This is a genomic window from Acidovorax sp. 35-64-16 (genome assembly GCF_002281195.1).
Classification (GTDB): domain Bacteria; phylum Pseudomonadota; class Gammaproteobacteria; order Burkholderiales; family Burkholderiaceae_C; genus Acidovorax; species Acidovorax defluvii.
In genome coordinates, this window is record NZ_NCFM01000001.1 from 222707 (window position 1) to 279441 (window position 56735).

A 56735-nucleotide genomic window follows, 5' to 3' on the forward strand; every position below is an offset into this window, starting at 1 on the left:
GCAAATCAGCTCGGCGCAAGTTCTGCCGGGCTCCAGCATCAACAGCATTGCCGTGCACAGCGGTCTGGTGGCGGTGGCCATTCAGGCAGCCGTCAAAACCGACCCGGGCCGCATGGCGCTGTACCGTGCCAGCGACCTGCAACTCGTCAGCCAGGTGACCGTGGGCGCGCTGCCCGACATGGTGACCTTCACCCCCGACGGCCGCACCGTGCTCGTTGCCAACGAAGGCGAGCCCAGCGACGACTACCAGATCGACCCCGAAGGCTCGGTCAGCATCATCGATGTGGGCACGCCCCAGACCCCCGTGGTCAAGACCGCCGGCTTTGCCGCATTCAATGGCCAGGAGGCCGCACTGCGCGCCAAGGGCGTGCGCATTTACGGCCCTGGTGCCACTGCCGCCAAAGACATCGAGCCCGAATACATTGCCGTGGCGGCCGACGGCAAGACCGCCTGGGTCACGCTGCAAGAGAACAACGCCCTGGCCCGCATCGACATCGCCAGTGCCACGGTGAAAGACATCGTGCCGCTGGGGCACAAAGACCACGGGCTGGCCGCCAACGCACTCGACACCTCCGACACCGACCTGGCCGCCAACCTGCGCGCCTGGCCGGGCGTGCGCGGCCTGTATTTGCCCGACAGCGTGGCCAGCTACCAGGCCGGGGGCAAGACCTACCTGGTCACCGCCAACGAAGGCGATGCACGCGCCTGGGGTGAAGGCAACAGCGCCTACTGGGCGGGCGATGCCAGCAAGGGTTTTGTGGAAGAGTTCCGCGTCAAGCACCTGATCAACAGCAAAGGCTGGTCGGGCCGCTCGGGCGATGACCTTGCGCCCCAGCTCAAGGCGCTGGCCGCCGGTGGCCTGCTCAACCCGGCGGTGTTTGGCTACTGCGGCGCGGTGGCGGGCAACCCCGGCAAATGCCGCGACGACGACCAGCTGGGCCGCCTGAACGTGTCCTGGACCCAGGGCTATCGCACCGATGCCAGCGGCGCGCCCCTGAAATTCAATGCCGCCGGTGTGCAGGACGCGGCGGGCGACCGCCTGATGTACGACGCGCTCTATGCCTACGGTGGGCGCTCGTTTTCCATCTGGGGCGACGACGGCAAGCTGGTCTGGGATTCGGGCGCCGAAATTGAAAAATTCATCGCCAGCGACGCCTGCCAGGCCGGCGCACAGCGCAACATCCCCTGCAAAACCTTCTTCAACTCCAACCACGAAGAAGGCGGCACGCTGGACAACCGCAGCGACAACAAGGGCCCCGAGCCCGAAGGCGTTGCCGTGGGCCGCATTGGTGCCAAAACCTTTGCCTTCATTGGGCTGGAACGCATGGGCGGCGTGCTGGTGTATGACATCAGCTCTCCCACCGCCCCCGTGCGCGTGGATTACCTGAACACCCGCAACGACTGGACCACCAAGAGCCCCGCAGCGGTGTTGGCCCAGGTGGGTGACCTGGGCCCCGAGGGCCTGGTCTTCATCCCCGCCAGCGACTCGCCCAATGGCAAACCGCTGTTGCTGGTGGGCTATGAAGTCAGCGGCAGCACATCGGTGATCCAGCTCAACCTGGCGTATTGAGCCCGCGTTCATCCCGGTTCCGTGGTGCAGCAACGCCACGGGCCGGGGACGCCTTTTCAAGAGCAAAAATTGGCTCTAGCCCTTTATGCATAATCGCTAACAGCTATTAATATAATAGCTTATCAACCCGCTGGACCGGAGCATTCAGTTCATCCAGCGGTCTGCGCGGTGTTCTTGCTGAAACGCCAGAAACTGCTGTGCCGGCATGGGCCGTGCAAACACATAGCCTTGCAAAATGTCGCAGCCCTGCCCGATGAGGTGGTCTGCCTGCTCGCGTGTCTCCACGCCTTCGGCCGTGACCTGCAGCCCCAGGCCATGCGCCAGCGCCACGATGGCAGTGACGATGGTGCGGCTGTTCTCTTGCTGGGGCAGGTCTTTGACAAAGCTGCGGTCAATCTTGAGCCGCTGCATTGGCAACTGCCGCAGGTACGCCAGTGACGAGTAGCCGGTGCCGAAATCGTCAATGGCCAGGTGGATGCCCAGCTGGCTCAGGCGGTGCAGCGTGTGCGCCCCGGCTTCCATGTTTTCCATGAGCACGGTTTCGGTCAGCTCGATTTCGAGCCGGTGGGCGGGCAGCCCCTCCTCGCGCAGGATGTCCATCACCCGCTGCAGAAACTGCGGGTCGCCCAGTTGCCGGGCCGATATGTTGACGGCCACGCGCAGCGACTTGCCTGCGCCCCAGCTGGCTGCATCGCGGCATGCGGCGCGCATCGTCCAATAGCCCAGCGCAACGATCAGGCCGCAGTCTTCTGCCACCGAAATCGCCTCCATCGGGGACACGTTGCCCAGCTCGGCATGGGTCCAGCGCAGCAAGGCTTCTGCGCCCACCAAAGACGCATCGGCGGCCGAAATCAGGGGCTGGTAGTGCATCGACAGCCCGTCGCCATGCTCCAGCTCGGCGCGCAGCGCGATTTCGATGGCGTGGCGCCGCGCCGCGGCCTGGTTCATGGATGCCTCAAAGCGCACGTAGCGGTTCTTGCCCATTTCTTTGGCGCGGTACATGGCGGTGTCGGCATTGCTGATGAGGCCGTCGATGTCAGAGGCGTCGTCGGGAAAGGTGGCCACGCCCGCGCTGCAGGTCACGTTCACCTCTTGTCCCCCTTCGGTGTAGGGGGCCTGAAAGACGTTGATGATCCGTTGGCCGTATTTCTGCAGCGCCGCGTCGTCCATGTCGAGCCGCAGGATCAGTGCGAACTCGTCGCCACCCAGGCGTGCAATGGCATCGGTGCCGCGCACCACCGACTGCAGGCGGCGGGCCACCTGTCGCAGCAGGCCGTCGCCTGCGGCGTGGCCGAAGGTGTCGTTGTGGGTCTTGAAATTGTCCAGATCGATATAGACCAGCGCCACCCTGCCGTGCAGCTGAACCGCGCGCCGCATTTCAGCAGCAAGCCGCTCGTTGAAGGCGTGCCGGTTGCCGACCCCCGTGACGGCATCGGTGTGGGCCAGGGCCTGCAGGCGGTTTTCGGCATCGCGCACTGCGGTACGGCTTCTCAGCACCATCGCGGTGGCCATGCCCATCACGCCTGCGGCAATCAGCAGGGCACTGAGAAAGCGGATGGCCAGGTTCTGGTAGACCGCGCTCATCGACTTGCGGATGTAGAGCGTGCCGCCCACCGCCGAGGGGACCACGATGGGGTGTGCGATCTCCAGGGTGCGCAGCCCGGCGCGCTCCGTCGCATCGCCCATGCCCAACTCGAAAACCGTGCTCGGAAAGCCGGGGTCGTTTTGCCGTACATAGTGCGCCAGCAGCACCCCGTCCGAGTCGTACACGCCAGCGCCCATCACCATGGGGGACAACCTCAGGGCGCGGAGCATTTCCTTGGCGGTTTGCGTGTCGCGGAACACCACCGCTGCAGAGATGTTGTCCGCCACGATGGCCGCTTCCACCCGGCTGTCCTGCAGCATGGTCGTGCGGGTGCTCCAGTAGTTCACGGCGGTGAGGGCCAGCACCAATGTCAGCAGTGCCAGCCCGGCAGCCAGCAGGCTGGTGAAAGCCAGCCGCGAAGACAGCGCGGTCTGTGACGGGCCCGGCGCCTGTTGCGGCTGCGGGTTGTTGGCCTGGGTATTCATTTGCTTGCCTTGGCCAGCCGCAGCAGCCTGGAACTTACGGTAAGGCCCGCCTTGGACGCCGCGCTGGCGCTGACGCCAAAAACAATGCGCCCGTCCTGCTGGCTTAGCGTGATCATGATCTCGGGGCTGGCAAAGGTCATTTCATCGGCAATCGTCAGGATGCCGTGCCCGGCTGGCATGGATTGCAGCGCGCGCAGCATGGGTTCCACGTCGGCATTGTGAAAAACAGCCACCCGGCACTTGTGCAGTGCACCGAGGTCCAGCAGCCTCACCTGGACAGGCTGGCCCTTGCGTGCGGGTTTGCCTTCCAGGGCGCTCAGCGGTCTTTTCAGGGGGCTGAAGGGCGAAACACAAATGCTCCAGTCGCGGCTGGCAACGGCTTCGTTCTCGGGCCATTCGATGAACTGGATGAAGTTGAAGACATAGGCAGCCTTCAGATCGAGCTCTTCAACCAATGCATCGGCGCGGGCCCCCGTGCCGCAGCACAGCGCCCACAGCCCGATCAGGAGCGTGTTGCGCAGGCGCATGGCCATCGGTTTGGGTGTCGGCATGGCTCTCAAAACGCGTAGGTCAGTTTTACGCGGTAGGTCCGGCCGTCCTGCGCAATGGAGTCCTCGCGGATCTCGTACGAGGCGGGGTCTGCGTTGCGGCGGTTGAACAGGTTGTACACACCCACCGACACATCCACATCCGCAATGCGTGCGGAATAGGTGAGGTTGGTGCGAATGTTGGCTGGCAGGCGTGCGTGTTGCAAGGTTCGGCGCGAGCCGACGCCGATCACCTCGACCGCGTAGCGGCCCGATTGCCAGCCCAACCCGGCAGGGGACCGCACAGAGTCCGACCACTGCAGCTTGAGCAAATGCTCGGGAGAGTGCGTCAGCCCGGTGTCTGCCACGGTGTCGCGCAGCTTTTGCCTGCCATAGACTGCGCGCACGCGCGCGCCACCGTCCAGGCGGTGATCTACCGCGGCCTCCAGGCCCTGCATATGCACCCGGCCTGCGTTGGTGAAGGTGTACCGGTCTGGCTGGTGGGCGTTACCCAGGGAAATCAGGTTGGTCACGTTGGACCGAAACACCGTCAGCAGCATGCGGCTTGCGCCCGTGGGGGCGTGTTCCAGCGCCAGCTCGGTGGTGCGCACACGCTCGGATCGCAGGGCGACCGTGTCCACCACGCCACCGGGGGTGTCAACGCGGTAGTCACGCTCGTAGGCGTTGGGGGGGCGGTAGGCGGTGCCATGCAGCACCTTGATGGCGGTGGTGGGGTTCCACCAGTACACCAGGCCCAGCCGAGGGTTCACAGAGCCCTTGCTGCCCGACTGCCGCCCCCAGCGCAGACCGGCGTGCAGCGTGAGATCGGGGCGAAGCGCAAACTCGTCCTGAACAAAAATGCCCAGGGCATCGCCGGTGCGGCGGGCGTCCAGGTTGTCTGTCCGTGGCTCCAGATCGAAATTGAGCTGATCGATGCGCGTGTCACGCCGGTAGTCCACGCCCCACGAAAGCTTGTGGCGTGCCAGTGCCGTGCTGACCCATTGCCACTCGGTTGCCCACCACTGCCCGGTTCCCACATCGCGGTTCACCGTGAGGGGCGGGTAGTCGTAGACATAGTCGCCCACGTATTCGTAGCGGCCCGCATGGACCCGGCCGGTCAACGCCAGGGACGGCCGCACCTGGGTGGTGTATTCGGCCGCCAGGCGCGTGGTGGTGTCGGTCAGCCGTGAGCGCGGGTCGTTGAACACCTGGGAGTAGGCCGCCGTGGGCATGCCTTTGTTGCGCTCGCCATGCGCCAGCGTCAACGTCAAACCGTTCTGGTGCATCCGGGCAAACAGCTGGGTGCTGCGATCAAAATCCAGCCCCTGGGCCACGCCTTTGTGGGTCGATGGCGTGTCGTAAGAGGGGTAATACTGGTCTGCCCCGCGCGTGGTGGCGCGTGTCACGGCAATCAGCCAGTCGCCCCCGTGGGCGTCAACCGTTCCCAGCGAAAACCGCAGCTTGGCGCTGCCGTGGCTGCCGGCCTCGGCGCTCACCTGCGGCCCGGCCAGCTGGCGGCCGTTGCGCGTAATGACATTGATGACGCCAAAGAACGCATTGGCGCCATACACCGCCGACCCGGGCCCGGGCACAAACTCCACCCGGTCCACCAGATCCAGGTCGATCGGAAAATCCGTGCCGATGGTTGCCTGATCGTAGAGGTTGTCGTTGAATCGCACCCCGTTGACCAGCAGCAGCACGCGGGTGTTGTAGTCGCCCGGTGTGGCAAACCCCCGGGTGCCCAGGTAGTGGTAAGTGCGGTCGTACGACACATGCAGCCCGCGCATGCTGCCCAGCACCTCGGAAAGGTTGCGGTAGCCAAAAAGCCGGATGTCGTCGGCGGTGACCACGCTCACGGTGGCGGGCGCTTCGAGGGCCGTTTGCGCATACCGGCTGGCCGTGGTGACCTGCAGCTGCATGAGCTGCTCCAGCGGCAAGTCGGCCATGTCGGCTTGCGCATGGGCGTGGGTCATCCAGACGCAGAGCAGCCAAAGCGCTGTTTGTCGTGGCCACTGTGGCGGGACGTCGGAACCTTGTTTCATTGGGGGTGGCACTGGCTGGAGTGGCTGGCGGGCGCTGGTTCAGGCCACCGTTGGCCGGCGGCAGATTGTGTGAATTGTTACGATAACTTTACAAATTGTATCGAATTTGCCGCCAAAAACCTAAACATGAGTTTTAGATGGACGTTTTTGCCATGCAGAAAATAGATTCATTCAGGAACCCGTGGCGGCGACACGGCGCAGCCTTGCCTGGCAGGTCGGTACGCCACGCTGGTGTTGGGTTGTGCGGGATTTCAATGGGCCGGGCAACCGCCCCGCAGTGCCGCAGCACGGTGCGGCCCGCACCAGCCTGCAGGTGTGGCCGCAGCCGCTCCACCGTGGAGCAGCGGGCCCCTGCTGGCGCAGCAAATGGTGCGGCGCCTTACTGACTTGCTGCCTTAACGTCCCAGCGGCGCCACGCCGATCAGCCAGACATGCGCCCAGAACGCAAAGCCTGCCCACGCGGCCGTTCCCACCACCACGGCAATGCCCGTGCCTGCCGCCGTGGCGGGCGCGTACACCGAGTTTTGCGCACGGTCGCGCTGGCGCGCAGCGCGAAAGTCAAGCACTGCCCACAGCAGGAAAGCGCCAAACAGCACCACATCGGCCAGGTTGCCGTTGGAGATCAGGTGCGCCAGCGCCCACACCTTCACGCTCAGCACCATGGGGTGGTGCAGCTTGGCCTTGAACACGTTGCGCGGCACATAGGCGGCGGCCAGCAGCACAAAGGCGATCAGCGTGAGCAGTGAAGCCGCATGGCGCATGCCCACGGGTGGATTCCACAGCACCACGGGCTGCTGGCGCGCCAGGCCGTAGCCCCAGACCACCAGCACCAGGCCCACCACCGAAGCCACCGAGTACAGCCCCTTCCAGGCGCCTTCGCCCAGGCGGGCCCGCATCTGCGTGCGCCAGCCATCGGCCACGATGCGCACCGAATGCACGCCCAGAAACAGCACCAAACCAAGAACCAGATACGACATGAAAGTCCTTTTGTGGGGAAAGATGGCGCGATTATGGGCAAGGGCGGTGGAAACTCCGCTTTAAGAGCCAAAAAGACCTGTAGCCCTTAACGGATAAGCGCTAACAGCTATCAAAATAATAGTAAATGAGCCCAGCGCCGGGGCATGGGGGCTCATTCGCTGGCCGCATGTTGCGCCAGCAGCTTGCCCACTGCGGGCCGGGCGCAGCGCTGCAGCGCCATCAACAGGGCATGGTCGGGCTGGGCCACGCGCCATTGCGTGCGCAGGTCGTGCTGCATGCGCGCCAGCAGGGCGGCGGCCATTTCGGCATCGGCCAGCGCCCGGTGGGCCTGGCCCGTGCGCGGCAGGCCGTGGTAATCGACCAGCACACCCAGCTTGTGGCTGGGCGCCTGCGGGTACAGGCGCCGCGACAGCAGCACCGTGCAGGCAAAGGGCTGCGGCGCGGGCACTCCGGCCAGTGCCAGCTCGGCCTGCCAGAACTTGCTGTCAAACGACGCGTTGTGCGCCACCATGGGCGCGTTGCCCACAAAGCGCGCGGCCTGTGCCATTACCTCGGCTGCAGCGGGCGCGGCGTTCACCATGGCATTGGTGATGCCGGTGAGCTGGGTGATGAAGGGTGGAATCCACGCGCCGGTTTTCATCAGGCTCTGGAACCGGTCCACCACCACCCCGCCCTCCAGCAGCACGATGGCCACCTCGGTGGCGCGCGCACCCTGGCCGGGCGAGATGCCGGTGGTTTCAAAGTCGATGACGGCGATGGGGTGGGACATGCTGCATCGCAGGTACGGTGGACGGGTAGTCGGCGCTGATATCAAGTGTTTTTGGCCTGTAGCGCTTATGCAACATGCGCTAGCAGCTATCAAAAACAAAGCATCAGGCCTTCTTCAGAAACTCCGATTTGAGCAGCATGCTGCCCAGGTCGGTCTTGCAGTCCACGTTGTGGCCGTCGGCGCCATCGACCAGGCGGATGCTCTTGATCTTGGTGCCCTTTTTCAGGGTGGAGGACGAGCCCTTGACCTTGAGGTCTTTCACCAGAATCACCGCGTCGCCGTCGGCCAGGGGGTTGCCATTGGCGTCACGCACCACGCCGTCGCCTGCTTCTGCCGCATCGGTTTCGGCGGCATCGGCCACCTGCGGCCATTCCAATGCGCAGTCGGGGCACACGTAGTTGCTGCCATCGGGGTAGGTGTTTTCCTGGCCGCATTGGGGGCAGGCGGGAATGGTGTGGGGCATGGTTGGTCCTCTCTCTGTTCGCTTTTGATGTGCTTGGAAATGTGGTGTGTGAAGTGTCGTGCCATCACAGGGGTGCGCGCTGCTCCAGCGCAAACGCCGGCAGCCCTTTGAGCAGCCGCTGCCCATAGCTGGTGCGCGTCAGACGCTTGTCGTAGCAATACACATGGGCCTGGTCTTCCTCGGTGCGGATGGCGCGGCCCACCCATTGCGCCAGGCGGATGGCGGTGGCAGGCACCACCAGTTCGCTGAACGGGTCGCGGCCCACGGCGCGCAGCCATTCGGCGCGGGCTTCGCCCACCGGGTCATCGGGCGGTGCAAAGGGCAGCTTGGTGATGAAGACCGATTCGCACAGGCGCCCGGGCAGATCGAGCCCTTCGCCAAACGACTGCATGCCAAAGATGACCGAGGGCTCGCCACTCTCCACCCGCTCGCGGTGGCGTTTGAGCAGTTGCGTGCGCGGCAGCGCGTTTTGCACCAGCACCACGCTGCGCATGGCGGTGGGCAGCGCATCCACGGCCTGGCGCATCTGCTCGCGCGAGGTGAACAGCACCAGCGCGCCATATTCCACCCGCGCAATGTCGTGCAGCAGCGCATCCACCATCTCGGCGGTGAACTGCGCGGCGTTCTTGGGATCGGCGCGCGTTTCGGCGGCAATCAGCGTGCCCTGCGCGGTGTAGTTGAAGGGGCTCGCCACCTCCAGCGTGGTGGCGGCCTCGTCGCCGTGCAGGCCTGCTTCGCGCAAAAAGAAATCGAAATTGCCGCAACTGGTCAGCGTGGCCGATGTCAGCACCGCGCCGCGCACCGCGCTCCACAGGTGGTTGCGCAGCGTGGTGCCGGGCAAGATGGGGCTGGCGTGCGCCTTGACCACGATGAAGTCGCCATCCATCTCCAGCGTGAACCATTTGGCGGCGGGCACAAAGCTGCGGTCGGCGCCCTCGGGGGCGTCCTGCAGCAGCAGTTGCGCGGTGGCGTGCAGCTCTTCCAGGCGCGGCGCCAGCATGCCGATCTGTGCATACAGCGTGGACAGGCGCTTGGCCTCGTCGGGCTTGTCGCGCATCTCGGCGCGCAGGGCTTTGCTGATGGCGCGCAGCGCTTCCAAAAAACCATCGGCACTGGCGGCCAGCAGGCCCAGCGGGGCAATCAGGGGCTCGGGCAGTTCGCCGCGGGGCACGCGCACGCGCGCCGGGCCCCAGGTGTCCTTCTGGCTTTTGAGGTGGTCGCCATACACGTCCATCACGATGCGCGCCAGGTCCTGCAGCGTCTGCCGCAGCTGGGCCGCATGGCGCGGGATGTCGGCAATCTCTTCCACCTCCAGCAGCGCGCCAATGCGCAGGCCCCGGCTGGAGAGCCGCTCGATCCAGGTGATGCGCGACAAATCCATGCTGCACGCAAACTGGGCAAGCGCGGTGGCGGGCAAGTGGTGGGCTTCGTCCAGCACCAGGAGGCAATTGTCCAGCTCGGGCAGCACACGCGCGCCCAGCGACGACAGCAGCAAATCGTGGTTGGCCACGATCACCTGCGCGCCCACCAGCTCCTTGCGCTTGTCGTAATAGGTGCACTGGCTGAAGGCCGGGCAGTGCTTGCCCGTGCACGATGCGCCCTCGGCAGCCACGGGGCTCCACACCTCGGGCTCGGGCGGGGTGTCCAGGCTGTCGCGGTCGCCGTCCCACGCGCCCTTGGCCAGGGTTTGCGCCATGGTCGAATAAAACTGCATGCGCGCCTCCGTCTCCTGGTGAGATCGTTTGCGGCGGGCGTTGGCGGCCTCTTCGGGAAACAGGTCGTCATCGTCCTCGCCGTGCGCCTCGCCCGTGCCGGCCAGCCGGTCGAGCTTGAGCTTGCACACATAGCGCCCACGCCCCTTGGCCAGCGCAAACTTGAACGGCTGCGGCATGCGCGCGGCCAGCGCCGGCAGGTCTTTGTTGACCAGCTGCTCCTGCAGCGCCACCGTGGCGGTCGAGATCAGCACCCGCGTGCCCCGTGCCAGCGCCAGCGCAATGGCGGGCGCGCAATACGCCAGCGACTTGCCCACCCCCGTGCCCGCCTGGATCACGGCAATGGCGCGCGTGGGCGCGGCCTCGCCGCCCTCTTCATCCACCTTGCCCAGCGTGGCCGTGCTGAAGGTGCGCGCCACCTGCTCGGCCATCAGCCGCTGCCCGGCGCGGCTGCGAAACCCCTCGGTGGCCTGCACCACCGCATCAAACGACTGCAGGGCCGCCTGGGCCCACTCTGTAGAAGACATAACCACCTGTTGTAAGGGCAAGAGTGTGGCACGGGTCAAGCGGCAGGCCCTGCCCAAAGTCTCCATCCCCCGGCGGCCGCATGGCATGTGGGCCTACACGCTTGCAGTGCGGGCGTTTCTACGATGGCCAGGTTGGCAATCCTGTCATCCACTTCAAGGAGACCCCCATGCCCCCAACCGACACCCGCAACCACCCCATCCCAGGCCCCACCGGGCCCGAGCCGTCGATAGACACCACCAAGCGCCAGATGCCGGGGCCCGCCACCCAAGGGCCATTGAAGACCGACCCCGCCAAAGACCCAGAAGCCCCCAAGCTGCCCCACGAGCGCGATGAATCGGTGGACATGACCCACGGCGAGCCCGACCCGCAGATGCAGCAGGCCTACCGCGATGTAGAGCGCGGGCTGCAGGACACCGACCAGGACCTGCGCGCCCACCGCGTGGGCCACAAGCCAGTGCGTCCATAATTGCTATTTAATAAATAGCTAACAGCGCTTATCCAGAAAGCGCTAGAGGCAAATTTGATCATCTAAATCGTGTGCGCTGCAAAGGCCCGCGCGTGCGGTTGTACGGCGCAGCGCCATTTACAACGTGGCTGCAGCTGTTGCCGCCCGCAGTCAGGCCACGCGTCGCCCGTAGGCACAAAACCCCGGCTTAGGGCTCTTCTTTTGCGGGTGCAGGCGGCAGGTGTCGGGCCGCTGTTCATACACCGTGCACAGCCGCGTGGTGGGGTGCAGAAAATTGCAGTCCCCACTGGCCCGCCGTGCCATGGTGAACACCACATTCTTGTGGTTGAAGTGGTCAATCAGCCGCGCCTTTTGCAGCCGCTTGGCAATCTGCCGCGGCTCCTCATGCTCGGCCTCAAACGCATCCACCAACCCCAGCCGCACCAGGTCGGGCAACTGCACCTCCAGCGGCATGGTGCAGCAGTTGGCCGCGCAGGTGTCGCACAAGCCAGCGCGGTAGCGGGACCAGGTGTCGAGGCGGTCGACGTCGACGATGGAGATGGGGGAGCGCATGGGGGTGGGATTGTGCCTAATCTCCATCCACCCAGGCGCGCACGGCGCGGTGCACGGCGTTGGTGGGGACAAACTCTTGCTCCAGCCGCCCCTTTTGCTGCGTGCGCAGGTGGACGCACAGCGTGGCCTCGTCGGGTGCCAACATGCCGCAAGCGCTGTCGGGGGCATGCACTGGTTCGGCCACGGCCAGGTGCTGGTGGGCGCTGAAGGTGGCTGCGTCCATCAGCAGCGCCTGCAGGTGCGGCAGGTGGTGGCGGGCCGTGGCCAGCATGTGCAGGCCCCAGGTGTCGAGGTCGCCCCAGTAAGCCACGCGGCGCCCTTGCAGCCAGGGCGCGGCCAGCCAGCCCAGGTTCAGGCCTGCGCCCAGCACGGCGATGGTGTGTGCCACGGGCTGTAGCAGTTGGTGCAGGCAGCGCTCGTTTTCTACCAGCAGGATGCGGCTGTCGGGCAGTGGCGTGGTGAGCAGCTCGCTGGCGCGCACGCGCATCTGCGCAAAGGGCAGCAGGTCGGGGGACAGCGGGGCGATGAGCAGCCAGTGGTCGTCCTCCGGCAGTGCGCCGAGAAAGCCCACCAGCCCCTGGCGGCTGGCTTCGCCGTCGAAGCGCTCGTCCAGCAAGGCGGTGAGCAGGCTGGCGTGGCGTTCAAAAAACTTGGTGTCATTGCCCTGCACGGCCAGTGCGCGCAGGGGTTTGCCTTGGGCGCAGCCGGGCTCCAGCTGCAGGGCTGTGTGCGCGGCGGCAATGACGGCTTCGGTGGGCGTTTCGCGCCACTGCACCAGGCGGCGCACCAGCAGGCGCTGAAAGCCGGGCCGCTCCACCCCTGCGATGAGGGTGCTGAGCCGGGCGTAGTCGCTTTTGACCTGCGCATGGCCCGGCACCTTGAAGTGGCTGATGGCGGCGATGCACTGCGAGGGCTTGGCCAACTGCCAGTGCGTGGGCACGGCGATGGCGTCGCTGCTGCCACGGTAGCGCCGCTCTTGCCATTGCACGCTGCCCAGGCCGTGCTGTTCTACGGCGCGCCACTGCTGCAAATGGCAGCGCAGCGCGGCGGCGTCGTTCAGAAACACGGCCGTGTCGGGCTGGCCGATGGCCAGGGTCAGCGGCCACGCGGCGGCGGCGCCCAGAAGCTGGCGTTCGCGCCAATCGGCGCTGTTCCAGTGTTGGGCCAGCCGAGCAGCCAGTTCCTGGGGCGACTTCATGCCTCTATGCCGGTGGGGGCGCTTGGAGTGCTTGGAGCGCTGCGGCGGAATGCGTCGATTTCTTCCCAGCGCAGCGACGCCAGCGTGGCCTGTGCGCCGCGCCGGTGCACCACCACGGCGCTGCGCGTGTGGTTGCGCAGCAGGCGCACTTCCTTGTTGGGCGTGACGAACAGCGCATGCAAGCCAAACTCGCGCAGCGCCTGGATGATGCGCGCGGCCACGGCCTGCGAGCTTTTCGAAAACGCCTCGTCCAGCACGATGGTGCCGAACACCGGGCGGCTGGCGCCGCTGGGGCACAGCGCGTAACTCAGCGAGGCGGTGAGCACGTAGCTGGCGATGATTTCTTTCTCGCCCCCGCTGCCGCCTTGCGAGCCGGTGCGCCGCTCCAGCATCCGGCCGTTGGCCCGGTCGAGCACCAGCACGGCGAACTGCAGGCGGTAGCGGGCATCCAGCAGCGCTTGCGCGGCCCTGCTGCGGCGGTTGCTGGCGTGGGTTTGCAGGATTTCGACGATGGCGCGCAGCGCGCGGTAGTGGCTTTGGCCGCCATCGTCGCGCAGGCTTTCGGTGCGCAGTTGGGCCTGGGCGCGGTTGAGTTCTTGCAGGCTTTGGTGCACCACGGCGCGCGGCTCCAGCTGCAGGTAGCGGCCGGGCTGGAAGTCCACGCGCTGGAGCGTGTCGTTGAGCTGGGCAATGCGCTCTTCAATGTCGGTCACCTGCGCAGCGATGCCGTTGAGCAGCGTGTCCACGCCCTGCTGTGAGGTGTTGTTGAGGTATTCCTGAAACCGCTGGCGTTTGTGCGGCAGGGCTTCTTCTTCCAGCGCTTGCAGGCGCTGCAGGTAGTGGGGCAGCGCATCCACCTCTTGCGCGTGGTCGGCCAGTGCGCCCCGGTCTTCGGCCTTGGCCTTGCCCATTTGGCGCACGATGTCGGTGTGCAGGGTGCCCAGCTTTTTGCTGGCCTCGGTGACTTTGGCTTGCACCGTGGTGCCTGCTTCGCGCTCCTGCGTTTCCAGGTTATCGCCATCAAGCGGGGGCAGGCGGTGCCCGGCGCTGGCCAGCCTGGCTGCAAAGTCGGTGGCAAAGTCCGTGTCGATCACGGCCGCGCCAGCGCTGCGTGCGTGGTAAGCGCTGTGCTTCTTTTGCGCAGTGGTCCGCAAGGTCTCGTCTTGCGTCTGTGCCGTTTGCAAATCGCGCCACTGGGCTTCGGCAGCGCGGGTTTGCTCTTGCGCTGCGTCCCAGCGCTTTTGGGCCTGTGCGGTGTCTGAGCCCGGGTGCAGCAGCGCCTGCAGTTGCTGCGTTTTGTGCTGCAACTGCGCATCGGCAGCCGCCGTGTCCAGGTCTTCACAGCGCAGCGCCTGCAGGGAGGCCCACAGTTGGCGCTTTTCCTGTGCCTGGCGTTGGGCATTCAGGGTTTGGGTCTTTTTGGCCTCTAGCGCTTGATAGTCAAGCGCTAACTGCTCCTTTTGTTGTAGCAAATGCGCCAGCCGGTCGCGGTTGTCAAACCCCGTCATCCAGTCCTGGTCCAGGCGCTTTTGGTCTTGCTTGTCGAAGTGGCCGGATTGGCTGGACATCAGCCCCTGCACCGTCATGGCGTGGGGTGTGCGCTCCAGGGTCTCCACATCGGGCACGCAGTGGCGGTCCAGGCCGTGCAGCAGATGGCGCAGCGTGTTCAGGTGCGCGGCGGGGGTGGCGGGCTTCAGGTTGAGCTTGCGCGCAAAGCCATCGGGCATGAACGCTGCGGGGGTGGCAGCCTGCACTTCCAGCAGGCGCACATGCAAGCGGTTGTGCCGCTGGTTCACCCACTGCAGCGCGGCGTGCATGGCGGCCTGGGGCACCAAAATGCGCAGGCGGTGGCTGCCCAGCGCACGCTCGATGGCGCCGCGCCAGGCCTGCTCGGCTTGGCGCACTTCGACCAGCTCGGCGGCAAAGGGCAGGTCGCTTTCTGGCACGCCCAGGTGCTCGGCCAGCTCAGCGCGAAAGCGCTGAAACTCCACGGGCAGGTTGGAGCCAGGGCGCTGGCGCACGGCGTCGTACTCGGCCTGGGTGTCGCGCAGGCGGGTGTGGGCGTTGTGGGCCTGGGCGATGGCGTGTTCGGCGTCGGCCTGCAACTCGGCCTCTTCGGCGTCGATCTGCTCCATCGCCGCCTGGGCTTGGGCCTGATGGCTGACCAAGTGGTCGGCCTCTGCGTGGTCCCCCAGCCCCAGGTTGCGCGCCAGTGCCTGGTACTGCGCCAGGTTGTGCGCAATGCGTGCCAGCTCTTTGCGCGCATGCTCGATGTTCTCTTGCAGCGATTCGATGCTGGCACCACCTGCTTGCAGGTACAGGCCGTGCAAGTCCTGCTCGTGCTTGCGGGCGCGGTGGACCTGCGCTTGCGCAGCAAGTAGTGCATCGCCCCGCGCCGCCATCTGGGCCTGCAATTGCGCCACGCGCTGGCCCCACCATTGCGCGCCCTGCGCCGCAAACCAGTGCGGCAGTTGCTGCTGCAGCGCCTGCAGGCTCGCTTGGTGCTGGGCCTGCTGCTGCTCGCGCGTGGCCAGGTCGCGCAGCGGTAGCAGCGACACATACTGCGCATTGGCCAGCTCCAGGTCGGCGTGGATGGAGGCCAGCTCGGCAAAGCCATCGACCACCTTCTGCGCATCGTCAAAGGCCGCGTGGTCGTCCAGCACCAGCTCGCGAAAAATTTCGTCAATGCTGTTGAGCTGCTTGAGGCCCGCCGCGCGGTTGAGCAGCGTGAAGGCGTTGGGCCCCACCTCAAAAAAGCTGTGCAGCTTGGCCAGGTACGGGGCCTTGCTGCTGAACATCTGCAAGCCGTCACTGTCCTTGGCCAGCCGCGTCAGTGCCTTGGCACCACCGCTGTGCTGCTCCTCCAGCCACAGGTCCAGGTTGTGTTCCTGCCCCTGCGCGAAGAGCCAGCGCTTTTGCATGTCGGCGGCCGACTGGCTGCTGCCGTCAAACCACAGCAGCGCGCCCAGCCAGACCGATTCAGCCCCACGCACCAGCCGTGCAGCCACGCCCGTGGCGCAGCGCCCGGCCCGTGCAATGTGGTCGCCGCTGTCGTTGCCCTGGCCGCTGGCGCCGCGCACGTAGCTCACCAGGTCGCGGTCGCTTTCGTGCCCGCCGGTCGAGGCCAGGTTGTAGCGCGGGCTGGCGCACAGTAGCGTCATCAGCGCATCGACCAGCGTGGTCTTGCCGCTGCCCGTGGGGCCGATGATGGCGCTGTTGCCGGGGTCGATGGCCACCTGGTGGCGGCCTGCGAACGCGCCCCAGTTGTAAAGGTGCAGCTCTTGCAGTATGAAGGAGGCGTTGGCGCTCATGGCGTGCCCTCTGGCTTGGCTGCACTGCCTTGTTCAGCCACCTTGCGCAGGCGCAGCAGCAGCGTTTGCAGGTTCTCGGGGTTGAGCAGGTGCACGATCATCGGGCGGATGGTGATGCAGTCTTGCGCATCCACCTCGCTCACCATGCCGTGCGTGCGCAGGTTCTCCAGCAGTTGGGTCAGGCGCTTGCGCTCTTGCATGTCGCTGCCAGTGCTACCCAGGTAGGTTTCGAGCTGCGGCAACAGGCTGTCCACCGTCACGCGCACCACCGCGCCGGTGCCGCTTTCTTGCTCGCGCTGCAAAAACTCGCGCCGCAACAAGGCAAGCAGCAGCGATTGCTCCAGCGTCAGACGCTGGCGCTTCATCAGCGGGTGCGTCCAGTCGTCCTGCTCGCTTTCGTCGGTGTCGTCGCCTGCGTAGCCGGGCACTACGGCCAAAAAGGCCAGGCCACGCACGTCGTCCACCACTACGCGCAGGTCCAGCGGTTCCAGCAGTGCATCGAGCAGCGTGGTGTGCGCCGCAACCAGGCCGAACAGCTTGGGCTTGACCGCAGATTCGAGCCAGCCGTGCGCTAGCAAAAACTGTAGCGCCTGGCGCACGTTGGACGGGGTTTGTGAATGGTTTTGTGCCTCAAACGCTTTTGCAGAAAGCGCTGGCAGCTCCTCTTTTGATAGTAAGGGCGATGCCTCAACGCCTGCGGCCTGCGCGGCCATGCGGTCAAAAATATCCGGCTCTTGCTCCATCACAGCTCCCATTCCCTGTGCGCCAACTGCGCGCTATCCAGTGCCACGCGCGGCACGGTAAAGCGCCAGTGCGCGTCGCCATCTTGTGTGTCGATCTGCTCCTCACCCGGCTGCAGCGCCACGCCCGCCTCGCGCGCCATGGCCAGCCACAGAGCAAACGTCTCCAGGTCGTGTTCGCCCGGTGGCAGCGCGGCGGCCAGCTCGGCCAAGGTCATGGGCTGGCCCTGCTCGGCCAGCGTTTGCAAGGTGCGTTGCACCAGGGCGTCGCGGTCCAGCCCCTCAAACGCCTGCCAAAACTCGCTGTCCATCTGGCCCAGGTCGGCGTATTGGGTGGTGAGCAGCAGCGCGGCCTGTGCGCCGCCGTCCAGCGACTTGGTGCGCAGCCGCTCTACCAATGGCACGCTGCCCAGTGCCACGCCCACCGGCGGCAGCGGCGCGCTCTGGCGGCGCACGGCCTGGCGCTGCCAGTCGATGCGCAGCGCCTGCTCCAGCACGTCGTTGAGCAACTGCCCTACGCGCTGGTTCTCGGCCGCCTGGCCAGTCTTCATGAACTGGCTGACCTCGCGCTCGCTGCGCGCCCGCACGGCCTGCACCACCTTGGCCTCTTTGATGAGCTGCTGCACCAGCAGGCGCAGCGTGCTGTGCTGCAGGCCATCCAGGGCCTTGTCTGCAGCAGGATGGTCCAGGATCTGGCGGATGCGCTGGCGCATCTCGGTCAACTCGGTTTGGTGGGACAGTTGCTGGTGAAAGCTGTCGAACACGCGGCCCTCTTGCGTGTTCAGCAAGTTGGCGTGGCCATCAAGCAACTGGTCCATCACCGCGCCCCGGTGGTGGCGGGCGCTGATGATGGCCTCGCGCAGCGCCCGGTCGGCCTCGCGCCACGAATCCTCCACCCGCCGAAAGTCCGCCCGCAAACTGACCGACAGCGCATACACCTCGCGAATGCCTTCCACGGCCTGCTCGGGCGTCAGTTCTGCGATGCGGCCCGCCTGCACGTCGTCGAGCTGCTGCTGCAAGTCTGCGATGCGGCGCTGCAGGTGCTCGGTGCGGCTTTGCGGGTCGGGGTTGAGCGCGGCGGCCAGGTTGTCGATTTCGCGCTGCACCACCGCCAGGCGCGATGCGGTGGAGGTCATCATCCGCCCATCGAGCTGCGCAATGAAGCGCAGCGCGGTTTTCAGCGCATCGGTCTCAAACACCCGCCCCTCGCGCTCCACCACCAGCCCGCGCCGTATCCATTCGCGCACCTCGCGTCGGGCCTGGCCCAGGGGGTCGTCGCTATCGATCTCAAAGTCCACCTCGTTGGCATGTGCGGCCAACATGTCCGCCAGCGCCTGGACGGCGGCATCAAACGGCACGCCATCGCGCTGGTGCTCGAACAACGCATCCAGACAGCTCAACACCAGCGGTGCCCGCCGAGAAGCCAGCAACACCCAGGCCGGGTGCTGCTGGCGGGCGGCGATGTATTTGTGGGTGCGCTGCTGGTTGAGGGTGGCCATGGCGAGGGTGAGTGCGGGGCAGCCGCTCTTACGGTAACAGGGCCGTCAACGGCACTGCTTCCACCTGCTGTGCCAGTGCATACCGGTGCTGCCCTGGATAGACCACATACAGTGCATCCAGTTGCAGGTCTTCCATGGCGATGCGCATGCTGGGCGTGAGCTTGGGCGCGTCGCTGCGCTTGAACTCCACGCCCACGCGCCGCCCGTCTTTGAACAGCAGCAGGTCCAGCTCTGCGCCTTGGTGGGTTGCCCAGAAATAGGCTTCGTCGGGCTGTGCGATGCGCAGAACCTGCTCCAGCGCAAACCCTTCCCAACTGGCGCCGCTGAGCGGGTGCACCAGCAGTTGCGGCAGGCTTCGGATGCCCAGCAGCGCATGCAGCAAGCCGGTGTCGCGGAAATAGATCTTGGGTGCCTTGACCTGCCGTTTGGCCAGGTTCGCATGCCACGGCTGCAACTGGCGAACCATGAAGGTCTGCGTGAGATAGTCCAGATACCGTCGCACGGTGGGTTCGGTGATGCCCAATGACCGCGCCGGCTCGGCGGCGTTCCACGTCTGTCCGTGGTAGTGGGCCAGCATCTGCCAAAAGCGCGTCATCAGTGGTGCGGGTGCGTTCATGCCAAGCAGCGGCAGGTCGCTGCTGACATGGCGCTGAATGGCAGCGGTGCGCCACTGGGTGCTCACTGCATCGTCAGGTGCCAGGTAGGCGGCAGGGAACCCACCGCGCAGCCAGAGTTGTTGCACCGTGTGGGCATCCGTGCCCGTTTCGCCAATATCAAAGCCGCTCACTTCCAGCGTCACCGCGCGGCCCAGCAGCGATTCGCTCTTGTGCATTACGCGGGGCGAGGCGCTTCCCAGCAAAAGGTATTGGCCGTTTTGGTGCATCTGCCCGGGCCGGTCCATCAGCACACGCAGCGTCTCCGGCAATGCGGGCAGGTGCTGGACCTCGTCAATCACCACCAGGCCTTGCAGACCTGCCAGCGTGGTCATGGGGTCCGTCAGCCGTTGGCGCGAGACGGGGTCTTCAAGATCGAAGTAATGAGGGCTGGTGACGTCGATGAAGTGGCGCGCCAGCGTGGTTTTGCCCACTTGCCGGGGTCCTACCAGTTCCACTGCACGAAAGGATGCGAGCAGCCGCGCGAGCTGGTCAATGAGATGGCGGCGTTCGATCAACATGAGTGCCATGCTACCAAACACCATGAAAATCGAAAACGCCATTTTCGATTTTCATGGCAAATCACCTTGTCAAACGTCGATATTCCCAGCGCGCAAAGCGTTGGTTTCGATGAACTCCCGCCGTGGCTCCACCTCATCGCCCATCAGCATGGTGAACACGCGGTCGGCCTCGATGGCGTCGTCGATCTGCACGCGCAGCAGGCGGCGCACGGTGGGGTCCATGGTGGTTTCCCACAGCTGGGCGGGGTTCATTTCGCCCAGGCCTTTGTAGCGCTGGCGGCTGGTGGAGCGTTCGGCCTCCGAGATGAGCCACTTCATGGCCTGGCGGAAGTCGCCCACTTTTTCTTCTTTTTGCTTTTCGCCTTCGCCGCGCATTACCTTGGCGCCTTCGCCGAGCAGGCCGCGGAAGGTTTCGGCGGCTTCGGCCAGGGCGGCATAGTCGGCGCCGTGCACAAAGTCTTGCGTGATGACGCTGCTCTTGATGTTGCCGTGGTGGCGGCGGCTGATGCGCAGCAGGGGCTTGTCGGTGCGCGCGTCAAACTCGCCGGCCACTTCGGCGGGGGCACCGGTGGTGTTGAGCTCGCGCAGCTTGGCCTGCAGGGCCACAGCGCTGGTTTCGGCTTCGGCCACGGTGTCGAGCTGGAGGGAAACGCCGTCGGCAATGGCGCGCAGGGCCTCTGCGTCCATGAAATTGCCCAGGCGCGCGATCACGCTTTCAGCGATCTGGTGCTTGCGCGCCAGCTCGGCCAGTGTGTCGCCGCTCAGGGTCTGGTTGCTGGCGGTGCCGGTGAACACGCTGGCGTGGTTCAGCGCAATGCGCAGCAAAAAGCCGTCGAGTGCGGGCGCGTCCTTGAGGTACAGCTCTTCCTTGCCGGCCTTCACCTTGTAAAGCGGCGGCTGGGCAATGTAGATGTGGCCGCGCTCCACCAGCTCGGGCATCTGGCGGTAGAAGAAGGTGAGCAGCAGGGTGCGGATGTGGGCGCCGTCCACGTCGGCGTCGGTCATGATGATGATGCGGTGGTAGCGCAGCTTGGCGACGTCAAAATCGTCGTTGCCGGTGCTGCCGCCGGCCTTGCCGATGCCGGTGCCTAAAGCGGTGATGAGCGTGAGGATTTCGTTGCTGGTCAGCAGTTTTTCGTAGCGGGCTTTTTCCACGTTCAGGATCTTGCCGCGCAGCGGCAGGATGGCCTGGAACTTGCGGTCGCGGCCCTGCTTGGCAGAGCCTCCGGCGGAGTCGCCCTCGACGATGTAGATCTCGCACATCGCCGGGTCTTTCTCCTGGCAGTCGGCCAGCTTGCCGGGCAGGCCCATGCCGTCGAGCACGCCCTTGCGGCGGGTCATTTCGCGGGCCTTGCGGGCGGCTTCCCGGGCGCGGGCGGCTTCCACAATCTTGCCGCAGATGATCTTGGCGTCGCCGGGGCGCTCTTGCAGGTAGTCGGTGAGCAGCTTACCCACGATGTCTTCCACCGGCGCGCGCACTTCGCTCGACACCAGCTTGTCCTTGGTCTGGCTGCTGAACTTGGGCTCGGGCACTTTCACGCTGAGTACGCAGCACAGGCCTTCGCGCATGTCATCGCCGGTCACCTCGACCTTGGCTTTTTTGGCAAAGTCGTTTTCTTCGATGTATTTGTTGATGACGCGGGTCATCGCGGCGCGCAGGCCGGTGAGGTGGGTGCCGCCGTCACGCTGGGGGATGTTGTTGGTGAAGCACAGCACCTGCTCGGTGTAGCCGCTGTTCCACTGCATGGACACTTCCACGCCGATGTGCGTGCCGGGAATGCCGCCGTAGGTTTCTGCCGGGCGCTCGCCCGCCGCATAAAACGAGGTGGGGTGCAGAACGGTCTTGCCCTTGTTGATGAACTCGACAAAGCCGCGCACTCCGCCCGCGCCCGAGAAATCGTCTTCCTTGCCGGTGCGCTCGTCTTTCAGGCGAATGCGCACGCCGTTGTTCAGAAAGCTCAGCTCGCGCAGGCGCTTGGCCAGGATTTCATAATGGAAATCGCTGTTTTCCTTGAAGATTTCGGTGTCGGGCAAAAAGTGCACTTCGGTGCCGCGCTTTTCGGTGTCGCCGATCACCTTCATGGGCGAGACTTCGACGCCGTCCACCGTTTCGATGATGCGGTTTTGCACAAAGCCCTGGCTGAAGTCCAGCACATGCATCTTGCCTTCGCGGCGCACCGTGAGGCGCAGCTTTTTGGAGAGCGCGTTCACGCAGCTCACGCCCACGCCGTGTAGGCCGCCCGAGACCTTGTAGCTGTTCTGGTTGAACTTGCCGCCGGCGTGCAACTCGGTCAGCGCAATCTCGGCCGCCGAGCGCTTGGGTTCGTGCTTGTCGTCCATCTTCACGCCGGTGGGAATGCCGCGGCCGTTGTCGGTGACGCTGATGGAGTTGTCCGAGTGGATGGTGACCACGATGTCGTCGCAGTGGCCGGCCAGCGCTTCGTCGATGGAGTTGTCCACCACCTCAAACACCAGGTGGTGCAGGCCGGTGCCGTCGCTCGTGTCGCCGATGTACATGCCGGGGCGCTTGCGCACGGCCTCCAGGCCTTCCAGGATGGTGATGGCGCCTTCGCCGTAGCTTTCGCTGGCGCCAGCCTGGTTGGTGTCGATTTTTGGCACAACGGGCTCACCATTACCGGTGGAGCCGTTCTCGATGGGCTCGGGTTGCGTGTTGTCTGCGGTCATGGTGGGCCTTGGGATCCGTGGAAACCGGCGGTTTCCAATATGTTCAATGATAAAAAGTGGCTCTAGCGCTTATGGGGTAAGCGCTAACAGCTATCAAAACAATAGTGTTCTGGTGGCTGTGCTGCGTCAGATGCGCATGGGCATGACGACGTACTTGAAGGTGCTGTTGTCGGGAATGGTCAGCAATGCCGAGCTGTTGCCGTCCGACAGCTCAACCTTCACCATGTCCTGGCTCATGTTGGCCAGGGCGTCGATGAGATAGGTGACGTTGAAACCGATCTCGATAGTGTCACCGCCGTAGTCGATGTCGAGCTCGTCCACGGCCTCCTCCTGCTCGGCGTTGTTGCTGGCCACGCGCAGGGTGCCGGGCTCCAGGTTCAGGCGCACGCCCTTGAACTTGTCGCTGGTCATGATGGCGGTGCGCTGCAGGCTGGCCAGCAGCGGCGCGCGGCCCAGGGTCACGCTGTTGGTGTGGTTGCGCGGGATCACGCGGTTGTAGTCGGGGAACTTGCCCTCGACCAGCTTGGTGACAAACTCCATGCCACCAAACGTGAACTTGGCCTGGTTGTTGGCAAACTGCATTTCGATGTGGGGCTGGTTGTCGCCACCCGCATCAGACAGCAGGCGCTGCAGCTCGATCACCGTCTTGCGCGGCAAAATCACCTCTTGCTTGGGCACTTCCACATCCAGTGTGGCGCTGGCAAAGGCCAAGCGGTGGCCGTCGGTGGCCACCAGGCTCAGTTGCTTGCCTTCGGCGACAAACAAGATGCCGTTGAGGTAATAGCGGATGTCCTGCACCGCCATGGCAAACGACACCTGGCCCAGCAGGTCTTTGAGCGTCTTTTGCGGCACGCTGAACACGGGGCCAAAAGCCGCCGACTCCTGCACCAGCGGAAAATCTTCAGCCGGCAGCGTCTGCAGCGTGAACCGGCTTTTGCCGCCCTTCAAGATGAGCTTGGACTGGGCCGATTCGAGGCTCACCGTCTGGTCGCCGGGCATGGTGCGCAGGATGTCGATGAGCTTGCGTGCGCCCACCGTGGTGGTGAAGTCACCGGTGTCGCCACCCAGCTCGGCGGTGGTGCGGATCTGGATTTCGAGGTCGCTGGTCGTCAGCTGCAGGGCATTGCCCGTCTTGCGGATCAGCACATTGGCCAGGATGGGCAGGGTGTGCCGGCGTTCAACAATGCCGGAGACCGATTGCAGAACCGCGAGAACCTTGTCTTGTGTTGCCTTCAGGACGATCATGTCAACCTCTTGTGGTTTTTGGAACGGTGCGTGGACAGCAGCACAGGTTGTGCCTCCTCCCTGCCGCATAAACCGCCATTTTGCCCGTTAACCGGGGCGCTTCCGTTGGGGGCTTGCACCACCTGCATCAGCCCTTGAGTGTTTGCTCCAGCACATGCAGCTGCTGGTTCAGTTCGGTGAGTTGCTGGCGCTCGCCAGAAATCTTGCGCACGGCATGCAGCACGGTGGTGTGGTCGCGCCCGCCAAACAATTCTCCGATTTCGGGAAGACTCTTTTGCGTCAACTCCTTGGCCAGGTACATGGCAATCTGGCGCGGGCGGGCAATGCTGGCCGGGCGCTTCTTGCTGTACATGTCGGCGACCTTGATTTTGTAATAGTCGGCCACCGTCTTCTGGATGTTTTCCACACTGATCTGCCGGTTCTGGATGGACAGCAGATCGCGCAGCGCCTCGCGGGCCAGCTGGATGGAGATTTCCTTTTGGTTGAAGCGTGAATAGGCCAGGATCTTGCGCAGCGCGCCTTCGAGTTCGCGCACGTTGGAGCGCACGTTCTTGGCCACGAAAAATGCCACTTCCTCGGGCATTTCGGTGCTTTCAGCGCGCGCCTTGTTGATCAAAATGGCCACGCGCATCTCCAGCTCGGGCGGCTCGATGGCTACCGTAAGGCCCGAATCAAAGCGCGAAACCAGCCGCTCGTGGATGTTGGCCAGACCCTTGGGATAAGTGTCCGACGTCATTACGATATGGCTCTTTTTGGCCAGCAGGGCTTCGAACGCATTGAAGAATTCTTCCTGCGTTCGGTCCTTGTTGGCAAAAAATTGCACATCGTCGATCAACAGCAGATCGAGCGAGTGGTAGCGCTCCTTGAATTCGTCAAAAGTGCGGCGCTGGTAGGCCTTAACCACATCCGACACAAACTGCTCGGCGTGGATGTAGAGAACTTTGGAATCGGGCCGGTCGGCCAGCAGCTTGTTGCCCACGGCATGCACCAGGTGGGTTTTGCCCAAGCCCACACCGCCATAGATGAAAAGCGGGTTGTACAGGTGCCCGGGCATGCCCGCCACGTGCATTGCCGCCGAGCGCGCCATGCGGTTGGCCGTGCCTTCCACCAGGGTCTCGAACGTCAGCGCCGGATTGAGCCGGGTGCGAAAGGCGCCGGCAGGGGCTTCGTCGCTGCTGTGGTTCTGTGCGTCAGAAGGGGCGGTGGGTTGGGTGGTTGCGGGCCGGATGTAAGTGCGCGCAACGGATTCGCGCTGAGCAAGCGCTAACTCCAGCGTAACGGATTGCCCGTAAATTGACTCCAGCAGAGCGGCAATACGGCCCGCGTATTGGGCGCGAATCCAGTCGAGCTTGAAACGGTTGCCAACCAGCAGCGTGACCTTGGAAAAATCTTCGGCTACCTGCGCTATCAGGGGCTTGATCCAGGTGTTGAATTGTTGCTCGGGCAGGTCTTGGGCGAGCTGCTCTACGCAGGCCTGCCAAAGGCCCTGGCCGGCGTCAGCGCCGGGCTGGCCCATGGGGCTGCGATGGGATTCCTCGGTCATTTCAGGGGGCATTCTTGTTGTGGATAGGAGGAACGGTTCCAGGCGGCGGATTGTAGCTTGTCAAGGAGTTATCCACAATTTCAAAAGCACCTGCGAAAAACAGGGCGGCGGGGCCTGGGTGCAGGGTTTTTTGTGTTCCGATAAAGGCCTATAGCGCGATGGGCATTGCCAGCCGGCGCCAAGCCTGCGATAATTTTCGGTTTCCCTGAATGTGTTCAGGGTGATTTGACCCGGCGCGCCGTTATTTCTGCCCCGCAAGTCTTAGGCTGTGAGCGATTCCTGCAAGGGGCGCCGCGGCCAGGATGGCGTGGTTCAAGAGCAGTAGCCCGGAACTGAACCTCAAGGAATAGCATCATGAAACGTACTTATCAGCCCTCCAAGACGCGCCGCGCACGCACCCACGGTTTCCTCGTCCGCATGAAGACCCGCGGCGGCCGCGCCGTGATCAACGCACGCCGCGCCAAGGGCCGCAAGCGCCTGGCCGTCTAAGGCCGTTACGGTCTCCGGCCTGCTCCCCGGTTTGCGCCGCCAGGTTCCAAACGGGGTGCTTGCGTGCAACGGTTGAAAACCCGTCCGCAGTTCCAGGCGGCCATGGCGGGAGGCACTGTCTCCCGCACTGCGCATTTTGCGCTGCACCGTCTGGTGCTGGACGCCAACAGCGCTGCTGCCGCAGTGAACCCCATTGCTTCCTCAGGGCCCGACTCCTTGCCATCTGTGCAAGGGTCGCAGGCCCTGTTTGCCGTGCATGATGTCTGGCTGGGCGCCATGGTGCCCAAACGCTGGGCCAAGCGCGCTGTCACACGCAACACCATCAAGCGGCAGATTTATGCCGTGGCGGACCTGTTCGAGGCCCGTTTGCCGCAGGCGGCCCATGTGGTGCGCCTGCGTGCCACGTTTGATCGCAAGCAGTTCGTCAGTGCCATGTCCGACCCGCTCAAGCTGGCCGTGCGGGCTGAACTGTTGCAGTTGTTTGGCCATGCGGCACGGCGTCCTGCCGTGGCGCCAGTGCCTGCGCAGGTGGCCCCATGATGCGTGCAGCACTCATGGGGCTGGTCAAGGGCTACCGGCTGTTCCTCAGCCCCTGGCTGGGCTCGTCCTGCCGGTTTGAGCCCACCTGCTCGGCTTATTCGCTGCAGGCGCTGGAGCAGCATGGTGCTGCGGCGGGCAGTTATCTCACGGTGCGCAGGCTGGTACGCTGCCATCCCTGGTGTGACGGGGGCCATGACCCGGTCCCGCAACAATTGCCGCGCAGCATGCGGCTTTTTTCGCGGCTTTCTCCTTCCAACACCCAACCATCCTCACCAAAGAAGTCTTCATGAACGACATTCGCCGCACCATCCTGTGGGTGATTTTTGGCTTTTCCATGGTTCTGCTGTGGGACAAATGGCAGCTGCACAACGGTAACAAGGCCACATTCTTCCCTTCCTCCAACCCCGCCGTGACGGAGACTGCGCCGGGCCCTGCTGGGGCAGCGACCACCGCCACGGGCGCGGCCAGCGTGCCTTCGCCCACCACGGCGCTTGCCGCGCCCGCGCAAGGCGCGGCTGCGGTGCCGGGCCAGCCCGCCCCCGCGGCGCCCGCCGCGCGTGAGCGCGTCGAGGTGACCACTGACGTGTACCGCCTGACGTTCGACAGCGAGGGTGGCTCGCTCACCCATGCCGAGCTGCTCAAGCATGTGGACATGGCGGACAAGAGCCGCAACTTCCTGCTGTTCGACGAAAGCGCCGCCCGGGTGTATGTGGCCCAGACCGGGCTGATCGGTGGCGCCTACCCCACCCATAAAACGGTGATGCAGGCCGTGCCGGGCCCGCGCGCGCTTTCGGACGGCGAAAACGAGTTGAGCGTGCGCTTTGAGTCGCCCGACCTCGGTGGCCTGAAGCTGGTCAAGACCTGGACGCTCAAGCGTGGCTCGTACGACATGGCCGTGGCCCATGAGGTAGTGAACACCGGCAGCACGGCTGTTTCGCCCCAGCTGTATCTGCAACTGGTGCGTGACGGCAACCCGCCTCCCGGAGAGTCGTCGTTCTATTCCACCTTCACCGGCCCTGCCGTCTACACCGACGCAAAGAAATACCAGAAGGTCGATTTCAAGAAGATCGAAGAAGGCAAGCCCGAGTTCGAAAAGACTGCCACCAATGGCTATGTGGCCATGGTGCAGCACTACTTTGCCAGTGCCTGGCTGCTGGGTGACGGCATCACGCGCGAACTCTTCATGCGCAAGGTGGACAGCAACCTGTACTCGGTGGGCATGATCACGCCCGTGGGCGAAATCGCGCCCGGCGCCAGCAAGACCGTGCAGGCGCAGCTGTTTGCCGGCCCGCAGATCGAGACCATGATGGAAAAGCTGTACCCCGGCCTGGAACTGGTCAAGGACTACGGCTGGCTGACCATCCTGTCCAAGCCGCTGTACTGGCTGCTCGACAACCTGCACAAGCTGCTGGGCAACTGGGGCTGGTCCATAGTGGCCCTGGTGCTGCTGCTCAAGATCGCGTTTTACTGGCTCAATGCCAAGGCCTACGCCAGCATGGCCAAGATGAAGGCCATCAATCCCAAGATCATGGAGATGCGTGAGCGTCTGAAGGACAAGCCGCAGCAGATGCAGCAGGAGATGATGCGCATCTACCGCGAGGAAAAGGTCAACCCCATGGGCGGCTGCTTCCCCATCATGATCCAGATCCCCGTGTTCATTGCGCTGTACTGGGTGCTGCTGTCCAGCGTGGAGATGCGCAACGCGCCCTGGATCGGCTGGATCCACGACCTGTCCACGCCCGACCCTTACTTCATCCTGCCGCTCTTGATGACGGCCAGCTCGCTGCTGCAGACGGCGCTGAACCCCGCGCCACCTGACCCGATGCAGGCCAAGATGATGTGGTTCATGCCGCTGATTTTCAGCGTGATGTTCTTCTTCTTCCCGGCCGGCCTGGTGCTGTACTGGCTGACGAACAACATCCTGTCGATTGCGCAGCAGTGGATCATCAACACCCGCATGGGCGTGCCGCCGCAATTCAATTTGCCGAAGTTCAAGTGATGCTGCAGCGGCAACGCTGACATCCACGAACTGATCCCCGAAAGGCCGCGCAAGCGGCCTTTTTTCTGTCCACCTTGTAAAGTCCTTGCCCATGCTCGCCCGCCACCACGATCCCATCGCCGCCATCGCCACCGCCCCCGGACGCGGGGCTGTGGGTATCGTGCGCGTGTCGGGCAAGGGGCTGGGGGTGCTGGTGGAAGCCGTTTGTGGGCGCACCTTGCGCCCGCGCGAGGCCACTTACCTGCCCTTCCGTGATGCGGTGGGGCAACCCATTGACCAGGGGCTGGCGCTATTTTTCCCCGCGCCCCACTCCTACACCGGCGAAGACGTGCTGGAGCTGCAGGCCCATGGTGGGCCGGTGGTCTTGCAGCTACTGCTGGCGCGCTGCCTGGAGGCGGGCGCACAGGCGCACCCGGCCACAGGCCAACCCGCCCTGCCCGGCCTGCGCGTGGCCCAGCCGGGCGAATTCACCGAGCGTGCGTTTCTCAACGACAAGATCGACCTGGCGCAGGCCGAGGCGATTGCCGACTTGATCGACGCCTCTACCACTGCGGCGGCGCGCAGCGCCAGCCGCTCGCTCACGGGCGCTTTCTCGCACGAGATCCATGCACTGCGCGATGCGCTCATTCACCTGCGCATGCTGGTGGAAGCAACGCTCGACTTTCCTGAAGAAGAAATCGACTTCCTGCGCAAGGCAGACGCGCGCGGGCAGCTATCGAATTTGAAGCAAACGCTGTCGCAGGTAATGCAGCGGGCCCGCCAGGGCGCGCTGCTGCGCGAGGGCATCAAGGTGGTGATTGCCGGGCAGCCCAACGCCGGCAAAAGCTCGTTGCTCAACGCCTTGGCCGGCGCCGAGCTGGCCATCGTCACGCCCATTGCCGGAACCACGCGCGACAAGGTGCAGCAGACGATCCAGATCGAAGGCGTGCCGCTGCACATCATCGACACCGCCGGGCTGCGCGACAGCGATGACGAAGTGGAACGCATTGGCATCGCCCGCGCCTGGGACGAAATTGCCGGCGCCGATGCGGTGCTGTTCCTGCACGACCTCGCGCGCCGGGATGCGATGGACTACAGGGCAGCGGACGCAATGATAGAGAGCACCCTGGCCGAAAAATTGCCTTCATCCGTGCCCGTCATCGACGTATGGAACAAGGTGGACTGCGTTCCGGGGGCCGCACAACCTGCGTCCGCAGGGCGGGCCGCCGTGCACCTGTCGGCCCGCACGGGCGAAGGGCTGGATGCCTTGCGCCGCATTTTGCTGGAGGTGGCGGGCTGGCAGTCGGCGCCAGAAGGCGTGTACATCGCTCGCGCCCGGCATGTGCAGGCGCTGCGCACCGTGCAGCAGCACCTGGAGGAGGCAGCGGCCCAGCTGGATGCCCTTGGCCCCGCACTGGACCTGTTGGCCGAAGAGCTGCGCCTGGCGCAGAACGCGCTGAGCAGCATCACCGGCGAATTTTCGTCCGACGACCTGCTGGGTGTCATCTTCTCCAGTTTTTGTATCGGCAAGTAACGGCATTGGCCGGCTTTTGTTGTAAACAGTCGTAAAGAATGCTTGTGCCTGCTCTGTTACAAGGTTAGCTTCAACAGACCATGAACGCCATTACACCCATCGCATCCAAAATCGATCTCACGGGCCTGCTGAGCGCCATCGCCCAGGCGGATGCAGACGACAGCATGTCCAATCCTCTGACGCCCGCACAGTGGGATACGGTTTCCGCCTACCTGCAGCCCTATGCCGTGCCAGCCGGCCATGTGCTGTTTTCCCAGGGTGCGACGGACAGAACGCTTTATCTGGTCGAGAGCGGCAGCCTGAGCGTGCACTACCAAGACGAAAAGGAGCGCCTGCGGCTGGCGATTGTGGGGCCGGGGTCGGTGGTGGGAGAAGGCGCCTTCTTTTCGATGCGCCCCCGCAGCGCCACGGTGCAGGCCAGCGCGCCGACCAAGCTGTGGACCCTGACGGCTTTGCGCTTTACCGAGCTGACCAACCGCCAGCCCGCCATTGCGCTGGGTCTGGCCATGGCCGCAGGGGCTGTGCTGGCGAAACGGCTGGGCAACCGCCGCCGCCGCGTTGCAGCTACCTGACACCGGGCGTTCTTCACGCTTTTTCCGGGTTCATTGGGAGGTGCTCGCGTGGGCGCGCCGGGTAAACTCAATTCGGATATTTACCGGTGCCTCCGCCAGAAAGCAAACCATGTCCCTGTTCAGTTGGTTTAGCCGCAAACCTTCACCGTCGAAACCCCGTTCGCCCATCGAACCCTCGGGCCTGCTCAACGCGGATGCCACGGTTCCGCTGGCGGTGGGACGCAATCCGGCCCTGGAACCCCGGCCCGTGGAGCACGCTGCCAACCGCAAGAATGAACGCATGGAGCGGCGCGAACTGCTCTACACCGTGGTGCGGGATGCCATGGTGCGTGCCGGGGTACTGTCGGCCAGTTACAAGTTCAAGGTGTTGTCGCTGGACCAGCGCGGCCGGCAGTTTCTGGTGATGATGGACCTGGCCCGCGAGTTTGGCGGAGAAACCGTGCGGCTCAGCGAGATCGAGGCGCTGATTGCCCAGACGGCCAAGGCCCGTTACGACATTCTGGTGACGGCGGTTTACTGGCGCATCAATGACCATGTAGCAGTGGGCATTCCGCAAAAAGGCATTGCCCCGCTGGGGGCCTCTCTGCCCGCAGCCTCTGCCGCAGCCGGTGTGCCTGTGCGGGCGGCTGCTCCCGTGGCTCCTTCGTTGCGCCCTGCCGGGCCGGTTGCCGCCGCAGCGCCCCCTGTGCGGCCAGCCCCCATTGCGCAGGCCCGCCCCGAGGCCGCTGCGGTGCGCCCTGCGCCGCGCTACGAACCCATCGAGGCCGACGAAGTGGCGGCATTCAAGCGCGCGCTGTCGGATGCCGCTGGCGCACGGGCAGCGCCTGCCGCGGCCAGCAAGCCGGGTGTCCCGTTGCGGTCGGGACCTTTGCTGCCACCCTCCCGGCCGACCGGATTTGAAGACACCGTGATGCCCGGTGCGGATGGGGCCTCTCCGGACCTCAGCAGCACCCAATACGGCGACCTCAACTGAAATAGGCTGTGTCGGGCAGCGGCGCCCGACTGCACGCCTTTGCCGGCCCTGCGCTCAACCGGGGGTCAGTGCCCGGCGAAATCCACCAGGGTGTAAAGCGCAAGGCCGCTTTCGCGCAGGCGCTGTGATCCGCCCAGCTCCGGCAAATCGACAATGGCGGCGCCTTCGGTGACCGTGGCGCCCAGTTTTTCCAGAAGCTTCTTGCCAGCCATCATGGTGCCGCCGGTGGCAATCAGGTCGTCGATCAGCAGCACGCGGTCGCCTGGTTTGACGGCATCGGTGTGCAACTCTACGGTGGCGCTGCCGTATTCGAGTTCGTAGGTTTCTTCTACCGTGGTGAAAGGCAGCTTGCCTTTTTTGCGGATGGGCACAAACCCCACATTCAATTCGTAGGCAACCACTGCGCCCAGGATAAAGCCGCGTGCGTCCAGCCCGGCCACCACGTCGGGGCGCAGCGCGCGGTCCATGTAGCGGTGCACGAAGGCATCTATCAGGACGCGGAAAACCTTGGGGTCCTGGAGCAGGGGCGTGATGTCGCGAAACTGCACCCCCGGAGCGGGCCAGTCGGGGACCGTGCGGATGTGCTGGCGAAGGAAGTCGTTGACGCTGAGGGGCTGCATGGGATGGCGCGGTGTGGCAAGGAGCAAAGAAGAAGGCGGCGAAGGCATGGTCTGCCATTGGGGGAGTGTAAGAGCCGCTTGCCGATCTGTTGAGGGGATGTGCGTGCCAGAAACACCTACCAGCGCTGCCCCCGTCCACCCCATAATGGGTAAATGTTGTTTCTCCCTGTTCCGCAGGCGGCGTTTGCTCTACCTGCGGTCCGCGCATCGGATTGACCCATGCCCATCTCAGTCCTCTTGATCGATGGTGATTGTGCCCACGCACAGGCAGTGGTGGGTGCGCTGGTCGATCCCTGGCTGGACTGGACGGTCGAGGTGGCACCTTCGCTGGCCCACGCCCGCCCTGTGCTGGCCCGCCAGCAGACCGATGTGGTGCTGACGGTGCGGCGCGTGGTGGATGGCACTGCCTTTGACGTGCTGGAACTGCTTGACAACGTGCCCGCACTGCTCATCGTGCCGGAGGGAGAAGAGGCGCAGGCGGCACACGCCATGCGGCATGGCTTCTGTGACTTTCTCGTGCAGACCCCGCAGCGGGACCATCTGCTGGCGCTTCCGGCGCAGATTCAGGCGGTACTGGAACGCAGCACGGGCGCCCGGGCGCGCCAGAGCGCCGAGGCCATGCTGGCACGCCAGCACCGCTTGCTGCAGGCCATCACACAAGCCCAGACCATCTTCATTGCCGGCTCGTCGCCTCGCGCCGCGTTTGAGGCGGTGCTGCAGGAATTGATGGCGCTCACCGGCAGCGCGTTCGGGCTGGTGGGGCAGGTGCAGCACAAGCCCGAGGGGCAGCCATTCTTGCGCGTGCATGCCATGACCGACATCAGCTGGGATGTCGCTTCGCGCGCCCAATATGCGCAGCATGCCCAGGAGGGAATGGTCTTTGACAACCTGCACACCCTGCTGGGTGCGGTACTTTTGACGGGTGAGCCCGTCATCAGCAATGACCCCGGCACCGACCAGCGCAGCACCGGGGTGCCGCCGGGGCATCCCGCACTTGAAAGCTATCTGGGCCTGCCCATCCATGCCGCAGGGGCGTTTGTCGCCATGGTCGGGCTGGCCAACCGCCCCGGCGGGTATTCGCAGGCAGATGTGCAATTTTTGCAGCCGTTGCTCAACACGGTGGGGCATCTGGAGCTGGCCCGCCGGGCCGAGCTGGCGCGCAGTGAAGTCGAGTCCCAGCTGGCGCGCACCAGTGCGCTGCTGGCCGAAAAAACCCGTGCGCTGGAAGGCACGCTGGCCAGCGTTTCCCAGGGCATCACCAGCGTGGATGCCACTGGGCACATCCGTGTCTACAACCGGCGTTATCTTGAACTGCTGGATTTGCCCGAAGAACTGCTCGCAACGCAGCCGACCGTGGAAGAGGTGGTGCGGTTCCAGACCGGCAGGGGTGATTTCGGACCCGGGTTCGAGTTGATCGAGCCGTCCGCACGGGCGTATGTGGCATCGGATCACTCGTGGCGCGTGGATGGCCCCAGCGTGCCCGAAACCTATATCCGCAAAACACGCGCGGGGCGGTTTCTGGAGGTGCGCACACGGCTTCTCGAGGCCGGTGGGCGCGTGCGCACTTTTTCCGATGTGACCGATTACCTGGGCACACTGCAGGCGCTGCGGGAGAGTGAGGCGCGCTGGCGCAGCCTTACCCATCTTTCTTCGGACTGGTACTGGGAGCAGGATGCCGACTTCCGGTTTGTCCGGTTCGACGGCAGCGCAGAGCGTGATCGGGATATCCCGGATGAATCGCAATACGGCCTGACCCGCTGGGAACTGCCCGACGCCGTGGTGGCGCCCGGGCAATGGAGCAAGCACCGCCAGCAGCTGCAGGCCCACGAGGTCTTTCATGACTTCGAGATGCGGCGCACCAGCAGCGATGGCACGCCCATCTGGGTATCCATCAGTGGCGAACCCATCTTTGATGCCGAAGGCCGGTTTACCGGGTATCGCGGCATTGCACGCAATATCACCCAGCGCAAGAAGGCCGAGGCCGAGATCGAGCGGCTCGCGTTTTATGACGAGCTCACAGGGCTGCCCAATCGCCGGCTGTTGCTGGACCGGCTCGCGCAGGCGGCCCAACTGTGCGCGCGCGAAGAGTGCCACGGCGCCCTGCTGTTTCTGGACCTGGACAACTTCAAGGCCATCAACGACACGTTCGGTCACGAATGGGGAGACCACCTGCTGGTTCAGGTGGCGGAGCGCTTGCAGGCTGGTGTGCGGTCTGTGGACACCGTGGCCCGCCTCGGGGGTGATGAGTTTGTGCTGATTCTCCAGCACCTGCACAGCGTGGAGCCCGAGGCCGCTGTCGAGGCCGAAGCGATTGCCCAGAAGGTCATCGCATCGCTGAACGAACCTTTTCAGGTGGACAAACGCGAGATTCACAGCACACCGAGCATCGGTATCGCGCTGTTTCGGGACGCGCAGCAGTCGGTGCACGAATTGCTTCAGCGTGCGGACCTGGCCATGTACCAGGCCAAGGTCCAGGGGCGCAATACGCTGTGCTTTTTTGACCCCGCCATGCAGGCCGCCGCCAGCGCGCGGTCGGCGCTGGAGGGGGATATCCGGCTGGCGCTGCAGCGCAACGAGTTTCTGCTGCACTACCAGCCGGTGGTGAACGAGCAGGGCGAGGTGATGGGCGCAGAGGCACTGGTGCGCTGGATGCATCCGCAGCGCGGCATGGTTTCGCCCGGCGAGTTCATTCCGCTGGCCGAGCAGACCGGGCTGATCCTGCCGTTGGGGCGGCTGGTCATGCGGCTGGCATGTGAACAGCTGGCGCTGTGGGCGGCCATGCCCCGCACCGCTGGCTGGAGGGTGTCGGTGAACGTCAGCGCCAAGGAGTTCCGGCACCCCCATTTTGTGCCGCAGGTGCTGGAAATCTTGCAAGAGTCTGGCGCCGACCCGAGCCGGCTGAAGGTGGAGCTGACCGAAAGCCTGATGCTGCACGACGTGGAGGACAGCATCCTCAAGATGCAGGCCCTGCGCACCCTGGGTGTGGGCTTTTCGCTGGACGATTTTGGTACGGGCTATTCATCGCTGGGCTACCTCAAGCGCCTGCCGCTCGACCAGCTCAAGATCGACCAGAGTTTTGTGCGCGACGTGCTCACCGACCCCAACGACGCGGCCATTGCCTGCACCATTGTGGCGCTGGCCCATAGCCTGGGGCTGAAGGTGGTGGCAGAGGGGGTCGAGACCCCGGGGCAGCTCGATTTTCTATTGCGCAACGGCTGCCGCAGTTTTCAGGGCTATCTTTTCGGACGTCCAGGGCCTGTTGAGTTGCTATATAAATAATAGCTATAGGCGCTTGTTGGATAAGCGTTTGACCGTATTTCTTCAAAATTATTGCTGACCGCTGCAACGGATACCCCCCCGGCCTGGGACGCCGTGCTGCGCCTCATGGGGAGGTGCCTTGTTACCCCTGCAGCAGCTTGTCCTCGGCCAGCGCCAGTGCGGCCGGGTGCCCCGAGAGCACCAGTGTGTCCCCCGCCGCCAGCAGCGCTTCGGCCACGGCGGCACTCGGGTGGCCGTCGCCCCGCCGCAAATTGACCACCCGCACGCCCATGGCGGGCAACGCCAGCCCACCCAGCGGCTGGCCAATGACCTTGGCCCCTACCGGCAGGGTGACGGTAGACAGGCGCTCTTGATCGCGCTCGTTCACGGTGTCGTCGTCGGCCCCATGGAAGTAGCCGCGCAGCAGGTTGTAGCGTGCATCGCGCTGGTCCTGCACCAGCCGCAAGACCCGGCGCATGGGCACGCCCACCAGCGCCAGCGCGTGGCTGGCCAGCATGAGCGAGCCTTCGATGGCTTCGGGCACCACCTCGGCCGCACCGGCGGCCTGCAGCTTGTCCAGGTGCAGATCATCTTGTGTGCGCACCACCACGGGCACATGCGGCGCATGGGCGCGCGCGTTGGCCAGCACCTTGAGCGCCGACGGCACATCCAGGTAGGTCACGGCCACCGCGCTGGCGCGCACCAATCCAGCTGCCATCAGCGCCTGAAGGCGTGTGGCATCCCCATAGACCACGGAGTTTCCGGCAGCGGCGGCCTGGCGCACGCGGTCGGGGTCCAGGTCCAGCGCCATGTAGGGAATGCCCTCGCGTTCCAGCATCCGGGCCAGGTTTTGCCCGCAACGGCCAAAACCACAAATGATCACGTGTTTGCTGGTGTTGATGGACTTGCGTGCGATGGTGGTCATCTGCAGTGACTGCTGCAGCCAGTCACTCGCCACCAGCTTCATCACGATGCGATTGCTGTACATGATGAGAAACGGCGTGGCCAGCATCGACAGCACCATGGCCGCCAAAATGGGGTTCATGAGTGCTGGCTGCACCAGCCCGTTCTCCAGCGTGAGCGACAGCAGCACAAAGCCGAACTCGCCCGCCTGCGCCAGATACAGGCCGGTGCGCAAGGCCACCCCGGTGGTGGCGCCCATGCTGCGCGCCAGTGCCAGGATGAGCACCAGCTTGAGCAGCAGCGGCACCGTGATCAGCACCAGCACCAGCGCCCAGCGGTCCACCAGAATGTGCCAGTCCAGCATCATGCCGATGGTGATGAAAAACAGGCCCAGCAGCACGTCATGAAACGGGCGGATGTCGGTGCCCACCTGGTGCCGGTATTCGGTCTCCGAGACCAGCACCCCCGCAATGAAGGCGCCCAGCGCCAGGCTCAGGCCCGCCAGCTCGGTCAGCCACGCCAGCCCCAGCGTGATCAGCAGCAGGTTCAGCATGAACAGCTCGTCGCTCTTGCGCCGGGCCACTTGCGTGAGCCACCAGCGCATCAGGCGCTGGCCGCCCGTGAGCAGCAGGCCCACCAGCACGGCGGCCTTGAGCAGCGCCAGCCCCAGGGCGGTCAGCAGGCGATCGGGCGATGAGCTGAGCGCCGGAATCAGAATCAGCAGGGGTACCACCGCAAGGTCCTGGAACAGCAGGATGCCCATCACGCGGCGGCCATGTTCGCTTTCGAGCTCGGAGCGCTCGGCCATCAGCTTGACGACGATGGCCGTGCTGCTCATGGCCAGCACGCCCGACAGCGCCAGCGCCGACTGCCAGCCCATCTCCCACACACCACCCACCAGGTTCGCCAGCGCCAGCGCCAGCCCCGTGACCACCAGCATGCTCAGCACCACCTGCGCCAGCCCCAGGCCAAACACCTGGCGGCGCATGGCGCGCAGCTTGGGCAGGCTGAACTCCAGCCCGATGGCAAACATCAGGAATACCACCCCGAACTCGCCCAGATGGCGCACACCCTCCGAGTTCTGGGCCAGTGCCAGCGCATGGGGCCCGATCAGCACGCCCGCGGCAAGATACCCCAGCATCGGCGGCAGTTTGAGGCTGCGGCACACCACCACGCCCAACACCGCGGCCAGTAGGTAAAGCAAGGTCAGCGCGAGTGAGGACATCTACCAATGCTATCCGAGCCCATGCACCCCGGTCGATAGAATCCGCGCATGACTCCCGCCACCCATTCCACTCTTGATCCGGATCAGGCCCTGCACCTGGCGCGGGAAACGTTTGACATCGAGGCGTCTGCCCTGAGGGGGTTGGCTGCCCGCGTGGATGCCCGGTTTGTGCAGGCGGTGCAGCGGGTTTTGCAGACCACCGGGCGCGTGGTGGTCATGGGAATGGGCAAGAGCGGCCATATCGGACGCAAGATTGCGGCCACGCTGGCATCCACCGGTACGCCGGCTTTTTTTGTGCACCCCGCCGAGGCCAGCCACGGTGATCTGGGCATGGTGACCGGCCAGGATCTGGTGCTGGCCATCTCCAACAGCGGCGAAAGTGGCGAACTCACGGCGCTGCTTCCGGTGCTCAAGCGCCTGGGCGTGCCCCTGATCGCCATGACGGGGGGGCTGAACTCCACCTTGGCCCGCCATGCAGACCTCACGCTCGACTGCAGCGTGGAGCGCGAGGCCTGCCCGATGAACCTGGCACCCACGGCCAGCACCACCGCCCAGCTGGCGATGGGCGACGCCCTGGCCGTGGTCCTGCTCGATGCGCGCGGGTTTCGCCCGGAGGACTTTGCCCGTTCGCACCCCGGCGGCGCCCTGGGCCGCAAACTGCTGACGCATGTGAGCGATGTCATGCGTTCCGGCGATGCTGTCCCTCGCGTCTTGCCCGAAGCTTCTTTCAGCGAACTGATGCGGGAAATGAGTGCCAAGGGACTGGGCTCCGCCGCCGTGGTGGATGGCGCGGGGCAAGTGCTGGGCATCTTTACCGATGGCGATTTGCGCCGCCGCATCGAAGCGGGCGCCGACCTGCGCACGGCCACGGCCGCCCAGGTCATGCACGCCACGCCCCGCCGCATTGCACCCGACGCCCTGGCGGTCAATGCCGCCGAAATGATGGAGACCCACGGCATCACCAGCGTGCTGGTGGTGGGCGCGAACGGGACGCTGGAAGGCGTGGTCCATATCCGCGACCTGATGCGGGCCAAGGTGATCTGATGAGCGCCATCACCCCTTTATTTTCAGCAGCCGACAGCAGCTCGGCGCTCAGCTTCGATCCCGTGCTGCTGCTGCAGGCCCAGGGCGTGCGCGTGGCCTTTTTCGATGTGGACGGGGTGCTGACCGACGGCGGCCTGTATTTCAGTGAAGCGGGCGAAACGCTCAAGCGCTTCAACACCCTGGACGGGCATGGCCTGAAGTTGCTGCAGAAGGCCGGCATCACCCCGGCCGTGATCACTGGCCGCGATTCGGCCCCGTTGCGCCTGCGCCTGAAGGCGCTGGGTGTCGAGCATGCCGTGTTTGGCACCGAAGACAAGCGCCCCGCGGCCGAGCAGATGCTGGCGAGCCTGGGGTTTTCGTGGTTGCAGGCGGCTGCCATGGGTGACGACTGGCCCGATCTGCCCGTCATGCGCCGCTGCGCCCTGGCCTGCGCCCCCGCCAATGCCCATGTGGAAGTGCGCCATGCAGCGCACCACACCACCGTGGCGCGTGGCGGTGAAGGGGCTGCGCGCGAGTTTTGTGATCTGCTGCTGGTGGCCAGTGGCCGCTATGCAGCCTTGCTGGCGGACTACACGCAATGACGCCCGTGATGCGCCAAGGCTGGGAAAAGTTTTCGCTTTACCTCCCGATCATCCTCATGGGGATGCTCGCGCTGGGCACCTGGTGGCTGGTGCGCAATGCCCCCGCGCCCATTGCCGCAGCGGCCGGGCCCAGCAATCCACACCAGCCCGACTATTTCATGAAGCTCTTTTCGGTCAAGAGCTTTGATGCCACGGGGCGGATGCAAAGCGAAATCAAGGGCGAGATGGGGAGGCATTATCCCGACACGGACACCCTGGAGGTCGACAAAGTCCTTATGCGATCGGTGACGCCGCAGGGTCTTGTGACCCTGGCCACGGCCGATCGCGCCCTGAGCAACGCCGACGGCTCTGAAGTGCAGTTGTTTGGCAATGCGGTGGTCACGCGCGAGGCGATACCGGGTGGCGCTGGCACGGCGCAACCGCGCCTGGAGTTCCGTGGTGAATTCCTGCACGCCTTCACACAGGCCGAGCGGGTGCGGTCAGACCAGCCGGTCGTCCTCATCCGGGGCAACGACCGGTTCACGGCCGACGCCATGGAATACGACCACCTTGACCAGGTGCTGCAATTGCGCGGGCGTGTGCGTGGCGTTCTGATGCCTGCTGCGTCGCGATAAGTCGCGCACAGCGCCGAAGCCGCCCCATGACTGCACCACTCGTCTTCATTACCGGCGCCTCCAGTGGAATCGGCCAGGCGCTGGCCCTGCGTTTTCATCGGCAAGGCTATCGGCTGGCGCTGGTGGCGCGGCGCACATCTGAGATCAAATCATGGGCTGGCGCCCATCAGATAAGCGCTGACAGCTATGAAATATATAGTGCGGATGTGTCCGTGCCCGAAAGCATCATGGCAGCGGGCCAGGACTGCAAGGCACGCCAGGGGCTGCCCGATGTGGTGATTGCCAACGCCGGCATCAGTGTGGGCATGGACACCGCCATTGGCGCAGATATGGAGGTCATGGCGCGAACCTTTGCCACCAACAATATCGGCATGGCGGCCACCTTCCAGCCGTTTGTGGACGGCATGGTGCAACGCCAGTCCGGCACCTTGGTGGGTATTGCCAGCGTGGCGGGAGTTCGGGGCTTGCCAGGGCATGGGGCCTACTGCGCCAGCAAGGCGGCGGTCATCAGCTATTGCGAGAGCCTGCGTGGCGAAATGCGCCCGCATGGGGTGCGTGTGGTCACCCTCTCGCCCGGCTATATCGACACGCCGCTCACCCGCCAGAACCGCTACGCCATGCCGTTCCTGATGCAGGCCGATGATTTTGCAGACCGTGCTTTCAACGCCATTGCCGCAGGTGCACGCCACCGGGTCATTCCCTGGCAGATGGGCATCGTCGCCGGGCTGCTGCGCATGCTACCGAACGCGCTGTTCGACCAATTGTTGGCAGGCCGCCCGCGCAAGCACCGCCAGGGTGAGGTGCAATAGCCCGAAGGGCGGGGTCAAGCCTGTCATGCGATGGCGTGCCGGGTGCCGACATTTTTCAATAAGGCCGCCTGATTTTTCCAAACCCTTGGCCATGAAAAAAGCCCCCGAAGGGGCTTGTCTCAAGAAAACCTGTAGGTGAGTGGTTCAGTAGCCGTTGCCGCCACCGTAGCCACCACCGCCGCCGCTGCGGCCACCGCTGCCGCCGCCATTGCGTGAACCCGTGCCATAGGGGCTGCGAAAGCCGCCTTCACTGCGACCGCCGCCACCGTAGCCGCCACCATCACCTCGGCCACCACCTCCATAGCCACCGCCGCCGCCTTCACGGCCACCTCCGTAGCCACCGCCACCGCCGCCATAGCCGCCTCCACCACCACTGCGGGGCGGACGGGGCTCCATGGGTCGCGCTTCGTTGACGACGATACCGCGGCCTCCCAAGGGCTGGCCGTTCATGCCCTGAATGGCAGCCTGCGCCTCGGCATCGCTGCCCATTTCGACGAAGCCAAAGCCTTTGGATCGACCGGTGTCGCGCTCCATCATGACCTTGGCGCTCGTCACTGAGCCAAATTGGCCAAAAGCCTGCTCCAGATCGCTGTCACGTACCGAGTACGGCAGGTTGCCCACATACAGTTTGTTGCCCATCACGGGACTCCTCAAAAACACATGGAAAAAGCGATGGAGTCCAGAAAACGCAACCAGCTAGTCTCAATGACGCCCTATGCGCGAAACTGACGGATCACCGCAAACTTGAAGGCGAGAAAACCCCGCAGCGGCAATTTTTCTCATAGTTTTTAAAAAAAGGCAAGTGTCCTTTGCCGTTGTGGCAGCAATGCTGCAGCCATAAAAAAAGGAGCCCAAAGGCTCCTAGTTTTGCCGGCAGCAGGTGCAAGCACCTGCCTTATCGGTCTTAGTAGCTGCTACGGCCACCGCCGTAACCACCACCACCACCGCCGCCGCTGCGGCCACCGCCGCCGCCGCCGTATCCACCACCACCGCCGCCGCCACCACCGTAGCCGCCGCCACCACCGTAGCCGCCGCCACCACCGCTGCCGCCGCCGAAGCCGCCGCTACGTGGAGCGCGTGGCTCCATGGGGCGAGCTTCGTTGACCACGAGGTCACGGCCGCCGAAGTTGGTGCCATGCACGCCTTGGATGGCAGCCTGGGCTTCAGCATCGCTGCCCATTTCGACAAAGCCGAAACCCTTGGAGCGGCCGGTGTCGCGCTCCATCATGACCTTGGCGCTGCCGACCGAGCCGTACTGGCTGAAGGTCTGCTGCAGGTCTTCGTCGCGGAAGGAATAGGGCAGATTGCCCACGTAAAGTTTGTTGCCCATGAAGGACTCCTGAAAAAACATGAAAACGCGATGGGAGTCCGACGCAATCAACAAACCTGTGACGACTTCAAAGACGCGAAACTGACCAATCACCGCTAACTTAACTACTTTCCTGCATTGCAGAAAAGCGAAGCCATTATTAATCACTTTTCTGCGCCGCGTGGATATTTATTTCCAAGGGGGTTTTTTGAAGGCAGGCAGCGTTGTCGGTGATGCCAGCGCGACCCGTGAACGCGTTGCACTAAAATCGCCCGGTCTTTGGGGAGTAGCCCGTCCGGCCGCACGCAGCGCCGGGGGCATGCGTCAACACACTTGGGCTCTCACAGCCTATGGCGCATGCGGCTTGCAATGAGCTGGGCGAGACCATTGACTGCATGCCGATCCATTGGCCGGAGTTGGCGTGCAGTCAATGCGTTCACCACCCATCCGGCCGGATTGGATAACCCCTCCCCATGGAAGCCTTTTTTGTTTCAACCGCCATCGTCGCCCTTGCCGAGATGGGTGACAAGACCCAGTTGCTGGCGCTGGTGCTGGCCGCGCGTTTCCGAAAGCCCTGGCCCATCGTTCTGGGCATTCTGGTCGCCACGCTGGCCAACCACGGGCTGGCGGGTGCGCTAGGTGCCTGGGTGACCACGGTGGTGGGGCCGCAGGTGCTGCGCTGGATATTGGGCGTTTCGTTCATTGCCATGGCGGTGTGGATGCTGATTCCGGACAAGCTCGATGAAGGCGATGCCGACGGCGCGCCGCGCTGGGGCGTTTTTGGGACGACGCTGGTGGCCTTTTTCCTGGCCGAGATGGGTGACAAGACGCAGATTGCTACCGTCATGCTCGCGGCGCAATACAACGCCTATCTGTGGGTGGTGGCTGGAACCACGCTGGGCATGATGCTGGCCAATGCGCCCGTGGTCTGGCTGGGCGACCGCATCACACGCCTGGTGCCCATTCGTGTGGTGCACGGTGTGTCCGCGGTCATTTTTCTGGTCCTTGGGCTGGTGGCGATCTTTGCGCCGGTGTGACCGTGCGGGGTGGCCGCAAGGCGACCCTTTTGGTATATTTGCGCTACGCGCCGATTTGCTACAGCTTGCGGGCGCTTTATAAATTCTGCTAAAGACCCGTCCGACACTGCCCGGCCTCGTTTTTAGCGATGCCGGGTTTTTTTATGTCGTTCATTGCCACGCCCCAGACCATGCATTTTCCGGAGGTGCTGCCGCTGCAAAGCGGCGCCTCCATCCGCGATTACCACCTCGCTTTCGAGACCTACGGCCAGCTCAATGCCGACCGCTCCAATGCCGTGCTGGTGTGCCACGCGCTCAACGCCTCGCACCACGTGGCCGGTGTGTACGAAGGCCAGGACAAGAGCGAAGGCTGGTGGGACAACATGATCGGCCCGGGAAAGCCGGTGGACACCAACCGCTTCTTTGTCATCGGCGTGAACAACCTGGGCTCGTGCTTCGGCTCCACCGGCCCGATGCACCTGCACCCCGACACCGGCGAGGTCTACGGTGCGGATTTCCCCGTGGTCACGGTGGAAGACTGGGTCCACGCCCAAGCCCGCCTGCTCGACCGCCTGGGCATTACGCAACTCGCCGCCGTGCTCGGCGGCAGCCTGGGGGGCATGCAGGCCCTCTCGTGGACGCTGCAATACCCCGAACGCGTGCGCCATGCCGTGGTGGTGGCCAGCGCACCCAACCTCACGGCCGAGAACATCGCCTTCAACGAGGTGGCGCGCCGCGCCATCGTCACCGACCCCGACTTCCACGGTGGACACTTTTACCGCCACAGCGTGATCCCCAAGCGCGGCCTGCGCATCGCCCGCATGATCGGCCACATCACGTACCTGAGCGACGACGTGATGAACGAAAAGTTCGGTCGCCAGCTCAGAGAGGGTCTGGACCTCAAATACTCTACACAGGACATCGAATTCCAGATCGAGAGCTACTTGCGCTACCAGGGCGACAAGTTCAGCGAATACTTCGACGCCAACACCTACCTGCTCATCACACGTGCGCTCGACTACTTCGACCCCGCGCGCGCCTTTGGTGGCGACCTCACCCAGGCCCTGGCGCGCGCCACGGCCAAATTTCTGCTGGTTAGCTTCACCACCGACTGGCGCTTTTCGCCCAAGCGCTCGCGCGAGATCGTCAAGGCGCTGCTCGACAACCGCCGCAGCGTGAGCTACGCCGAGATCGATGCACCCCACGGGCACGATGCCTTTTTGCTCGATGACGCCCGCTACATGGGTGTCGTAAGCTCATATTTCGATAGCATTGCAAAGGAGCTGGCATGACCGAGAAAGCCACCATGGAAGCCCTGGCGCGCCTGGTGCCCGAAGGCTCGCGCGTGCTTGACCTGGGCTGCGGCGACGGCAGCATGCTCGACTACCTGCAGCGCAGCAGGGGTTGCAGTGGCTACGGCATCGAGATTGCCGATGCCAACGTGCTGGCCTGTGTGCGCCGGGGCGTCAACGTCATCCAGCTCAACCTCGACGAAGGCCTGGCCATGTTTGGCGACAACTCATTCGACGTGGTGCTGCAGATCGACACCCTGCAGCACCTTCGCAACGCCGAAGTCATGCTGCGCGAAACCGCGCGCGTGGGCCGCACCGGCATCGTCGCGTTCCCCAACTTCGCGCACTGGCCCAACCGCCTGTCGGTGCTGCGCGGGCGCATGCCGGTCACGCGCCGCCTGCCCTACCAGTGGTATGACACGCCCAACATCCGTGTGGGCACCTACAAGGACTTTGAGGTGCTCGCGCTCAAAAACCAGCTGCGGATGATCGATTCGTTCGGCCTGCAGAACGGGCGCGCGGTCCGTTGGTGTCCCAACGCACGGGCGGGCACGGCGGTGTTTCATTTCGAGCACGCCTGAGCGCCACGACGGGGCAAATCCTGACAGGATTTTTTGCTATATAAATAATAGCTATTGACGCTTTCTGGATAAGCGCAAGAGCCATTTTTGTCCCAAAATCCGTAGGGCATGCATCCAAAGCGTCGGCGCCACTGCACTGTTGCGCGACTTCGCGAATGCCGCGCTGAAGAAAAGTGCCTGCCCTGGCGGGCCATGGCGCCTTGTCTGGCACGCAGCGGCTTTCCCGATGGCGATCGGTGTCATGGGCCTTGCTGCAGCGAGTGAGCGCCGACAGCGGTATCGCGTGGCGCAGGGGGCCGACGCGCCATTGGGCCCCGGTAGGCTGCGGGGATCAATCCGGGGCCGTCCCAGGCGTCTCCCCGTGAACCGTGGCGCCCGAGGGCGCGTTGTGGTCGAATGCGGTTTTCGAATTGCCGCTGGAGCCCGCCCATGAACGCCCGAGTCCCCTCCCAAATCCTTCAACCTGCGCTGGCACTGGAGCGGGTCGGCCAGGCGTGGGATGACGACATCCTGCGCCAGCTCACCGAATACATCGCCATTCCGGCCAAGTCGCCCACCTTTGCCCCCGACTGGGCGCAGCTGGGTCTGCTCGATACCGTGGTGCGCAATGCTGCCACCTGGGTCGAGGCGCAAAAAGTGGCCGGTCTGCGCCTGGAGGTCGTGCGCCTGCCCGGCCGCACACCGGTGCTCTTCTTCGAGATCGAGTCCACCGAGGCCGCCGCCACCCAGACGGTGCTGATGTATGGCCACCTGGACAAGCAACCCGAGTTTTCCGGCTGGCGCAGCGACCTGGGCCCCTGGACGCCCAAGTACGAAGACGGCAAGCTCTACGGCCACGGCGGTGCCGACGATGGCTACGCCGTGTACGCCAGCATTGCCGCCGTGCAGGAACTCAAGCGCCAGAACGTGCCGCACCCGCGCATCGTGGGCCTCATCGAAACCTGCGAGGAAAGCGGCTCGCGCGATTTGCTGCCCTACATCGACGCCCTGCGCACCCGCCTGGGCGATGTGGGCCTGGTGATCTGCCTGGACAGCGGCGCGGGCAACTACGACCAGCTGTGGCTCACCACCAGCCTGCGCGGCATGGCCAGCGGCACGCTCAAGGTTGAGATCCTCACCGAAGGCATCCACTCGGGCGACGCTTCGGGGCTGGTGCCATCCAGCTTTCGCATCATGCGCCAGGTGCTCGACCGGCTCGAAGACAGCGCCACCGGCCGCCTGCTGCCCGCCAGCTTTCACTGCGAGGTGCCCGCCGACCGCCAGGCCCAGGCCCGCGCCACGGCCGCCATTCTGGGAGACGAGGTGTACAAGCGCTTTCCCTGGGCGCACTACGACTGCGGCGGCTCTACCCAGTTCGCGCTGCCCACCACCACCGACCCGCTGCAGGCGCTGCTCAAGCGTACCTGGGAGCCCACGCTGAGTGTGACCGGCGCCGAGGGCTTTCCTGCGCTGCAGGACGCCGGCAACGTGCTGCGCCCCTACACCGCCTTCAAGCTCAGCCTGCGCCTGCCTCCGCTGGTGGATGCCGCCCAGGCCGTGCAAGAGCTCAAAACCCTGCTCGAAGACAACGCGCCCTACCAGGCGCGGGTTACTTTTGACGGGGGTGGCGGCGCCACGGGCTGGAACGCCCCGGCCACCACGCCATGGTTCGAGCAGGCGCTCAACGAAGCCTCGCAAGCGCACTTTGGCGCATCCTGTGGCTACATCGGCCAGGGCGGCACCATCCCGCTGATGAACATGCTCAGCGAGGGCTTCCCCACCGCGCAGATGATGGTGTGCGGCGTGCTGGGCCCCAAGAGCAACGCCCACGGCCCCAACGAGTTCCTACACGTGCCCTACGCCAAGCGCCTGACTGCCTCGGTGGCGCAGGTGATCGGCGCCATGGCAAAGCAGGCCGCATCGGAGCCCGCCGTCTGAACCGCTGGCAGAGCGGCGCGCGCAGCGCTGGCCCCGACGCTCAAGCTTTCTCCGCAATCTGCGGGTGTTTTCACCGTAACGCGTGCGGTCCATGTTGCCCGCGCTGCCCCCAAACCTTTCCCGACCTATGTCTGACACCGTTGTTTCCACCTTGAGCACACTGACCACTTTCACCGCGGCAGATGGCGAAAACCTGGCGGTCCAGGACTGGCCGCTGTTGGAGGGCACATCCCGCGGCACCGTGCTGCTGGTGCATGGCCTGGGCGAGCATGTGGGGCGTTACGACGCTGTGGCACGGCGCCTCAATGCCTGGGGTTTTGCCGTGCGGGGCTATGACCAGTATGGCCACGGCGAGTCGGGTGGCCCGCGTGGTGGCCTGACAGGCGAGATGCGCCTGCTGGACGATCTGGCCGACATGGTGGACGCCACCCGCGCCCGCATGGCGGCCCACCAGCCGCTGGTGCTGCTGGGCCACAGCATGGGCGGCCTGGTCGCGGCGCGGTTCGTGTCGATGCACCTGCGGCCGGTGGATGCGCTGGTGCTCTCGTCGCCCGCACTGGACCCGGGGCTCAATGCCGTGCAAAAGCTGCTGCTGGCCACGCTGCCGCGCATCTTGCCCAACCTGCGCGTGGGCAACGGGCTCGATGCGCAATACCTTTCGCACGACCCGGCCGTGGTGGCCGCCTACCTGGCAGATCCGCTGTGCCACGACCGCATTAGCGCCCGCCTGGCCCGGTTCATCGCCGACGGCGGCCCCGCCACCGTGGCGCGTGCCGCGCACTGGAGCGTGCCCACCCTGCTGATGTGGGCCGGTGCAGACAAGCTGGTCAACCCCGCTGGCAGCCGGGCGTTTGCTGCGGCGGCGCCCCGGGGCGTGGTGCAGTCGCATGGCTTTGAGCCTTTGTTCCATGAGCTGTTCAACGAAAGCCCCGAACTGGCCGACCCGGTGTTTGCCCTGTTGCGCCAGTGGCTGCTGCAGCACTGCCCCGCCGTGGATTGACAGGATGCGGCGGGTTGGCCGGATTTTGTTAAAAACAGGCTCTAGCCCTTGCGTGTAAAGCTCTAATAGCTATTTTATTGATAGCAATCAATGCAAATGGCGGCCGGCGGTTCGTGGCGCAGCGCCCGGAGCGCGGTGTTGGCGCGTTCACCCACCGCCGGGTTCTGGCCCTCAGGCGGCCTGCACCCGGCGCCGGTGCAACGCCAGCCACAGCAAGGCTGCCCCAGTGATCGCAATGGGCGCCAGCGAGCCGTAGTTGAGCAGCGTCCAGCCCTGCGTGGTGACCAGCACGCCCGAAAACAGTGAGCTCACCGCCAGCGTGGCAAATACGCAGAAGTTCAGGGCCGCCTGGGCGCGGTCCTTTTCTTCGGGGCGGTAGGCCGTCATGGCCAGCGCGGTGCTTCCGGTGAACAGAAAATTCCAGCCCACCCCCAGCATGAACAGCGCAATGCCAAAGTGGTGCAGCTCCACCCCCATCAGCGCCACGGCCACACAGGCCAGGTTCAGCAGCACGCCCGCCCCCATGATGGGCAGCACGCCATAGCGCTTGATGAGGTGGCCCGTGAAGAAGCCCGGCGCAAACATGCCGATCACATGCCACTCCAGCACCAGCGCCGCGTCATCAAAAGCGAAGCCGCACACCTGCATGGCCAGCGGGGTCGCGGCCATCAGCAGGTTCATCACGCCATAGCCCAGGGCGGCGCCCAGCACGGCCACGAGGAAGGCAGGCTGCCGCATCAGCTCAGGCAAGGGCCGGCCACGGGCGGGCTGGCCCGCCGCGTTGAGCACCTGCGGCGGCGCCTCGAAACGGATGGCGGCCATGCACGCCATGGCCAGCAGCGCCACCGCCATCAGCGCCACATAGGCGCCCGCAAACGCTGCGGGAAATAGCGTGCGCGTGGCGCTGGCCAGGTTGGGGCCGGCAATGGCGCCCAGCAGGCCACCGGCCAGCACCAGTGAAACGGCCTTTTCCCGGTAATCGGTGGCCGCCAGTTCGGCCGCCGCAAAGCGATAAAGCTGGCCGTTGGCACTGTAGTAACCCGCCACCAGCGTGGCCGTGCACAGCACCCAGAAATTGGCAGTGAAGGCCGCCCAGGCGCACAGCGCTGCTGACGCCACCGCCACGGCCAGCCCGATCTGGAACGACACCTGCCGCCCCCAGCGCGCTTGGCTGCGCGCCACCAGCGGGGTGGACAGCGCACCGCCCACCACATAGGCCATCACGGGCAGCGTGGCCATCCAGCCAAACGGTGCCAGCTGCAGGCCCACCAGGCCGTTGATGCCGATGAAAACGACGTTGTTGGTCAGGAAAAGGCCCTGGCAGAGGGCCAGCAGCCACAGGTTTTTGTTCACGGCGGGAGGGCGATGGAGAGGGGGTGGATGAAGGGGCTCAGCACGGCAGTGTCGGCGGCACCGGGGCATGGCCTGCATCAAAGTCCGACTGCGTTTGTCTGGCATTGTGCGCTGCAATTGACTCAGATCAGCCCCCACCCGGCCCTGGACCGGTAATGTGGCCACCAGTGCCGTGGCTCCAAGCCCGGAGTCGGCTATTGATCGCTTGTGATGGAATCCCTGAACCCTACTGCAGTGCCCCCCGTGGCGCCCGGCTTTGAACTTGTCTGCCCTGCCGGCAGCCTGCCCGCCCTGAAGGCGGCGGTGGACAACGGCGCAAGCTGCGTCTATCTGGGCCTGCGCGACGCCACCAATGCGCGCAATTTTGCCGGGCTCAACTTCGACGAAGCGGCCATTGCCAACGGCATCCGGTACGCACACGAGCGTGGTGCCAAAGTGTTCATGGCGCTCAACACCTACCCGCAGGCCGCCAACCCCGCGCCTTGGCGCGCCGCCATGGACAAGGCCGTGGACATGGGCATGGACGCCGTCATCCTGGCCGACCCCGGCCTCATGCAGTACGGCGCGCAGCACCACCCCCAGCTGCGCCTGCACCTGTCGGTGCAGGGCTCGGCCACCAGTGCCGACGCCATCAACTTCTACCGCGAGCAGTTCGGCATCGTGCGTGCGGTGCTGCCGCGCGTGCTGTCGATGGAGCAGGTGCAGCGCGTGATCGACAGCACCTCGGTGGAGATCGAGGTGTTCGGCTTCGGCAGCCTGTGCGTGATGGTCGAGGGGCGCTGTGCCCTGTCGTCCTACGTGACGGGCGAGTCACCCAACACCCACGGCGTGTGCTCGCCGCCCAAGTCGGTGCGCTGGCAGGAGACGCCCAAGGGGCTCGAATCGCGCCTGGGCGGCGTGCTGATCGACCGCTACGCCCCCGGCGAAAACGCGGGCTACCCCACGCTGTGCAAGGGGCGCTTCGATGTGGGCGAGGACGAAAACTACTACGCCATCGAAGAGCCGACCAGCCTCAACACGCTGGAGCTGCTGCCCAAGCTCATGAAGATGGGCGTGCGCGCCGTCAAGATCGAGGGCCGCCAGCGCAGCCCCGCCTATGTGGCGCAAGTCACCAAGGTCTGGCGCGACGCCATCGACAACTGCCTGGCCGACCCGCTGCGCTACGCCCCCAAGACCGCTTGGATGGCCAGCCTCGACCAGGTGGCCGAAGGCCAGCAGCACACCCTGGGCGCCTACCACCGCCCCTGGAAATGACGAACATGATCAAGCTCTCTTTGGGTGCGCCGCAGTACTACTGGCCGCGCCAGACCTATTTCGACTTCTACGAGGCCATGGCGGCGTCGCCGGTGGACATCGTTTACCTGGGCGAAACCGTGTGCTCGCGCCGCAAGGAGCTGCGCCTCTCGGACTGGCTGGACATCGCCGATCTGATGCGCTCTGCTGGCAAGGAGGCCGTGCTGTCCACCCAGGTGCTGCTCGAATCGGGCGTGGAAGTCAGCACCATGCACAAGGTGACGGCCAACCCCGATTACCTCATCGAGGCCAACGACATGGGCGCCGTGCAGCGCCTGTCGGGCAAGCGCCCTTTTGTGGGTGGCCTGCACCTGAACATCTACAACCAGCCCTCGCTGCAGTGGCTGGCCCAGTTGGGCGCCACGCGCTGGGTGGCACCGCTGGAGATGAAGCACGAAGACCTTTCCGCCCTGATCCAGAACGGCCCGCAAAATCTGCAGACCGAGGTGTTTGCCTACGGCCGCATGGCGCTGGCGTTTTCGGCGCGCTGCTTTACCGCACGCCAGCGCAACCTGCCCAAGGACGACTGCCAGTTCAGCTGCCTGGACCACCCCGACGGCCTGATGCTCAAGACCCGCGAGAGCGAGGAGTTCCTCGTGCTCAACGGCATCCAGACGCAGTCGGCCCGCGTGCACAACTTGATCGACGAACTGCCGCGCATGCAGCGCATGGGCGTGGCCGTGGCGCGCATCAGCCCCCAGGCGCAGCACACGGGCGAAATCGTGGCCCTGTTTGACGCCGTGCGCCAAGGCAGCCTGGCCCCGCGCGATGCCCGCGCCCAACTCCAGCCGCTCATGCCCGAGCAAAGCTGCAACGGCTACTGGCATGGCCGCCCCGGCCTGGACCTGGTCGAGTCCGAGGCCCTGGCCGCGGCCTGAACGCCATGGCCGGCCTGCTCCCCCGTCACCGCAGCGGCGCCAGCCAGCGCCGGGCTGGCGGCTTGGGGCGGGCAACGATGAACCCATCCCTCGCGCGGTGCGCATCCCGGGGGCTTGTTCAGCGTCAATTTTGTATAAAAATAGCATCTACCGCCTTACTGTATTGGTTTTGTTGCTATCAATTTTTTAGTCTCTGGCAGCGCGTTGCACCGCCCCGCAGCGTGCGCGCCGCCGCTTGAACAGGAAAACCCATGAACGCCTCCACCACGCCCCCGGCTCCCTTCGTCCTGCCCTCTCCCGTGGCGGCGTTCACGTCGCGCCTGCCGGCGTTTCCGGGCTCGCTGCTGCTGGTCACGGCGCTCAACCTGGGTGTGGCGCGCCAGTTGCCGCGCGATGTGGGCGACATGCTGCTGAACAAGCGCCTGCGCATCCATGTGCGCGATGCCGGGGTCACCTTCGACTTCACCTGGACCGGCGGTGCCTTTGCCCCGCGCGCGCGCCACGCCGAAATCGACCTGTGCATCAGCGCCTCGGCGCACGACTTTGTGCTGCTCGCGCAGCGCCAGCAGGACCCCGACACGTTGTTCTTCAACCGCCGCCTGGTCATGGAAGGCGACACCGAGCTGGGCTTGGTCGTCAAAAACACGCTCGACGCGCTGGAGCTGCCCGTGCTCGACCTGCAACAGTGGGCGCCGCGCCAGGTGCTGGCGCGCCTGTCGGCACTGCGCCCTGGCGCCCGGTCCGCACACAGTGCCTCGGGTGCCGACCCGCTCTATCCGGGTACCCGGCCATGAACCGCGCGGCCGACCCCCGTCCGCTGGTCTATTCGTGCTCGGGCTGCTCCAGCGCCGCGCAACTGGCCAACCATGTGGCGCTGCAGCTGGATCGACGCGGCGTGGCCGAGATGTCGTGCATCGCCGGGGTGGGCGGTGATGTGCCGCACCTCATGAAGATCGTGCGCTCGGGCCGCCCCATCATTGCACTCGATGGCTGCCCGCTGGTGTGCGTCAAAAGCACGCTGGCGCGCCACGGCATTGCGGCCGACCGCCATTACCAGCTGCAGCAATACGGCGTGAAAAAACGCACCCACGAAGATTTTGACCCCGCGCAGGCCGCCCTGGTGCTGGAGCAGGTAGAGGCCGACCAGCAGGCCGACCCCTTGCGCGCCAGCGCCGCCGAGATGGCCCCGCATGGCTGAGCCGGTGCGCACCCGCCGCATCATCGTCGCCATATCGGGTGCCAGCGGCGCCGTGTATGGCGCACGCTTGCTGCAGGTGTTGCGGGGCCTGCCCGGCATCGAGACGCACCTGGTTGTCTCTGACGCAGGATGGCGCAACCTGCAGCATGAGCTGGGCATGGAGCGCCCGGCCGCCCAGGCCCTTGCGCACCAGGTGCATGACGTGAACAACGTGGGCGCCGCGATTGCCAGCGGCTCGTTCCAGTGCCATGCCATGGTGGTGGCGCCGTGCTCCATGCGCACGCTGGCGGCCATTGCCCATGGCCTGGCCGACAACCTGCTGACGCGCGCGGCCGACGTGATGCTCAAAGAGCGCCGCCGCCTGGTGCTGATGGTGCGCGAGACGCCGCTGCACCTCGCCCACCTGCGCAACATGGTTGCCGTCACCGAGATGGGCGGCATCGTGTGCCCACCGCTGCCCGCCTTTTACCTGCGCCCGCAAACGGTGGAGGACGTGGTGAACCACAGCGTCGCGCGGGTGCTGGACCTCATCGACGTAGACCACCAGCTGGCACCGCGCTGGCAGGGCCTGGAGTTGGATGCTCCTTGATTCATAGCTGCTTGCGCTTATCCCATAAGCGCTAGCGGCCAATTTCACTCAAAACCTCTGGAACCCCATGGCTTACCGCGACCTGCGCGATTTCATGGCCCAGCTCGAAGCCACGGGCGACCTGCGCCGTGTGCACGAGCCCGTGTCGCCGCACCTGGAGATGACCGCCCTGAGCGACCGCGTGCTGCGCGCGGGCGGCCCGGCACTCTTGTTCGAGCAGCCCACGGGCCACCACATGCCGGTGCTGACCAACCTGTTTGGCACCACCGGGCGCGTGGCCCGCGCCATGGGTGTGCCCGACCTGCGTGGTGTGCGCGCCTTGGGTGAACTGCTCGCTACCCTCAAGGAGCCCGAGGCGCCCAAGGGCTTCAAGGACATGCTGGGCATGGGCCAGCTGCTCAAGACCCTGTGGAACATGGCGCCGCACACCGTGGGCCGGGGTGCACCCTGCCAGCAAGAGGTGTGGGAAGGCCCGGATGTGGACTTGGCCCGCCTGCCCGTGCAGCACTGCTGGCCGGGCGACGTGGCACCGCTCATCACCTGGGGCCTGACCATCACGCGCGGACCACGCAAGGCGCGGCAGAACCTGGGCATCTACCGCCAGCAGGTGATTGGGCGCAACCAGGTCATCGTGCGCTGGCTGGCCCACCGGGGCGGCGCGCTCGATTTTGCCGACCACTGCGCTGCCAATCCCGGCAAGCCCTATCCCGTGGCCGTGGCGCTGGGCGCCGACCCGGCCACGCTGCTGGGTGCCGTCACGCCCGTGCCCGACTCGTTGAGCGAATACCAGTTCGCGGGCCTGCTGCGCGGCGCACGCACCGAGGTCACGCCCGCGCTGGGTCTGCCGCTCACCGTGCCCGCCACAGCCGAGATCGTGCTCGAAGGCCATATCCAGCCCGACGCCAACCATGCCAGCGGTTGGCAGCACGCGCTGGAAGGGCCGTATGGCGACCACACCGGCTACTACAACGAGTGCGCCGAGTTCCCCGTGCTCACCATCGACCGCATCACGCTGCGCAAGGACCCGATCTACCACAGCACCTACACCGGCAAACCGCCCGACGAGCCCGCCGTGCTGGGCCTGGCGATGAACGAGCTATTCATCCCGCTGCTGCAAAAGCAGTTTCCCGAGATCGTGGACTTTTACCTGCCGCCCGAAGGCTGCAGCTACCGGATGGCGGTGGTCAGCATCCGCAAGGCCTACGCGGGCCATGCGCGGCGCGTGATGATGGGCGTATGGAGCCACCTGCGCCAGTTCATGTACACCAAGTTCATCGTGGTGGTGGACGCCGATGTAGATGTGCGCGACTGGAAGGACGTCATCTGGGCCATCACCACCCGCATGGACCCGGCGCGCGACACCATGATGGTGGAGCACACGCCCATCGACTACCTCGACTTCGCCTCGCCCGTGAGCGGCCTGGGCAGCAAGATGGGCATGGACGCCACCAACAAGTGGCCCGGCGAGACGCAGCGCGAGTGGGGCCGCCCCATGCAGATGACCGCCGAGGCGACGGCGCGGGCAGAGCAACTGTTTCAGGCGCTGGGGCTGTAAGGCGCCAAAGCGTGGCGTCGGTGCTTTCTTTCGGCGTGCCGAGGGGCTGTGCAGGCGGCGCGCGCCGGATTTGAAAAGCCAGGCCCGACGGGCCCGTGGTATCGCCTGTTTTGGCGCCATCCGTCCAATAAAAAGCCCCATCGGGTGGGGCATGTCAGGGCACCTGGGCAGGTGGTTTGGTGTGCTTTCAGGCTTTCACATCGAGCAGCGAACCCAACATCTGGTCCTGCGTCTTGATGGTTTGCAGACTGGCCTTGAAAGCGTAGGTGGCCGACATCTGCTCTACGGCCTCCTGCTCCAGCGCCACCCCTTTTTTGTTGGCCTCGCGCTCCACCGTGGCACGCACGCCCGCGCTGTCGGCCACGGCTTGCTGCGCCACAGACAGGCGGCGGTAGCCGGGCGTGTTGGCATTGGCCACATTGTTGGCCGATGCATCCAGCCGCAACTGGGCGGCCTGCAGGCCGGAACTGCCAATCGAAGAAAGGGATGCCATGGAACGCCTTACACAAAGTTGCAACTACAGCCTGCATTCTGCCGCCTGCCGCAGGGTGCGCGCAAGGCCGCCTGCCTATCAACCATGCGCGTCCAGCAGGCACTGGGCAAACGCCTGCGCAGCGCGCGTCGGCTGGGGCGATTTGCGCAGCACACTGACAAACTGGCAGCGGTAGAAGAACTGAGCAGGCTGCACGGCCTGCATCTGGCCCTGGCGCTCGAAGGCTTCGGCATAGTGGTCGGGCAAAAAACCCAGGTAGCGGCCTGACAGAATCAGCGTGGCAATCGACTCCTGGTCAAACCCCGTGGCCTTGCGCGGCAGGCGCGTGCTGTGGCTCAGCTCCATGTTGGGCGAGTGGTAGCCCAGCCCGGCAAACTGGTAGGCGCGCAGCGATTCCCAGGTCAGCGCGGCATGCTCCTGGCCAAACAAAGGGTGGCGCGCGCCGCAGTACAGCAGCATGGTTTCGGCAAACAGGTCGGCGTAGACCAGGCTTTGCGAGGTGCGGTGCGCCGGGATGATGCCCACATGGAAACTGCCATCGATCAGCCCGCGCTCGATCGCCGGGATCGACGCCACATGCATCTGCAGGCTGACCTCGGGCGCTTGGCTGGCAAACAGCGCAATGGCGTCGCCAATGTGCGCGGCCGGGTTGCTGGCCGTCTTGTCGAACACCGCCACGTCAAGGCGCCCGCCCATGCGGCGGTGGATGTCGTCGATGCTGCTGCGAAACGCATCCACGGCCGACAGCAGGCGCAGGGTTTCGTCGTAAACGCGCTGGCCCTCGGCCGTGAGGGCAAAACCCGCCCGGCCCCGGCGGCACAGCGTGAGGCCCAGGCGGGTTTCCAGGTCTTTCATGTGGCGGCTGACGGTGCTGGTGCCGATGTTCAACTCCAGCTCGGCGGCCGACATGCCGCCGCACTCCACCACGGCCTTGAACACCTGCAGCAGGCGCAGGTCCATGTCGCTGAGCTGGCCCAGCACGGCGCGGTGTTTGGTGGGCGGTGGGATCGCGACGCGCGACGCAGGTGGTTTTACTTGCATAAAACGTCAAGTAAACATTGATATTGAATTATTTGAGAGATTAACAGCCGGCGCAACAATGCCCTGCGTCCTGCCCTGAACCTATGGGGTGGAGCGTCTTTTTATCGCCGTCATGCACTGGAGAACCCCATGAGCTTTGCCCCCATCGACACTCCCGCAGCTGGTGCCGCTCCCCGCATGGACGCTGAGTGGCTCGACGCGCACTGGATGCCCTACACGGCCAACCGCCAGTTCAAGGCCCATCCCCGGATGATCGTGGAGGCCAGCGGCGCCTATTTCACCGACAGCGAAGGCCGCAAGATTTTTGACGGGCTCTCGGGCCTGTGGTGTTCGGGCCTGGGCCACGGCCGCCGCGAGATCGCCGAAGCCATTGGCAGGCAGGCGATGAAGCTGGACTACGCGCCCGCCTTCCAGTTTGGCCACCCGCTGTCGTTCGAGCTGGCCAACCGCGTGAAGGAGCTGACGCCTGCGGGGCTGGACTACGTGTTCTTCACCGGTTCGGGGTCTGAATCGGCCGACACCTCGCTCAAGATGGCCCGCGCCTACTGGCGCGCCAAGGGCCAGGGCACCAAGACGCGCCTGATTGGCCGCGAAAAGGGCTACCACGGCGTGAACTTTGGCGGCATCTCGGTGGGCGGCATCGTGGCCAACCGCAAGCTGTTTGGCCAGGGCGTCGAAGCCGACCACCTGCCCCACACCCAGCCGCCCGCAGGCTCGTTCCACAAGGGCATGCCGCCCACGGGCAAGGAGCTGGCCGACCGCCTGCTCGACGTGATTGCGCTGCACGACGCATCGAACATCGCCGCCGTGATCGTCGAGCCATTCTCGGGCTCGGCCGGTGTGGTGATTCCGCCCGTGGGCTACCTGCAGCGCCTGCGCGAAATCTGCACACAAAACAATATTTTGCTGATTTTTGACGAAGTGATCAGCGGTTTTGGCCGCTCGGGAGCGTTCACCGGCGCCGAGGCCTTTGGCGTGACGCCTGACATCCTGAACTTTGCCAAGCAG

49 protein-coding genes and 1 riboswitch (2 of these 50 running past the window's edge) are annotated in these 56735 nt (G+C 65.0%); of the genes, 26 read left to right on the top strand and 23 right to left on the bottom strand.

Features of this window, described 5'->3' with window-relative positions:
* Positions 1-1570, top strand: partial view of a choice-of-anchor I family protein gene (locus B7Y64_RS01075; protein WP_291324307.1) — the 3' portion only. 290 nt of this gene lie to the left of the window's left edge; the window shows 1570 of its 1860 coding nt (coding positions 291-1860); the start codon falls outside the window, past its left edge; the stop codon is at positions 1568-1570.
* Between the two features lie 144 nt (positions 1571-1714).
* On the opposite strand, the gene B7Y64_RS01080 is transcribed toward B7Y64_RS01075, so the two are convergent.
* The 7 genes from B7Y64_RS01080 to dinG form a co-directional block, all read right to left on the bottom strand.
* Positions 1715-3640, bottom strand: coding sequence for an EAL domain-containing protein (locus B7Y64_RS01080; RefSeq protein ID WP_291328183.1), 1926 nt, complete (start codon positions 3638-3640; stop codon positions 1715-1717).
* Positions 3637-4191 carry a YfiR family protein gene (locus B7Y64_RS01085; protein WP_291328185.1) on the bottom strand — a complete coding sequence of 185 codons (555 nt, stop codon included), beginning with the start codon at positions 4189-4191 and terminating at the stop codon, positions 3637-3639. The genes B7Y64_RS01080 and B7Y64_RS01085 overlap by 4 nt, the downstream gene beginning before the upstream one ends.
* 5 nt (positions 4192-4196) lie before the next feature.
* Positions 4197-6140 (bottom strand): TonB-dependent receptor, encoded by a 1944-nt coding sequence (locus B7Y64_RS01090; protein WP_291324177.1) that lies wholly within the window; start codon positions 6138-6140, stop codon positions 4197-4199.
* A gap of 464 nt (positions 6141-6604) precedes the next feature.
* Complete coding sequence (locus B7Y64_RS01095; RefSeq protein ID WP_024813502.1) at positions 6605-7186, bottom strand: NnrU family protein; 582 nt, start codon at positions 7184-7186, stop codon at positions 6605-6607.
* Positions 7187-7338: 152 nt separating this feature from the next.
* Positions 7339-7956, bottom strand: coding sequence for a 3'-5' exonuclease (locus tag B7Y64_RS01100; RefSeq protein WP_024813501.1), 618 nt, complete (start codon positions 7954-7956; stop codon positions 7339-7341).
* Positions 7957-8059: 103 nt separating this feature from the next.
* Positions 8060-8419: a zinc ribbon domain-containing protein YjdM gene (locus tag B7Y64_RS01105; protein ID WP_024813500.1), complete on the bottom strand. Its 360-nt coding sequence runs from the start codon at positions 8417-8419 to the stop codon at positions 8060-8062.
* A 64-nt stretch (positions 8420-8483) separates the two neighbouring features.
* The gene (dinG, locus tag B7Y64_RS01110; RefSeq protein WP_291324178.1) at positions 8484-10658 is read right to left on the bottom strand and encodes an ATP-dependent DNA helicase DinG; all 2175 of its coding nucleotides are present in this window, start codon (positions 10656-10658) and stop codon (positions 8484-8486) included.
* A gap of 248 nt (positions 10659-10906) precedes the next feature.
* Here dinG and B7Y64_RS01115 point away from each other — a divergent pair, with 248 nt between their 5' ends.
* The gene (locus B7Y64_RS01115; protein WP_291324183.1) at positions 10907-11125 is read left to right on the top strand and encodes a hypothetical protein; all 219 of its coding nucleotides are present in this window, start codon (positions 10907-10909) and stop codon (positions 11123-11125) included.
* A 150-nt stretch (positions 11126-11275) separates the two neighbouring features.
* Here B7Y64_RS01115 and B7Y64_RS01120 read toward each other — a convergent pair whose 3' ends face one another.
* From B7Y64_RS01120 to dnaA, 9 genes are all read right to left on the bottom strand, one after another.
* On the bottom strand, positions 11276-11677 hold the full coding sequence (locus B7Y64_RS01120) for a YkgJ family cysteine cluster protein (protein WP_024813497.1): 402 nt from the start codon (positions 11675-11677) through the stop codon (positions 11276-11278).
* Between the two features lie 16 nt (positions 11678-11693).
* Positions 11694-12875 carry a Wadjet anti-phage system protein JetD domain-containing protein gene (locus tag B7Y64_RS01125; RefSeq protein WP_291324179.1) on the bottom strand — a complete coding sequence of 394 codons (1182 nt, stop codon included), beginning with the start codon at positions 12873-12875 and terminating at the stop codon, positions 11694-11696.
* Complete coding sequence (locus B7Y64_RS01130; protein WP_291328187.1) at positions 12872-16186, bottom strand: ATP-binding protein; 3315 nt, start codon at positions 16184-16186, stop codon at positions 12872-12874. Before B7Y64_RS01130 ends, B7Y64_RS01125 begins: the two co-directional genes overlap by 4 nt.
* The gene (locus tag B7Y64_RS01135) at positions 16183-16941 is read right to left on the bottom strand and encodes a DUF4194 domain-containing protein (protein WP_291324181.1); all 759 of its coding nucleotides are present in this window, start codon (positions 16939-16941) and stop codon (positions 16183-16185) included. The genes B7Y64_RS01130 and B7Y64_RS01135 overlap by 4 nt, the downstream gene beginning before the upstream one ends.
* Complete coding sequence (locus B7Y64_RS01140) at positions 16929-18425, bottom strand: DUF3375 domain-containing protein (RefSeq protein WP_291328189.1); 1497 nt, start codon at positions 18423-18425, stop codon at positions 16929-16931. The genes B7Y64_RS01135 and B7Y64_RS01140 overlap by 13 nt, the downstream gene beginning before the upstream one ends.
* A gap of 28 nt (positions 18426-18453) precedes the next feature.
* Positions 18454-19641: an ATP-binding protein gene (locus tag B7Y64_RS01145; RefSeq protein WP_291328191.1), complete on the bottom strand. Its 1188-nt coding sequence runs from the start codon at positions 19639-19641 to the stop codon at positions 18454-18456.
* 27 nt (positions 19642-19668) lie between these two features.
* Positions 19669-22284, bottom strand: a complete 2616-nt coding sequence (gyrB, locus tag B7Y64_RS01150; protein WP_291328193.1) for a DNA topoisomerase (ATP-hydrolyzing) subunit B — start codon at positions 22282-22284, stop codon at positions 19669-19671.
* A gap of 126 nt (positions 22285-22410) precedes the next feature.
* The gene (dnaN, locus tag B7Y64_RS01155) at positions 22411-23529 is read right to left on the bottom strand and encodes a DNA polymerase III subunit beta (RefSeq protein WP_024813491.1); all 1119 of its coding nucleotides are present in this window, start codon (positions 23527-23529) and stop codon (positions 22411-22413) included.
* A gap of 127 nt (positions 23530-23656) precedes the next feature.
* Positions 23657-25072, bottom strand: a complete 1416-nt coding sequence (gene dnaA, locus B7Y64_RS01160) for a chromosomal replication initiator protein DnaA (protein ID WP_081739319.1) — start codon at positions 25070-25072, stop codon at positions 23657-23659.
* A gap of 354 nt (positions 25073-25426) precedes the next feature.
* Here dnaA and rpmH point away from each other — a divergent pair, with 354 nt between their 5' ends.
* The 7 genes from rpmH (at position 25427) to B7Y64_RS01195 (ending at position 31158) form a co-directional block, all read left to right on the top strand.
* The gene (rpmH, locus tag B7Y64_RS01165; protein WP_005798102.1) at positions 25427-25561 is read left to right on the top strand and encodes a 50S ribosomal protein L34; all 135 of its coding nucleotides are present in this window, start codon (positions 25427-25429) and stop codon (positions 25559-25561) included.
* Positions 25562-25624: 63 nt separating this feature from the next.
* Positions 25625-26101 (top strand): ribonuclease P protein component, encoded by a 477-nt coding sequence (locus B7Y64_RS01170; RefSeq protein WP_291326739.1) that lies wholly within the window; start codon positions 25625-25627, stop codon positions 26099-26101.
* The gene (gene yidD / locus B7Y64_RS01175; protein WP_024813488.1) at positions 26098-26391 is read left to right on the top strand and encodes a membrane protein insertion efficiency factor YidD; all 294 of its coding nucleotides are present in this window, start codon (positions 26098-26100) and stop codon (positions 26389-26391) included. Before B7Y64_RS01170 ends, yidD begins: the two co-directional genes overlap by 4 nt.
* Complete coding sequence (yidC, locus tag B7Y64_RS01180; protein WP_291328195.1) at positions 26388-28100, top strand: membrane protein insertase YidC; 1713 nt, start codon at positions 26388-26390, stop codon at positions 28098-28100. Before yidD ends, yidC begins: the two co-directional genes overlap by 4 nt.
* Positions 28101-28191: 91 nt before the next feature.
* Positions 28192-29613 carry a tRNA uridine-5-carboxymethylaminomethyl(34) synthesis GTPase MnmE gene (gene mnmE / locus B7Y64_RS01185; protein ID WP_291324502.1) on the top strand — a complete coding sequence of 474 codons (1422 nt, stop codon included), beginning with the start codon at positions 28192-28194 and terminating at the stop codon, positions 29611-29613.
* A gap of 80 nt (positions 29614-29693) precedes the next feature.
* Positions 29694-30185 carry a cyclic nucleotide-binding domain-containing protein gene (locus B7Y64_RS01190; RefSeq protein WP_024813485.1) on the top strand — a complete coding sequence of 164 codons (492 nt, stop codon included), beginning with the start codon at positions 29694-29696 and terminating at the stop codon, positions 30183-30185.
* A gap of 109 nt (positions 30186-30294) precedes the next feature.
* Positions 30295-31158, top strand: a complete 864-nt coding sequence (locus tag B7Y64_RS01195) for a hypothetical protein (protein ID WP_291324501.1) — start codon at positions 30295-30297, stop codon at positions 31156-31158.
* Between the two features lie 65 nt (positions 31159-31223).
* Here B7Y64_RS01195 and B7Y64_RS01200 read toward each other — a convergent pair whose 3' ends face one another.
* Positions 31224-31778: an adenine phosphoribosyltransferase gene (locus B7Y64_RS01200; RefSeq protein WP_024813483.1), complete on the bottom strand. Its 555-nt coding sequence runs from the start codon at positions 31776-31778 to the stop codon at positions 31224-31226.
* 219 nt (positions 31779-31997) lie between these two features.
* On the opposite strand from B7Y64_RS01200, the gene B7Y64_RS01205 reads away from it, so the two are divergent.
* Positions 31998-35057, top strand: a complete 3060-nt coding sequence (locus B7Y64_RS01205; protein WP_291328198.1) for an EAL domain-containing protein — start codon at positions 31998-32000, stop codon at positions 35055-35057.
* A gap of 121 nt (positions 35058-35178) precedes the next feature.
* Here the strand turns inward: B7Y64_RS01205 and B7Y64_RS01210 are convergent, their stop codons facing one another.
* Complete coding sequence (locus B7Y64_RS01210; protein WP_291324499.1) at positions 35179-37164, bottom strand: monovalent cation:proton antiporter-2 (CPA2) family protein; 1986 nt, start codon at positions 37162-37164, stop codon at positions 35179-35181.
* A 48-nt stretch (positions 37165-37212) separates the two neighbouring features.
* Between B7Y64_RS01210 and B7Y64_RS01215 the strand changes: the two genes are divergently transcribed.
* The 4 genes from B7Y64_RS01215 to B7Y64_RS01230 are packed head-to-tail and all read left to right on the top strand — an operon-like array spanning position 37213 to position 40212.
* Entirely contained in the window at positions 37213-38208 is a 996-nt protein-coding gene (locus B7Y64_RS01215) for a KpsF/GutQ family sugar-phosphate isomerase (protein WP_024813480.1), read from the top strand.
* Positions 38208-38789, top strand: a complete 582-nt coding sequence (locus B7Y64_RS01220) for an HAD hydrolase family protein (protein ID WP_291324498.1) — start codon at positions 38208-38210, stop codon at positions 38787-38789. Before B7Y64_RS01215 ends, B7Y64_RS01220 begins: the two co-directional genes overlap by 1 nt.
* Positions 38786-39403, top strand: a complete 618-nt coding sequence (gene lptC / locus B7Y64_RS01225; protein WP_291324497.1) for an LPS export ABC transporter periplasmic protein LptC — start codon at positions 38786-38788, stop codon at positions 39401-39403. Before B7Y64_RS01220 ends, lptC begins: the two co-directional genes overlap by 4 nt.
* Positions 39404-39429: 26 nt before the next feature.
* Positions 39430-40212 carry an SDR family oxidoreductase gene (locus B7Y64_RS01230; protein WP_291324496.1) on the top strand — a complete coding sequence of 261 codons (783 nt, stop codon included), beginning with the start codon at positions 39430-39432 and terminating at the stop codon, positions 40210-40212.
* 144 nt (positions 40213-40356) lie between these two features.
* Here B7Y64_RS01230 and B7Y64_RS01235 read toward each other — a convergent pair whose 3' ends face one another.
* Both B7Y64_RS01235 and B7Y64_RS01240 read right to left on the bottom strand, forming a co-directional pair.
* Entirely contained in the window at positions 40357-40851 is a 495-nt protein-coding gene (locus B7Y64_RS01235; protein ID WP_291328200.1) for an RNA-binding protein, read from the bottom strand.
* Between the two features lie 265 nt (positions 40852-41116).
* Positions 41117-41542 carry an RNA-binding protein gene (locus tag B7Y64_RS01240; protein ID WP_291324494.1) on the bottom strand — a complete coding sequence of 142 codons (426 nt, stop codon included), beginning with the start codon at positions 41540-41542 and terminating at the stop codon, positions 41117-41119.
* 248 nt (positions 41543-41790) lie between these two features.
* Positions 41791-41974: riboswitch (yybP-ykoY riboswitch) on the top strand.
* A 20-nt stretch (positions 41975-41994) separates the two neighbouring features.
* Between B7Y64_RS01240 and B7Y64_RS01245 the strand changes: the two genes are divergently transcribed.
* The 5 genes from B7Y64_RS01245 (at position 41995) to B7Y64_RS01265 (ending at position 47327) form a co-directional block, all read left to right on the top strand.
* Positions 41995-42558 carry a TMEM165/GDT1 family protein gene (locus B7Y64_RS01245; protein WP_114655760.1) on the top strand — a complete coding sequence of 188 codons (564 nt, stop codon included), beginning with the start codon at positions 41995-41997 and terminating at the stop codon, positions 42556-42558.
* 143 nt (positions 42559-42701) lie between these two features.
* Positions 42702-43829 carry a homoserine O-acetyltransferase gene (locus B7Y64_RS01250; protein ID WP_291328202.1) on the top strand — a complete coding sequence of 376 codons (1128 nt, stop codon included), beginning with the start codon at positions 42702-42704 and terminating at the stop codon, positions 43827-43829.
* Complete coding sequence (gene metW / locus B7Y64_RS01255) at positions 43826-44410, top strand: methionine biosynthesis protein MetW (RefSeq protein WP_024813472.1); 585 nt, start codon at positions 43826-43828, stop codon at positions 44408-44410. Before B7Y64_RS01250 ends, metW begins: the two co-directional genes overlap by 4 nt.
* A gap of 429 nt (positions 44411-44839) precedes the next feature.
* Complete coding sequence (locus tag B7Y64_RS01260) at positions 44840-46327, top strand: M20/M25/M40 family metallo-hydrolase (RefSeq protein ID WP_291324493.1); 1488 nt, start codon at positions 44840-44842, stop codon at positions 46325-46327.
* A 127-nt stretch (positions 46328-46454) separates the two neighbouring features.
* Positions 46455-47327: an alpha/beta hydrolase gene (locus B7Y64_RS01265; RefSeq protein WP_291324492.1), complete on the top strand. Its 873-nt coding sequence runs from the start codon at positions 46455-46457 to the stop codon at positions 47325-47327.
* Positions 47328-47498: 171 nt separating this feature from the next.
* Here the strand turns inward: B7Y64_RS01265 and B7Y64_RS01270 are convergent, their stop codons facing one another.
* Positions 47499-48680: an MFS transporter gene (locus B7Y64_RS01270; protein ID WP_291324491.1), complete on the bottom strand. Its 1182-nt coding sequence runs from the start codon at positions 48678-48680 to the stop codon at positions 47499-47501.
* A 210-nt stretch (positions 48681-48890) separates the two neighbouring features.
* Here B7Y64_RS01270 and B7Y64_RS01275 point away from each other — a divergent pair, with 210 nt between their 5' ends.
* From B7Y64_RS01275 to ubiD, 6 genes are all read left to right on the top strand, one after another.
* Positions 48891-49934: a peptidase U32 family protein gene (locus B7Y64_RS01275; RefSeq protein WP_291324490.1), complete on the top strand. Its 1044-nt coding sequence runs from the start codon at positions 48891-48893 to the stop codon at positions 49932-49934.
* Positions 49935-49942: 8 nt separating this feature from the next.
* Positions 49943-50851, top strand: coding sequence for a U32 family peptidase (locus tag B7Y64_RS01280; RefSeq protein ID WP_291324505.1), 909 nt, complete (start codon positions 49943-49945; stop codon positions 50849-50851).
* A gap of 251 nt (positions 50852-51102) precedes the next feature.
* Complete coding sequence (locus tag B7Y64_RS01285; protein WP_291324489.1) at positions 51103-51645, top strand: SCP2 sterol-binding domain-containing protein; 543 nt, start codon at positions 51103-51105, stop codon at positions 51643-51645.
* The gene (locus tag B7Y64_RS01290) at positions 51642-52049 is read left to right on the top strand and encodes a putative zinc-binding protein (RefSeq protein ID WP_291324488.1); all 408 of its coding nucleotides are present in this window, start codon (positions 51642-51644) and stop codon (positions 52047-52049) included. Before B7Y64_RS01285 ends, B7Y64_RS01290 begins: the two co-directional genes overlap by 4 nt.
* Positions 52042-52638 carry a UbiX family flavin prenyltransferase gene (locus B7Y64_RS01295; RefSeq protein ID WP_291324487.1) on the top strand — a complete coding sequence of 199 codons (597 nt, stop codon included), beginning with the start codon at positions 52042-52044 and terminating at the stop codon, positions 52636-52638. The genes B7Y64_RS01290 and B7Y64_RS01295 overlap by 8 nt, the downstream gene beginning before the upstream one ends.
* A 67-nt stretch (positions 52639-52705) precedes the next feature.
* A complete protein-coding gene (gene ubiD / locus B7Y64_RS01300; RefSeq protein WP_291324486.1) occupies positions 52706-54193 on the top strand; it encodes a 4-hydroxy-3-polyprenylbenzoate decarboxylase in 1488 nt (495 codons plus the stop codon).
* A 187-nt stretch (positions 54194-54380) separates the two neighbouring features.
* Here the strand turns inward: ubiD and B7Y64_RS01305 are convergent, their stop codons facing one another.
* Both B7Y64_RS01305 and B7Y64_RS01310 read right to left on the bottom strand, forming a co-directional pair.
* Positions 54381-54686, bottom strand: coding sequence for a flagellar basal body protein (locus tag B7Y64_RS01305; protein ID WP_291324485.1), 306 nt, complete (start codon positions 54684-54686; stop codon positions 54381-54383).
* Between the two features lie 78 nt (positions 54687-54764).
* On the bottom strand, positions 54765-55727 hold the full coding sequence (locus tag B7Y64_RS01310) for a LysR family transcriptional regulator (RefSeq protein ID WP_291324484.1): 963 nt from the start codon (positions 55725-55727) through the stop codon (positions 54765-54767).
* Between the two features lie 129 nt (positions 55728-55856).
* Between B7Y64_RS01310 and B7Y64_RS01315 the strand changes: the two genes are divergently transcribed.
* A protein-coding gene (locus B7Y64_RS01315) for an aspartate aminotransferase family protein (protein ID WP_291324483.1) crosses the window boundary here: on the top strand, positions 55857-56735 show its 5' portion. 480 nt of this gene lie beyond the right edge of the window; 879 of the gene's 1359 nt are visible here — the first part of the coding sequence; it begins with the start codon at positions 55857-55859; its stop codon lies beyond the right edge, outside the window.

Bases quoted from the DNA above. Each gene is read 5' to 3' on its own strand.
- B7Y64_RS01080 (WP_291328183.1), bottom strand. From the start codon at position 3,640: ATGAATACCCAGGCCAACAACCCGCAGCCGCAACAGGCGCCGGGCCCG.
- B7Y64_RS01085 (WP_291328185.1), bottom strand. From the start codon at position 4,191: ATGCCGACACCCAAACCGATGGCCATGCGCCTGCGCAACACGCTCCTG.
- B7Y64_RS01090 (WP_291324177.1), bottom strand. From the start codon at position 6,140: ATGACCCACGCCCATGCGCAAGCCGACATGGCCGACTTGCCGCTGGAG.
- B7Y64_RS01095 (WP_024813502.1), bottom strand. From the start codon at position 7,186: ATGTCGTATCTGGTTCTTGGTTTGGTGCTGTTTCTGGGCGTGCATTCG.
- B7Y64_RS01100 (WP_024813501.1), bottom strand. From the start codon at position 7,956: ATGTCCCACCCCATCGCCGTCATCGACTTTGAAACCACCGGCATCTCG.
- B7Y64_RS01105 (WP_024813500.1), bottom strand. From the start codon at position 8,419: ATGCCCCACACCATTCCCGCCTGCCCCCAATGCGGCCAGGAAAACACC.
- dinG (WP_291324178.1), bottom strand. From the start codon at position 10,658: ATGTCTTCTACAGAGTGGGCCCAGGCGGCCCTGCAGTCGTTTGATGCG.
- B7Y64_RS01115 (WP_291324183.1), top strand. From the start codon at position 10,907: ATGCCGGGGCCCGCCACCCAAGGGCCATTGAAGACCGACCCCGCCAAA.
- B7Y64_RS01120 (WP_024813497.1), bottom strand. From the start codon at position 11,677: ATGCGCTCCCCCATCTCCATCGTCGACGTCGACCGCCTCGACACCTGG.
- B7Y64_RS01125 (WP_291324179.1), bottom strand. From the start codon at position 12,875: ATGAAGTCGCCCCAGGAACTGGCTGCTCGGCTGGCCCAACACTGGAAC.
- B7Y64_RS01130 (WP_291328187.1), bottom strand. From the start codon at position 16,186: ATGAGCGCCAACGCCTCCTTCATACTGCAAGAGCTGCACCTTTACAAC.
- B7Y64_RS01135 (WP_291324181.1), bottom strand. From the start codon at position 16,941: ATGGGAGCTGTGATGGAGCAAGAGCCGGATATTTTTGACCGCATGGCC.
- B7Y64_RS01140 (WP_291328189.1), bottom strand. From the start codon at position 18,425: ATGGCCACCCTCAACCAGCAGCGCACCCACAAATACATCGCCGCCCGC.
- B7Y64_RS01145 (WP_291328191.1), bottom strand. From the start codon at position 19,641: ATGGCGTTTTCGATTTTCATGGTGTTTGGTAGCATGGCACTCATGTTG.
- gyrB (WP_291328193.1), bottom strand. From the start codon at position 22,284: ATGACCGCAGACAACACGCAACCCGAGCCCATCGAGAACGGCTCCACC.
- dnaN (WP_024813491.1), bottom strand. From the start codon at position 23,529: ATGATCGTCCTGAAGGCAACACAAGACAAGGTTCTCGCGGTTCTGCAA.
- dnaA (WP_081739319.1), bottom strand. From the start codon at position 25,072: ATGACCGAGGAATCCCATCGCAGCCCCATGGGCCAGCCCGGCGCTGAC.
- rpmH (WP_005798102.1), top strand. From the start codon at position 25,427: ATGAAACGTACTTATCAGCCCTCCAAGACGCGCCGCGCACGCACCCAC.
- yidD (WP_024813488.1), top strand. From the start codon at position 26,098: ATGATGCGTGCAGCACTCATGGGGCTGGTCAAGGGCTACCGGCTGTTC.
- yidC (WP_291328195.1), top strand. From the start codon at position 26,388: ATGAACGACATTCGCCGCACCATCCTGTGGGTGATTTTTGGCTTTTCC.
- mnmE (WP_291324502.1), top strand. From the start codon at position 28,192: ATGCTCGCCCGCCACCACGATCCCATCGCCGCCATCGCCACCGCCCCC.
- B7Y64_RS01190 (WP_024813485.1), top strand. From the start codon at position 29,694: ATGAACGCCATTACACCCATCGCATCCAAAATCGATCTCACGGGCCTG.
- B7Y64_RS01195 (WP_291324501.1), top strand. From the start codon at position 30,295: ATGTCCCTGTTCAGTTGGTTTAGCCGCAAACCTTCACCGTCGAAACCC.
- B7Y64_RS01200 (WP_024813483.1), bottom strand. From the start codon at position 31,778: ATGCAGCCCCTCAGCGTCAACGACTTCCTTCGCCAGCACATCCGCACG.
- B7Y64_RS01205 (WP_291328198.1), top strand. From the start codon at position 31,998: ATGCCCATCTCAGTCCTCTTGATCGATGGTGATTGTGCCCACGCACAG.
- B7Y64_RS01210 (WP_291324499.1), bottom strand. From the start codon at position 37,164: ATGTCCTCACTCGCGCTGACCTTGCTTTACCTACTGGCCGCGGTGTTG.
- B7Y64_RS01215 (WP_024813480.1), top strand. From the start codon at position 37,213: ATGACTCCCGCCACCCATTCCACTCTTGATCCGGATCAGGCCCTGCAC.
- B7Y64_RS01220 (WP_291324498.1), top strand. From the start codon at position 38,208: ATGAGCGCCATCACCCCTTTATTTTCAGCAGCCGACAGCAGCTCGGCG.
- lptC (WP_291324497.1), top strand. From the start codon at position 38,786: ATGACGCCCGTGATGCGCCAAGGCTGGGAAAAGTTTTCGCTTTACCTC.
- B7Y64_RS01230 (WP_291324496.1), top strand. From the start codon at position 39,430: ATGACTGCACCACTCGTCTTCATTACCGGCGCCTCCAGTGGAATCGGC.
- B7Y64_RS01235 (WP_291328200.1), bottom strand. From the start codon at position 40,851: ATGGGCAACAAACTGTATGTGGGCAACCTGCCGTACTCGGTACGTGAC.
- B7Y64_RS01240 (WP_291324494.1), bottom strand. From the start codon at position 41,542: ATGGGCAACAAACTTTACGTGGGCAATCTGCCCTATTCCTTCCGCGAC.
- B7Y64_RS01245 (WP_114655760.1), top strand. From the start codon at position 41,995: ATGGAAGCCTTTTTTGTTTCAACCGCCATCGTCGCCCTTGCCGAGATG.
- B7Y64_RS01250 (WP_291328202.1), top strand. From the start codon at position 42,702: ATGTCGTTCATTGCCACGCCCCAGACCATGCATTTTCCGGAGGTGCTG.
- metW (WP_024813472.1), top strand. From the start codon at position 43,826: ATGACCGAGAAAGCCACCATGGAAGCCCTGGCGCGCCTGGTGCCCGAA.
- B7Y64_RS01260 (WP_291324493.1), top strand. From the start codon at position 44,840: ATGAACGCCCGAGTCCCCTCCCAAATCCTTCAACCTGCGCTGGCACTG.
- B7Y64_RS01265 (WP_291324492.1), top strand. From the start codon at position 46,455: ATGTCTGACACCGTTGTTTCCACCTTGAGCACACTGACCACTTTCACC.
- B7Y64_RS01275 (WP_291324490.1), top strand. From the start codon at position 48,891: ATGGAATCCCTGAACCCTACTGCAGTGCCCCCCGTGGCGCCCGGCTTT.
- B7Y64_RS01285 (WP_291324489.1), top strand. From the start codon at position 51,103: ATGAACGCCTCCACCACGCCCCCGGCTCCCTTCGTCCTGCCCTCTCCC.
- B7Y64_RS01290 (WP_291324488.1), top strand. From the start codon at position 51,642: ATGAACCGCGCGGCCGACCCCCGTCCGCTGGTCTATTCGTGCTCGGGC.
- B7Y64_RS01295 (WP_291324487.1), top strand. From the start codon at position 52,042: ATGGCTGAGCCGGTGCGCACCCGCCGCATCATCGTCGCCATATCGGGT.
- ubiD (WP_291324486.1), top strand. From the start codon at position 52,706: ATGGCTTACCGCGACCTGCGCGATTTCATGGCCCAGCTCGAAGCCACG.
- B7Y64_RS01305 (WP_291324485.1), bottom strand. From the start codon at position 54,686: ATGGCATCCCTTTCTTCGATTGGCAGTTCCGGCCTGCAGGCCGCCCAG.
- B7Y64_RS01310 (WP_291324484.1), bottom strand. From the start codon at position 55,727: ATGCAAGTAAAACCACCTGCGTCGCGCGTCGCGATCCCACCGCCCACC.